We start from the raw sequence: 42716 nt of genomic DNA, 5'->3' as shown, positions 1-42716 counted from the left end.
ACAATTTGGCGGTGAATTTTCACAACATCTTGAGCAAGAAACACTGATCAACACCATGACATTACCACTAAATGTAGAAGAAAATAGCCATGATAAAGTGCCTACTAGTTGAAGATCAGACCTTAGTTCGTTTAGGCCTCGCTAATTTACTTAACCTCGATAGCGCCATTAATATCGAAGCCCACGCTGAAGGTGGCTTGCAAGCGCTTGCCCAATTAGCAGAGCATAGCGTTGATATTGTTTTACTCGACATGAGAATGCCGAACTTAGATGGGCTCGGCGTGCTGCAAAAAATGCGTGAAAAGGGTGATAAAACCCCGTGCTGATCATTACCACATTTGAAGATTGCGATGTATTAGTCACAGCCCTTAACCTAGGTGCTCGTGGCTATGTGCTTAAAAACATTGAGCTTGAAGAACTCATTAGCGCTATCAAGCAGGTCGTCGCGGGGAAGCGAGTATTGCAAAGCGCGGTGACTGATGAACACAAAACGCTTTTTAAGCGCCACTATTTATCATCAGGCTTAAGTGGTGCAATCAACATAAATAAAAGTAAACAAAACCAACTGATAAACAAACTGGCGATGATCCATGCGAGCTTTTCTTGACGTCCCACTTTTTGTGACCGAGCAATGAGTATAATTGGCATCACCCACATAATGAATAAAACAATCAGCAAGGGAAACCAAGATATAAATATTTGAGCAATGTTATCCATCATAAATCCTTTTTTTAGCCTCTGATGAGCCCATAAATTCACCCATTTTATGGGCTAACAATAGCTAAATCCCTAATCCTACTCAATGAATAACCTAATTTTCATGGCGGATAGTTTCACTTGTTTATTTAGACGTTTTACGATGTATTTTATTCGCCAAGCCATCTTAATTTGGCCTCTTTCACTATGTCATTAAATTCAGCTTGCGTGATGTCTCCGCTGGCTAAATCATCTTCAGCTGACCAAACGACCTTCTGATAATCAAACTCTATAGCGGCAAGAATATAACCGAGCTTTCTTTCAGTCATCGTGTTTTTATGAAAGTGAGACATCGCTAATTGTTTATTCCACGACTCACCGTCTGGCGGCGGCGGCAGTGTAAAATCAAGCGTAAGCAGTCTTTCATCTGATATTTTGAAACCGTTTGCTATTGACCCTTTCGCACACTCATAAAGCATATAATCAATTGAGTCTTGTAAGCCATAAAAGTGCCAATCATAACCAGCATTACAGCCTCCTATGATTTTTCCCTCTTTATCCGTAATATCAATTGTGCGTTCAGCACAACCTGAAAGGAAAATCAAAACAACAACCACTGTTAATACATTTCGATACATCAATGAACGCCTCTAAACACGCAACATCCGCAACATGCGGAGCACATAGCTGGTTAAAATCATGGTCGCAGCCAACACTGTCAGCTGTGATATTTGTGTTTTATTCACGCTTTATTCTATTTCACGATACTCTGACTTAATTAACCCAAAACATGTGAGATCATGAAACTGGTTTTTCCAATAACCACTTTGACGCCTTATACCTTCCTCTTTAAAACCTACTTTTAAAAGCAACGCTTCAGAAGCTGAGTTTCCAGGCACAGTATCGCCTTGGATACGATTAAGCTTACCACAAGGTAATTCACCTAAAAATGCTGCTTTCACTATTCGGTGCACTGCTTCAGTGCTAAAACCCATCCCCCAATACTGAGGGAGCAAATCATACCCAATAACAGCGCTCTTCATTTTAAGGTTCCAACTATTAAAGCCACACGTTCCGATAAATTCATTTGTTTCTTTTAAACGAATAGCCCAGCGTATCCCCGAATTTTCATTAAAGCGCGAGTTAAAGAACGCGATTAAATTACTTGCTTGCGACAACTCGGTAAAAGCTGCCAAATCATAATATTCGACAACTCGCTTATCCGAGAACAACGCAAATAAGCTCATTGAGTCTTCTTTTGATAAGTGATCTAACGTTAACCGATGCGTCTCTAATACTGGAAATAACAACCTGTCTTCTCCTTGAAATATAACGGCTTGTCAATTTAATCGATTTTAGTAATGGCTCAACCATATCCGAGTTCTAATGTTGGTTCAATCGGTGGCATCTATTTTGCTGACATTACAAAAAAGGGGAGGTGTTTAATTGATATCTAAATACTACTTTAAATAAGCAGCTTTATCCGTACCTTACCCTTTCAGGGCTAAAGTCTATTATCAGTAGCAAGAGGTAGCCCCACAATATCATCATCAAAGCGCTTGCATTTAAGTGGATACGAATCCTATTTAGGTGCAGGAAAACACATACACCCTGCGATGAATCAACTTATTTAACGCCATTAAAAAGTAACGATTTAGCGCAGTTAAAACTTGCGGTGAAAAGGGAGCTTTAGTGCTTGTTGTCCACCGCGGGGGTGTTGTTAGACAACCTTACACCAAGCCCTTTAAGGTCACTTCAAATTGCCCTGAATTAATAAGCCCTTCTACTTGCTCTTTTGCAGAAGGTGCAATGTTTGGATACTCAATTTCAAGATAATCTACAATTTCTTCAAACGACCAAGGTCCAAGTGAGGTGACATAATCAAAAAAATCGTTTTGAATTTCTCGAAACGATTGGTAATCATGTTTAGTAAGAATTACTTCCTTCTCAGTTATGACAATATGCACCTATATTTTCCCTAGTTAGCTAACGAGGCTATGAATTTTGAACACATAAAACAGGCTGTTTTCTTAAAAATAATTTTACAGCCTCAACGTCGTGCTAAACGACTAAGCAATCGTTAGCGAAAATTGAAGCGGAGCGAAAACGAACCAACTGTTACGTGTCCGATTTTTTAAGCGCTTTGTTACCTGTACCGTAATCCATAACAACATAAAAACCTAGAATATTTTCTTTAACTACAATATTAAGCATATTGCCTACTGATTGAGAGTTCCAAAAATTTTCGCCAACTTTTAGATCTAATGGACCAAGCTTCTCTGGAGAGATAGCCAATATATAACTAGTCGATTTTCCTCTACTAATCCTTTTGTCATTTATTTCGACATGAATGCTCACTGGCTCGCCAACAAATATGTAAGAGCTTGAGAAACCTACAACAGTGAGAAAAAAGAACATATATGTTGTTCTTCTTTGGCTTCTAAAAAAACTTCTTCTATCAACAAAACTATCCCATAACTCGGAGGTATTTCGCTTTTTATGCAAGGTAAGCCCTACACCTAAACCAAATACAGTAGTACCCATCACAAGCTCAAAGCCATAGAAAGTTCGATTCACTGTTTCGATTGAAAACCAAATACCTAGAATAAGGAATATGAACCACAATAGTTGAGACGTTTTATCAGCTTTCATACACACAACTAACAAGTCTAGATTAACTCGTTTTAAATTTATTATTATTGATGATTCAACCATAGCTGAGTTCCTATTTGGGTTCAATCGGTTACTTTGATTTATCATAAAGTATAAAAAGAGAGTCTGCGGTTATTTTTAATTGCCGTTTTGAACGGGGTTACTAATGCGTGAATTGCATGTTTTGGTGATAATGATTGGACTTACAAGCTTTCACTAGACAGTTTTTAATTAAGAATAGTGAAATGGGCAGGACTCTCTACGCACTATTCATTTTGGGCAAAAGCCTATTATCGGCAGCAAGAAGCCAATGGAAAACCTCATAATACCATCATCAGATCATTGGCATTTAAGTGGATACGACTCCTATTTAGGTGCTGGAAAACACATACGCCCTACGATGAATCAACTTACTTAACAGCATTGAAAAGTAAGGGATCACCGCTGTTAAAGTTTGCGGTGGAAAGTGGGCTTTAGTGTTTGCTGTCCACCTCAGGGCGTGTTGTTATAAGCCCATTAAATACCAACAGCAGTTTCTGCATTTGATAATACAATTGCGTTTTTTAATGCATTTATAGCTGCATATAATGAGTAACCTAATAAAAATATACAAACGGCTAGCATTGAATAAATATCAATTTGGTCAAAGTGATTAAAGTATATTTTTTCATGGAAAAACTGTTGAATGTAAACACCTTTTAAGATTGCAGCCGATGTTGTTGAAGCAAGTCCATAAGTAATGATTGCAAAAGCTGAGTCTGCAAACTTACCGAAATCTTTATATATTAAACCACCAGTATAGTTTTTGTCATTTTTGACAGAAAGGTAATGAACAAAAAAACAGCACACTAAACTTAACCATAAAGTTACATTCAAATGCTCCCATTGAAGAGTTGCTTTAATTGAGCTTTTCGTTACATCTTGGTAATTAACTAAGAATACAGAAAGTAAAACAAGAAAAATAAAAACAGCAATTAGTTTAAAATTTAGAGCTTTCACACTTCGCTCCCATTAAACTTATCTGTTTTTACTTTATCTTCATCATCAGTACTTTTTCCTAACAGTGCACCAATTATCCCGCCAATAATAACACCCGGAACTCCACCAACTACCCCTATAACTCCCCCAGCAGCCATTGCTCCTGCTGTACTTTCGTTACTCTCAGCTACTACTTCGCTTACAGAGTACACTTGTTGATCAATTTGGAAACGCTCTGAACCTAGTTGCTTTACTAGTTCCTGCCTTGAAACAGCACTTTGTTTCAAATATCTTTTCTCTCCAGTAGATTGATTAGTCACATACAGCTTCATTTACGACTAGCCCTCCTTGGGCTTATAACATTTTAGTATTTATGCGACACGCAGTTTGTGTTGCATAATCGCTTGTTGGACTGAGACGCTACCTGCTCGGTGTGTCAGAGTTGGTGTTACTTATGCTATGGGAATTTGTTTTTATGGCCTAAGCGATATCAAGCCAACTTTACTGGCGTGTCTATCGTATCTAAGCTGTCCCTGCGTCACTCAGCGTTTATTATGTATCCATTAAACCTAATGTTTAACCGTTAAGCAATTATATTTATCCAACCCCAAAGCTCGCTGATCGCTCAAACCTGCCCCATACATTTTAAAGTTCTAAATAATACATTCACAACATCCCGCATAAATGCAGATCGCTCAACACGCTGATTCAAAGTTCTATCAGAAAACCTAAATAGGGAACGTTAGCACCTCTTCTGTAGGACTTGTTACATATGGCTCTGCATTCCAGCCTTGTAAGAAACCATTCTAAACACATACGCCCTACGATGAATCAACTTACTTAACGGCATTGAAAAGTAAGGGATCACCGCAGTTAAAATTTGCGGTGAAAAGGGAGCTTTAGTGCTTGCTGTCTACCTCAGGGCGTGTTGTTATGTGCTAGAACTCTCAATGATTTGGTAGCCATTAGCTTTATGTTCGTTGACGCAAGCTTGAAATTTATTCTCTAATTTAATTTCATCAAACCAGCCAAAAGCATATGAATGACATTTGACTTTCATTTTTTCGGAGTTAATTAAAACGGCCTCTTTTTTTAGCTCTGCAAAACCTAACGAATATGCTAAGTCTATAAATTTTGAATTTATGAAATATCCGGCAATAACTACAACTAAAACTAATATTACTTTCTTCAAAATAACTCCAAAACTTGATTATATTAATTGGCACATAACGAGCCTGTAGATTAACTCGTTTTAAATTTATTTTTATTGATGAATCAACCATAGCCGAGTTCCTATTTTGGTTCAATCAGTTATCGCTAGTTTACGTAGAATAGAAAAAAGAATGTGCGGTTGTTTAATAGATATTTGAGAGGGAATTACAGGTGCTTGATTGGCATATTTCGGCTTAAAAAGGTTCCCCTTTTTTAATGCAGCCTGTTTTGCAGCTTTTCTATGTTATGAACAAGGCAGTACAGTTGCCGCAGAATGAAGTAAATGTATTCACTTTCGTTTGTCCCCCGCAAGGTCAGTTTATTCATGCCCTTATTGACGACCATACTCCACTTTTGATTTAAACGAAAGCAAGCTCTATATGCCCGAATCGTTTGCCATACCTTTAAAAAACTTGTGATGTCTGAAGTCAAAATCAGACCCTATTACTTATAAGCAACATACAGATCACGCTATTTTTGATAGCTTACCGGGTGCAGGGCCACAATTAGCCCCTCGGTTATTAGCCGCTATGGGGTCAAATCGTGATCGCTATAAATGCGCCGCTAACATACAAAAATACGCAGGCATTGCTCCCGTAACCGAACGCAGTGGCAAAAAGGAATGGATACACTGGCGGTACTCATGGACTAAGTTTTTAAGGCAAACGTTTGTGGAATGGGCTGGACTCTCTGTGCGGTATTCATTTTGGGCAAAAGCCTATTATCGGCAGCAAGAAGCCAAAGGAAAACCTCATAATACCATCATCAGATCATTGGCGTTTAAGTGGATACGGATCCTATTTAGATGCTGGAAAACACATACGCCCTACGATGAACCAACTTACTTAACGGCATTGAAAAGTAAGGGATCACCGCTGTTAAAATTTGCGGTGGAAAGTGGGCTTTAGTGCTTGCTGTCCACCTCAGGGCGTGTTTGTTATAAGTCATCTTTAGCACCATGCGTAAACAGTAAAAACTTTGGGGTGTAACCCGTAAATACAACATGCCCTGATATATATGACATACCAAACGTCACGATACCCAAAAGCCAAATAATATGATCATATGGTTCAGTGAACGCAAAACTAACCGTAGCTATAATAGCAAACAGAGTACAAAGATGAAACCCGCAAGCACCCTAAAAGGAGTTCTAACTTTAGCTAATTGTTCCCTTGGTAAACTCATATCTTCCTTTGGCTTATAACGAGACTGTAGAATAACTCCAACAGCCAAATTCAATTAAAAAACGAGCTCCTGTAATTAACTCTAAGCGCTTTTAAAGCATTAGGTAATGCATTTGGAACCCATAAAACAGGCTGATTTTCTTTAAAAAGAGTAACTCTACAGCCTCAACGCTTGCCGTAAACGGCACAAAATAGCAGGCTAAAATTGGCGACGAAGGAGCACAAGCCTGCTGTTTTGTGTCCTTGGTTTAACGGCTTTGTTAGCTTTTGATTGCACAACTTTATGAACCAAAAAACGTATTTAATATTATTTTTTCTTGCGGGTCATAATACATAATGATGCAAGTATCAGCATCAATTGAGAACCACTTATCATCCCCATCCTGTATGAATAAGTCACATATATCGATTTTACCGATATATTTAAAAGGGCGACCATCTTCAGTAAGAGGTATTGATATGTTATCTAAACATTGAGTAGTGGGAAAAGTGTCATAAATGTACTCATAAGGGGTATGAAAATATTCAAAAACTCGCTTTTCATTAACAAGTTTTTTATGCTCTTTCATTTTGCTGTATTGAAGCTTTAATTTTTGAAACTCTTCTTCTAAGTCATTTGGTAGATTATTTAAATAACTTTCCACGCCACCAAAAGTTTCTTTGTAGTCACTATGTGTATTGATATATTTTTTTTGGAAAAAATTAAAATCAGTTAAGAGAGACAGCTTATTATCTATTAACTTGTAAGCTATCCAGTTAGTTCTGCAATAATAATTGTGAAATTTTTTTGTTTCTAAACCCAAACAATCAAATGGCTCTAAGGGCAAAACAAAGTGTAATTTACCTTGTTCACCTTTTAAAAAGTCTTCCACATCTACAGAGAGTAAAGGTAGTAAGAATTCAGCATGCTCTTCAACTTTTTCATAGAAGACATCCTCAACATTTGGAAAAAATGAATTTTTACTCATATCTATCCTAGAAAGCTAACAATTTAATAGTGCGCTCATCGCGCATATTTCTGCCGACTTAACGCTCATTTATCTAATTTATATAGTTTTAACAAATTACTTAAGGTATTACTATCACTAAGTTTTCTAAGGTTTTTAGGAAAAGTTAATAGAACCAATATGCGCGCGTCGCTCATTTTCATGAATATATGCGCAAAGCGCAGTTTAACCAATCAATTAACTTCGATATTCAGCCAATCTCTATGACTGCTGCTCGCTCAAACCTGCCCCATAAACTTTAAAGTTTTAAGCACTACAGTCACAACATCCCGCATAAATGCAGATCGCTCCCCATGCTGTATTAATTGCAAAAAAGATATAGTAGTGACTCAGAGTTTACGGGTTTATGTATCAAGTTATTGGTAGCTCAACACGCTGATTCTAAACCCTATCAGAAAAACCCAAATAGGGAACGTCATTACCCCCTCTGTAGCCCTTGCTACATATGACTCTGCATTCCAGCCTTGTAAGAAACCATTCCAACTTTGGAACAGAAAATACACAGTTATCGCTCAAATCGCGCCACGCAGAGACTGTTGCAGCCATGCAATAGTGATTACTCATACAGAGATAAACAAACAATTGAATTAATACTCTAAAACCCCACTTCTTTATTAACTAAACACCACAAGCAATAAAAACAATTCGAACAAAGGATACTGAGGGTTTTATGCACGCGATTAAAAACAGACAAATAACTTTAGCATCACGCCCACATGGGGCACCAACAAACGAAAACTTTTCATTTAAATCAGTGAATGTAGAGCCCTTAAAACAGGGGGAAGTATTATTGCGTACTATTTATTTGTCGCTCGACCCCTATATGCGTGGCCGCATGAACGATGCAAAATCATATGCTGATCCCGTGGCAATTGGCGAGGTGATGGTAGGTGCGACTGTGTGCCAAATCGCTCAATCAAATAACGATCAATTTGCAGTAGGCGATTGGGTGCTGGCCTATACAGGTTGGCAGGACTACGCCATATCAAATGGCGAAGGCCTAATGCCACTGGGCAAAAATCCAAGTAATCCATCTTATGCATTAGGCATCATGGGTATGCCCGGCTTTACCGCTTATATGGGGCTGTTAGATATTGGCGCACCTAAAGAGGGTGAAACCGTTGTTGTTGCAGCGGCAACGGGCCCTGTTGGTGCCACTGTAGGGCAAATAGCTAAACTTAAAGGCTGCAAGGTTGTTGGTGTTGCTGGCGGCAGTGAAAAATGCCAATACGCAGTTGATACTTTAGGGTTTGATGCCTGTATTGATCATCGCAGTGATAACTTTAACGAACAATTAGCCGCAGCCTGTGACAACGGAATTGATGTTTATTATGAAAATGTAGGCGGAAAGGTGTTCGATGCCGTATTGCCTCTGTTGAATACCGCTGCTCGCGTACCACTGTGCGGTTTAGTCTCCCAGTATAACGCGACTGAGTTACCCCAAGGCCCAGATAGAATGGGCGCATTAATGGGGCAATTGCTCACAAAACGCATAAAAATGCAGGGTTTCATTATATTTGATGACTACGGCCATCGATACAACGAGTTTGCTAAAGACATGCAGCAATGGCTAAGCGAGGGCAAAATTCATTACCGTGAGCACGTAATAACAGGGTTTGAAAACACCCTCACCGCATTTAACGATATGTTAGCTGGCAAGAACTTTGGCAAAACCGTAGTACAAGTTAATCAACCACTTTAAATCACTTAAGGATAACCATGATTAAATTACACCACCTAAATAAGTCACGCTCTAAACGCATTATTTGGTTACTTGAAGAGCTAGAAGTCGATTACAAAATTGTTGCATATCAGCGAAACAGTGCCACTTTTTTAGCGCCTGATGAACTAAAAAACGTGCACCAACTGGGTAAGTCACCGGTAATCGAAGACGACGGTTTAATTGTCACTGAGTCAGGCGCAATTACTGATTACCTCATTACTAAATACGGAAATGGCAAGTTTGCACCAAAGGCAGGAACCGCGGACTATGTTGATTATCAACAGTGGCTGCACTTTGCTGAAAGCTCAGCTATTTTACCGCTTTTGCTAAAAATGTTTGTCCAAAAAGAGGGCGCTAAAACACAGTTTTTAGAAGGTTACGCCGATGCTGAAACCGCTAAAGTAATTAGCTATTTTAACAGCCGCCTTGAAGGCAAAAAGTACTTAGTAGGCGACACGCTCACTGGCGCAGATTTTATGATGTCGTTTATTATTGAAATTGTGAAAAACGCAGGTCAACTAGGTCACTTTAAAAATCTAGTGAGATACGATGAACAATTACAAAGCCATGAAAAGTTTCATACCGCCGAAGAACTCGAGCAAAAGTATGGGTAACGCTTTGTAAACACCAGCAGTAAAGGGGTGTAAAGCCCCTTTACAGTACACTATGTTTATATACCAGCAAGCTCTCGCTCAGTGATGCATTCATCTGAGGCCATTTCAAATTCGCGGCATATAAGCGGGCGGTTTTCGTAGATTGAACACATTAATGTATTTCGGTCTAAGGCTTGGCACCAGCCGTCATCCGCGCGCTTCATCACTTCACTGCCCCATTGGTCATAATCAATATAATGAAAAGGCACCCCGGTATCCGTGAGTATTTGCACTTCTAGTTGGCAACAACACGCTTGGCAGTTGCTGCATAAGACAGGTTCATTTTCATTACTGACAACAATTGGGATCTGATTAGGTATGACGGTATGGGGCATAGGTGCTTACTTTTAAGAATAAGCCCCTAGCATACCTGAGTGAGCCTATCGCGCCAGTAATTTTGCTTTTATTTCACTGTAACGCTGCTGCTCACATAAGCCAAAACCACTGAGCTGGCGCACTTTGTTACGCGCAAATAGCGGCACACTCATCCCCGCTAAAAAGCGACATTGGGTTTCGATACCTACATTATGAATACCTTTGGTCGCAAGATGCGCGAGTAACTCATCTACTTTTTGATAAATCACCTCATCAGCCGCGAACTCATGCGCTAATGAGTACTCAAGTGTGACCGCCTGCCCACGACACACGGAGCAATGGCCGCACTGCTCTGGCGCCTGGTTGTCGTCAAAGTAACGCGCTAAGTTATAACTCAAGCAGTTTTTAAGTTCAAAAAAGCGAATGAGTGCCGCAATACGTTTTATTTCGGCCTGCTCTTTATCTACAAAGTAATTATGCAGTTGTTTTGCTAACTCAGGGTTATTAATAACCTCGTTATGCACTTGGTACACTTGGGTAATGCGTTTGGTTTCAAGTGTAATTAAGTTTTTCTCCGCTAAATAATCAAGCGCTGCCACAACCCGCTTGCGGTCAACTTGTGCTGCTTGTGTTAGGCTATCGAAATTGAGTGTGCCCCATATTTTTTTTAACTGAGTATGGCTAAATATTTGGTTTAAAAAAGCTTGCCTATCGGCATCGAACTGCGAAAGTAACGGTGACTTATCAACCAAAAATTTATATTTAAAGTCAGCATAATAGGCATAGAGCGGAGTTATCGCACCTTGCATTTCTAATTGCACTAATAAGGTTTTAAGTGCTAACTGGCGAATATTACTGTCGCTAGATAGGCTATATTCTTGCATTTCCCATTGCTGATTAGCACTGGTATGCTGGCGAATATCCTGTATTACATGTTCGATACCGCTAAGCTCTGGGGTATCGCCATAAACAAAATTTTCAACCGTATTTAAACCATCTAAATTAGCCAAAGTGTAACAGTTTGAGGGTTTACCATCACGCCCTGCACGGCCAATCTCTTGGCTGTAATTTTCAATCGACTTGGGTAAGTCATAATGAATAACAAAACGAATATCTGATTTATCAATACCCATGCCAAAGGCAATCGTGGCCACGACTACATTGATTTTCCCTGCCATAAAGTCATCTTGAATGCTATAGCGTAAAGTATCTTCTAACCCCGCATGATAAGCTACAGCACTTAAGCCTTGTTGGGTAAGTGTTTGAGCAACTTGCTCAGCACTTTGCTGCAAGGTGACATACACAATCCCAGGGCCTTGTTGCTCGCGAACAATATTAGCAAGTGTTTCGCTCTTATCAGCACTTTTTACACTGAGTACCGACAAGTCTAAATTGCTACGATAAAACCCTGTTTGCACAATACACTCAGGTGCGATTGCAAAACGTTCGCTCATATCACGTTTTACTTTTTTGGTTGCTGTGGCGGTTAATAACAACACTAAAGGAATATTTAACTCTTCGCGGTAGCGCGGTAATTTTAAATAATCAGGCCTAAAATTATGCCCCCACTCTGAAATACAGTGCGCTTCATCCACCACCAGCATAGAAATTGCCACTTGATTAATAAACTCACGGAAACGCTCATTTTTAAAGCGCTCAACCGACACCATCAGTATTTTAACTTTACCAGCGCGTACATCGCTCATTACGGTGTGGCTTTGCTCACTGTTTTGGCTAGAGTCTAAACTGGCGGCATAGATGCCTTTTTTATTTAAAAAGCTGATCTGATCTTTCATCAAGGCCAATAAAGGCGACACTACCAAGGTTAAGTGAGGTAAATGTAAGGCGGTTAATTGATAGCACAATGATTTACCCGAGCCTGTTGGAAAGATAGCTAACGATGACTGATTGTTTAAAAGCTGCTCTATTGTTTGTTGCTGGCCTGGGCGGAATTGGTTAAAACCAAAGTGCTGTTCAAGTGTACTGTGCAATGTAGCCGTCATGGTATCCCTTTACTGTAAATTCCCTCATAAAGGAAATGGTAGCCGTAAATTTAATAAGCCGCCATCTTACCTTTTTTGTCGCTTGATTTCTTTGCTTTATACCCAAATCACCTCAAGCTGCGAGCGTCGTTGGAATTAAAAGCGATTTAGGCAAGGCATTGATTTGCAAATAATAGTGGTTCTATTATTAAAATCAATAACGCAGTATAAATCGCTTTTAAACCAACCCGTTGGGCGTTTCACAGGCACTTACTCTCATCGTTGTTGCTTCTTAAAAGGGACTGCCATTGTTGCAAAGTAACGCCTTGATATTAAGCCCCTGTGAAACGCTGAATTCTGCATCTTGAGGTAATTTGGGTATATTACTGACAAACCTGTTCAAAAGGCGCACAATAAAACCGTTGCCAAGGTATTGCCCTAATGGGCGCTATACCTAAGTAGTTTGCTCAGACTATTTAGGTATTCTACTTTTTGAGGGCAACGTAATGATAACAACACATCCTAAAATCGTGATTATCGGTGGGGGCGCTGGCGGCTTAGAGCTTGCAACCCAATTAGGACATAAACTAGGGAAGAAAAAACACGCTGATATTCTACTCATAGATAAAAACCGCACACACATATGGAAACCGTTACTGCACGAAGTAGCCACGGGCTCTATTGATGCTGATTTAGATGGCGTTGTTTACTCAGCCCATGCCGCAAAACACCATTACCAATTTCAATTGGGCAGTTTTTGTGGCCTAAATAACACCACTAAAACCCTTACATTAAGCCCGTTACATGATGAGCTTGGCCATCAAATACTGCCGCAGCGCACGGTACATTATGATTATCTTGTCATTGCTATTGGCAGCGTGAGTAACGACTTCAACACCCCAGGCATTAAAGATCATTGCTTTTACCTTGACTCAAACCAACAAGCTGAACGCTTTCAGCACGCCCTGCTCGATAACTTTACCCGCTTGCACCAAGATGACGACCCACAACATGCGTTAAACATTGCCATAGTCGGCGGCGGTGCAACGGGAGTTGAACTGTCAGCAGAGCTTTACCATGTGTCAGATTTACTCAAAATCTATGGCTTGACCAACATGACAGCGAAACGATTACACATACACCTAATAGAAGCTGGGCCGCGCATATTGCCGGCATTATCTGAGCGAATTGCACTTTCAGCAAAACGAGAGCTACTGAAATTAGGCGTAACTGTTCGCGAAAACACCCAAGTAAAGCAAGCCACGGAGCAAGGCTTTATCACCCAAGACGACCAGCAAATCAATGCGGATATTATGCTATGGGCGGCCGGTGTTAAAGCGCCTGACTTTATTAACGAGCTTGGAATTTTTGAACTAACCCGTAATAATCAAATTAAAGTGAACGATTACCTGCAAAGTAACGTGGATGAGCATATTTATGTACTAGGCGATTGTTGCGCGTTTACTCAACAAGACGGAAAGCTTGTGCCACCACGGGCACAATCGGCCCATCAAATGGCGCAGTGTATCGAAAAAAACCTGATCGCTACGCTTCGTCAGCAACCATTAAACAAGTTTGAATACAACGATCACGGCTCATTAGTTAATCTGTCACGCTACAGCACGGTAGGCAGTTTGATGGGCAACCTCACCAGCAACAGCTTTTTCATTGAAGGACGTATTGCACGGTTTATGTATATTTCGCTTTATCGTATGCATCAACGGGCGATTCATGGCAGTGCCAAAACATTTGCGTTGTGGATCAGTGAAAAAGTATTGCGTGTTGTTAGACCAAAAATGAAACTGCATTAATGCTACGCTAATTTAAACCTCCACCAACTTACCGCAACAATGCGGTAAGTTGCTTGTTGCTAATGGCGATGCAGCGGTACATTCATGTAAATTTTTGTTGCTAAATCAGTACGATAAATAACTATTATACGTAGCGAATAGCAAGCACTGAAGGGATGTTTTTGGTAGAGTATATACTTTAATGAAGCTAGGTATACTTTCAGGTAGTAACTCGTTATTTTCAATTCGTTTGCGAAGATTAATTTATCATTTATAATTCAGCATGTTATGTTAGCTATTTTATAAAGCAACCAAGTGATAAAGAATCTACTTCTACCTTTTAAAAGTAACTAATGTTGTCTACGCTTAAATGTGTGGTGTAACAAACAGTTATTAAAGTAAATTTAGGGTCTGTTGACCTTTCAAGGTTGAATTTGCAGCAGTCTGTTTGGTATTTAGGCAAGGCAGCGCCTATGTGGTGTGGTTATTCCCCATAAATAGGCGATAACGCAGCATCAATGCCAAACAGGCACTGCCCTGCGGGTTCTGCCTAGGGGCAATTTACTCTTTTTTACTCGGTTTTGACTTAGTCCACTAGGTTACAAACCTCGCGCCGCGATTAAATCGCCCCTAGCTTGAACAAATTTTAATCCGAAAAGGTCAACAGACCCTAAACAAAATCACATTAATTGCATGACATGCTAACTAAATAAAAGCCTGTAATAAAAATACTATTTGAAGACTTTAAGGTGAGATAATGAGCGCTAAACCAGCTAACTGTGAAAAGTTAACCTGCAACCAATGTGCAGATGAAGACCAATTAGATTTTGATTTTACAATGGCCTTTCAACCGATTGTAGATTGCGATCGTCGTCGTGTATTTGGTTATGAAGCGCTTGTGCGTGGTATTAATAATGAATCAGCGTTTAGCGTTATTTCTCAAGTAAATGAACAAAATAGATACACCTTTGACCAACAGTGCCGTATTAGAGCCATCGCGTTAGCGGCAAAACTTCAGATAGATTCCGTGTTAAGCATTAACTTTTTGCCTAATGCGATTTATAAGCCAGAGCGCTGTATTCGCACAACATTAGAAGCGGCAAAAAAATATAACTTCCCCACTGAAAAAATCATGTTTGAATTCACTGAGGTCGAAAAAATTGACGACACCCAACATATAAGACGCGTTGTTGAATACTATCAATCTCTTGGCTTTACAACTGCAACAGATGACTTTGGCTCAGGCTATTCAGGGTTAAATTTATTGGCTGACTTTCAAACTGACATTGTTAAATTCGACATGGAGCTAGTACGTAATATTCACCTTAATAAAGCACGCCAACTGATAGTAAAACACAATGTTGCCATGTTAAAAGAAATGAATATCACGCCGCTTGCAGAAGGCATCGAAACCGTTGAAGAGTACCAATGGCTGCACAATGCAGGCATTAGCTTAATGCAAGGGTATTTATTTGCAAAACCAGGGTTTGAATCGCTACCCAAAGTGGACTTTTCACCGTTGGATTCTATATCCCCTTAACACTCATCGTTACAGTGGCAAAAAGTGAATCATCTTTTTAATAAAATTAGCAATCACATTGATCGATTCGTTTTTAGCCTGCGTATTGGTATGTGAAGGGTATGGAAGTGGGCACCGCGGTGTCGCACAATTTAGTCACCTTCACCATAATTGTATTTTTAGCACAGATATAAAAGCGTATTGTTAAGCCCAATACGCTTTTTCTTTTTTCCTTTCTTCACATCCTTACGATTAAGTAATTGTTCAGATTAAATTAGTTAATATACACCCTCATACTCCCAACGACATATTTGTTGTTTAAGCAGTTTAACCAGCTCACTTTTGAGCTGGTTTTTTTTTGCCTAGTTACTCATAAGCAGTCATGTTAAAGTTCGCATAATTTGCAGGGTATTAATGTTGTGCCCATTCTTGGTTTGAATATAATTACTAGGCAGCACTATGCGTCAACACTTTATACTGATTACACTTCTTTTAGCGTTTGTTTGCTCACTGCACGTTAATGCCGAAGAATCTCGCCCTGCGCCAACAGAGCAGCAGCAAGAACACGCGTTAGCCCAAATACAAAAACCCATGTTTCAACCGCTGATGGAGCGTTACATTCTTGACGAATTAAAAGCAGTGCGCCAAGACCAACAAAAGCTCCGCGAAGATCTTACTAAACAAGTAACCCATGCCCAGCTAGATACCGCTGACAGAGCCATTACCTACACAACAGACACCATCAATAATGTATTTTTCATCATTACCGCTACCGCCTCTATTTTAGTCTTGGTGGGTTGGAACTCGTTGCGCGATGTCAAAAACAAAGTCGAAGACATTGTAAATACGCGTGTAAGTGTGATCACCAACGAATACGAAGCCCGCTTAAATACATTTGAAGAGAAGTTGCGTGAGCGCTCAGAAGAGATCCTCAAAAACCAAGAGAAAATCTCAGTAACCAACGAAGTTCATTCATTATGGATGCGTGCGAATTTAGAAAGTGATGTATCAAATAAGATTGAAATATTTGATGAAATCTTAAATCGTAAGCCAGAAGATGTAGAAGCAATAGCCTATAAAGCAGATGCCTTATTAGAGCTTAACGAAACAGCCGAAGCCATTGAATTATGTAACCAAGCAATCGACATAGACAGTGATTATGGTTACGCCTATTGGCAACGCGCGTGTGCGTATGCCCTGACTCACAAACATGCAGATGCGTTAGCCGATATTAAAATGGCGTTGGATTACTCACCCAATTTACGCAACGAACTGCTGCATGAAAGTGCATTTGCCAGCTTACATGACAACACCAGCTTTAATGTTATTTTATCGGGTGAAAAGTCTTAACGATTTAAAAATCGTTCAATTGCCTCAGTGAGCAGTTCGTCGAGCTGCTCTTCAAAATCGTCAATACTGGTTTTAAAATGCCCAAGATACGCTTGTGTTTGCGGCGCTGAGAGTAATTTTTGATTAATACTGTATTGGCGTTCAGGCTTTGTTTTGTCAAAGCGTGGTACAAAATGATAACCCGCAAAATAGACCGGGGTAATCTGCTGATTAGCGTATTCACAAAAACGCTCGATCGTTTCTGCGCCAGTAGGCCCTAAACAGCCCGGCTCAACACGATAGAGTAAATGCAGCTTTTTATCATCCGCTAATTCCATGCCTTTGTTCCTATACCTTTCAATTAATTTGTTTCATAAAACCCTGACTAAAAACATTTAGTCGAGTCATAAAGCATTTTGCCTATACGTTTACACGCAGTAAAAAAGTACACAAAGAATTAACGCGGCTAGTTAGCTACTCGCTAATTTAACGTACCTTATTGGTCAATTTTATTTAAAAAATAATACCTTAGTTACTTTGCCATTTTCAACTTTGTAGCTTGATACAAACTCAGAGCGCTTATCAACAACGTTTGGATCCGTTGTGCATGTTTCTGAGAGTTCATGGTCAATCACAATATTGCCGGTCACTATGCGTTTAATGGGTGACGACTTAACGCACTTTAACTTTTTAAACATAATGCCATAACGCGCTATCAGGTTTTCTTTACCTTTAAATAACAGCTCATTTGGAAACACATAAAACTCGACATCTTCTGAGTACATGCTGACAAATGCTTCTATATTGCGTGAATTGTAAGCTTTAATTAGTTTTTCAACAACCGCTAACGCCTCTCGTGATTGCTTGGCTTTTTCTTGCTGCTTTTGTGTCAGTGCTTCTTTCGCTTGCGCAACAACTTGCGTTGCTTTTGCGATGGCTTGCTCTTTTTCTTGTTGTGTTTTCGGCGCATCAGTCGGTTTTACTGTTTGCGCCCCTAGCACTTTACTGCTATCTACAACATCAACCTTATTTGCCGTACGTGCATCACTCACAATAGGTTGTGTTGGTTCAATATCAACCGCTATTTCGGGGGGTGCTTTTTCTGGCGTTAAAGTGATGACAGCAGGGCTGTCCTCTAACGCTTTTTGTGGTTCAACGGCGTCGCTATTTTTAGTCTCAGTTTTTTGTTGAGGCGCTTTAGCAGGCTTGGTAGTTTGCTCTGCATCGACAGCTAATAATGATCCTGAGAATAATAGACTCATTGCAAAAAATAACGATTTCATACTGTTCCTGAATGATTGAAGAAACAATAAAATAGCAAAAAATATGCCTTCAAGATAGTGGTTATCACCCCACCGTGCATTTACCAATATTGCTCTACCGTTATATGACCGGGCTCTTTGCGGCGATTTCGACGATAGCCTTGCTCAATCAACAATGCTGACGTGTCTTTTACCATATCGGGATTACCGCAAATCATAAACTGCGCAGTGTTCGGTGTAGGGGTTAAATCTACATGTGAAAATAACGTTTGCGCTTGAATATGATCGGTTATCCGCCCTTGTAATCCAACGGCCCCGTCTTCACGGCTAACCACTGGCACATAATTTAACCCCGTGTACTTTTGCTGTAACGCGGCAATGCTGTTTTGATAACTTAAATCACTGTTTAATCGCACCCCATGCACGAGGGTTATTTGATCAAATTGCTGCCATACCTCACCGTGTTCAAGCATTGATAAGAATGGCCCTATCGCCGTCCCTGTACTGAGCATCCACAGTTGTTCGCTTTGAGGCACTTCGTCTAACGTGAAAAAGCCACTTGCACGGCGCTCAATCATCACTGTATCACCCTGTTTAAGCTGGGCTAATTGTTGCGATAGTAAGCCGTCTTGCACGTTAATTAAGTAAAACTCTAAATCGGGTGAACTAGGTGCATTTACATAGGAGTACGCACGTGCAATGCGCTTTTCATCTTTCATCATAGACAGTTTAGTAAATTGCCCGGCTTTAAACGGCTCTACATCGGCATTAACAATTAAACTAAATAAGGTATCACTCCACCAAACAACGTCTTTAACGCGCGCCTCAACCCAGTTAGACATAACAACCCCCTTTGCATTGAATTGAATTGAAAATATTTAGTGCTTTATACCCAAGCCACTTAAAATCAAAGCGTCGTTACGACTTAAAAGAGACAGCCCAGATATTAAGCTTTATGAAACGCTAGATTCTGTATATTGAGCTGGTTTGGGTATATATAACAGTGGCAAGGGAACAGGATCGTGTCAATTTTAACCAAGCAGATCGCTAAATAAATACGTCACCGCTCGTTATAAAACACACAAAATATAAAATATTCAATTAGATACACCATTTAGATCACTATTTTACTAAGCTAGTGAAAACGCCAATTTTTGAGCAACTAACTACTAAAAACAAATAAAGTAACACAAATGCGAATCACTCACTTTTACGTACCCTAAATTTATAGTATCCTCTGCCACTTATTCTTTCACTCGGGTCAAAGGATTACCTATGTACGCCCAATCAATTAATAAAGCACCAACACGCAACCCATTAGTCAGGCTAAAAATGGCTTGTAAAGCCAATGTTTATGCACTGTGTGTGATTTCTCGTTTTAGTGCAGCCATTGTCGGGGGGTATGTATTCACCGCTGTATTTACGTCATTGTTGAGCCTCATTCTACCGCTCAGCAAATCGGATGCCGTGCTATTGAGTGTCAGCTTGACCATATTGATATACAGCTGTGTGTTTATTTGGGTGTTCGCCATTAAGTCATTAAAAACTGTTTGGATCACTATTTTACTAACATCCTCAAGCTGTTTTTTAAGTATTGCACTGCTGAAGGGATGGCTATGAAAGAGAACTTTTTTCGCTCTATGACATGGATGCACACCTGGGTAGGGCTGTTAGTATGCTGGTTAGTGTATTTAGTATTTTTTGCCGGCACGGTGAGCTTTTTTCGTGACGAAGTCACGCTTTGGAGCAAACCTGAACTTCACAGCATAAGTAAGCCGCCCGCTGAACCTATTCGTATCGCACAGCAGCGTGAGCAAATTACTAATGGCATTGCGTACCTTGCAAACACCGCTCCTGACTCATCACGCTGGCGTATTTCTTTACCCACCACACGTGAGCCTCAGTTAGTGTATGCCTACGAAAAACCTCGCGCTGAGGGCAGTAAACGCTTTGGCGGGTGGCAAACCTACATCATCAATCCTGAAACGGGTGAAGCCACAGCACAACCACGCGATAGCAAAGGCGGCAACTTCTTTTACCGCTTGCATTTTGACCTGCATTATTTAGATGCGCGCACAGCACGGTATATTGTGTGTTTTGCCAGTTTATTTATGCTTGTTGCGCTTATCTCTGGTGTGGTTATTCATAAGCGTATTTTTAAGGATATGTTTAGTTTTAGAAAAAATAAAGGCAGTCGCAGCTGGTTAGATGCGCATAATGTTTCGTCGGTATTGGCATTGCCTTTTCATATAATGATCACCTATACCGGTTTGATCACACTCATTTTTATGCTTTTTCCATACCCCGCTTTAACCGCATATGAAGACGGACTAAAAGGCTTATTTAACGATGTAACCCCAACCAATATACGAACAAAATCAAGCACCCAAAGCGCACCTTTAGTCTCAACTGACTACATTTTGGATCAAGTTTATACTAACTGGCAAAGCGCAGACCTAACCTCTTTCTCAATCCGTGATCCTAATAAAGCCTCGGCCACGGTGACCGTGCGTGCTTCAACGGCTGATTTAGTGAAAGATCAAACCCCTACGATGCTTTTTAACGCAGTCAGTGGTGAGCTAATGGCACAAAGTGCGCAAGAACTCACTACCTCAGAGGTCATTTATGACTCGATGACCGCTCTGCACACTGGCCGTTTAGCAAACCCACTACTGCGCTGGTTGTACTTTTTATGCGGCGTTGCGGGCTGCATAATGATAGCCACAGGCTGCATTATGTGGGCAAAACGCATTCGTGAACGGATGAAAAAAGACCAAACAGCGTCGTTTGGTCTCAAACTTGTTGAAAGCCTAAATCTAGCCACTTTGATGGGCTTGCCATTAGCGACCTGCGCTTTCTTTATCGCTAACCGCTTGCTACCTGTGAGTACTGTACAACGTGCAGATAAAGAAATATTGGCGTTCTTTATCACCTGGCTGGCTGTTGCCCTGTTTACCTTGTTTAAGCGCGCAAAAATGCAGTGGTACTTATTAGCCTGGTTAAATGCTGTGGCGTGTATTAGCGTGCCGCTAATCAACGCACTCACAACCAAAGGCAACCTGGTAAGTTATATGCTGAACGCTCAGTGGGCATTGTTTAGTTTTGATTTAGTGTGCCTAGTTTGCGCCTTGCTGTTTATATTACAAGCCAAAAAATTACGTACTCAACTGAGTCCCCCCGCACCCAATACGCGTTCAAATCGGGTAACAAAACCCCCTCTCATGGAGCAAAAAGGATGAGTGAGCTTTTGCAATTTAACCTGTGTTTACTGGCATTTAACTGCTTTGCACTTGCTAAGTTTAATCATTACCGAGATGTGTTTAAAACGCGACCAAGCCAAAAGCAAAGCCAGCAGTTTATCATTGTGGCGTGGATCAGTATTTTACTAAGTTTATTGCTTTGTGTTGTCGAGCGGCAGGGCTACGGCGTATTGCTTTTTTGCGGCTACATGGCTTTAAGTGTTTTATTATTAATGATTTTTTATAGTTTTAAAGCCTCGTGGGTAAAATACATAAGTGCAGTAAACGTTACATTATTGCTACTGAGTGGAAGTTATATTGCCGTTATTTAAGCTTAGTTAGTAAAAATGTGATCTGAGCCAAATAGAGGTCTTTATTCCCACCAATCAGGCAAAAAAAAGGCAAGCTATAAAAGCTTGCCTGTATATCCAATAAACTGGTTATAAATTAGGGGATACGCATGTCAACATCAAGCCCATAAGGGCCTTACTTGATATGGCAGGCATGATAAATCCTAATCATTGCACATTTATGACAACGCATAAGTAAATAACATAAAAGCCTTTTTTAACGTTTTGGAGTTGGTGTATGCGCAACCCAAATCAGTGAGTTGGTATCAAAACCATGCTTTTTTGCCGTTGCGATAAAATCATCTTTAATGGCTTGGCTTACGGTAGGCGTTCGCGATAACAACCATAAATAATCAGTATTAAAGCCAGATACAAACGCATACTGATAATCTTGCTGATCCATTTTAAACACCACGTATGAGCTATAAAACGGACCAAAAAATGACACTTCTAAATGCCCCACATCACTGGCGCCAACAAACTTGGCTTTGCCCTGAGCTTCGCTCCACTGACCTTCTTCGTCATTAAAGCCTTTATTTATCACTTTAACAGAGCCATCATCATTTAAGCTGTAAACAGCCGTCACATTTGATAAGCCTCGTTCAAACGAGTGATCTAATCGGGCGACTTCGTACCAAGTCCCTTGGTAACGCGTTACTGAAAAATCATCAACAGGCTTTACGCCGTCAGGCAAGCCACTGCAACCAACAAAAAAAACACCACACACAATGGTAAGCGCAGCAAACAGGTATTTATTCATCAAGCTATATCCTTATCATTAAAGCTAATATCTTAGCGTCTTTGAAGTAAAGTTTAACGTATTTTAATGGTAAAAAAATCAGTAAACACTGGTTGTTGATGAGCGGGTAGGTTAGGATCAATTTTTTACTAACAAGATGTATAAATAAATGAAGATTTGGGTTGATGCTGACGCCTGTCCCGTGGTGATCAAAGACATTTTATTTCGTGCTGCTGATCGTACACACACCGACACAATATTAGTCGCGAATCATGCGATGCGCATTCCTCCTTCAAAATACATTAGCCGCGTGCAAGTATCGTCTGGGTTTGATGTGGCCGATGATGAAATCGTTAAACGTGTATCTACCAATGATTTAGTTATCACCGGAGACATTCCATTGGCTGCTGAAGTCATTGAAAAAGGCGCACAAGCGCTGAACCCAAGAGGCGAGTTATACACCCCAGAAAACATTCGTTCGTTACTCAATGTGCGTGATTTTATGGATACCATGCGCTCAAGTGGCGTAGAAATGAACGGCGGCCCACCGCCATTAAGCCAAAGTGACAGACAAAACTTTGCCAACAATCTAGACCGAATTTTAGCGCAAAATAAATGACCTCTACGGCGACTAACTTAGGCATGGGCGATCCACATTTTAACGTGGCGGTGTATATTGCAAACCCGCCGCCTATGCCCCAATATCAAACTTTAAGTACATTAGCCCCCTTAATTGATGGCGAAATAGACGCCATAAACCAAGCGTGTGGGAATGGTTGGCGCAAAGTATTTAATGTGTATGCCAAAGTGTTATTTGCACTGCCCAGTGAACACCACTGTTTTGCTAAGCAAGCCGCAACATGGCAAACCTACCGCGATAAACTGCTCTTGCAGGCAAACAGTAAAACGGCTCTATTATTTAGCCCCCCCCAATTAACACATGAGCCCACACTGCATATCATTGCTGGGCGCACTCACGCTAAAAGCCTCATTAATCAAGGGTTATTAAACATAACCTTAGACTGGCTAGACGACGAATTTGCCATTAATACTCAACACAAAGTTATTGTCTGCCCGTATTTTGACTATCGCCAATTAAGTAATATAAAAATCGCCCGATTAAGCCAATTAGTAGCTAATTGTTCAAAGAGTAGCTAATCTTATATTCAACTAATTCTTAAATTACCTACGCTATGAAAGTACTTGTTGTTGATGATATGCCACTGATGCGCCATGTGTTAATTAACATGCTGCGTAAACTTAATTTTGAGCACATTACTGAGGCCACGGATGGAAAACAAGCCCTAGCGTTGATGCAAAAGCAAGAATTTGATCTCGTGATCACAGACTTACACATGCCAAAAATGGATGGTAAAACGCTACTGACACAAATTCGCGAAGACCTTATTTTAAGCGAAACCCCGGTATTAATGGTCACCTGCGAAGACAATAAAAAATCAATCAAAGAAATTATCGCAGCCAAAGTCACCGGCTTTATTATTAAACCGTTTAATTTAAACACGCTCGAAAACCAATTAAAAAAAATAAATACAGTGCCAGCAGAAAAGCCTGATTGATCATTTAACAAACAATAAAAACAGTGCATATTCCTATCATCGGTATATAACGCAAAAAAAATAAGGTATTCTCTTTTTACGCACACTGTGAGGGAACGAATTACTGTTGGTTAAATTACAACGTTATCTAGGTAACTTAAGCGCTGTTATACTACTTTTTTTAAGCGTCAACAGCCATGCTGTGCCTTCATTTGCAGTCACCAAAGCAAACACCATTGAAATATGCGCAGGCGAATGGCCCCCGTTTTTAAGCGAATCGCTCCCTGAGCAAGGCGTTATTGCCCACCTTATCCGTGATGTATTTGCACAAGCCGATATTAAAGTAAACTTTACTTTTTTACCCTGGGGCCGTGCGTTCCACGACACACAAAAGCAAAAATACGCAGCCACCGCTGTGTGGATGTTTGAACAAAGTCGCGCCAATAACTTTTTATACAGCGACGCTGTGCTTAACGAACGATTCGTGTTTTTTCACCTAAAAAACCGCCCTTTCGATTGGCAATCAGTGAATGATTTAAAAGGCCTGATACTCGGTGGCGGACTTGCCTATAGCTACGGGGCTGAGTTTGATAACGCACTTGAACAAGGTGTATTTGAAATATCACGTGTAAACAGCAGCGTGCAAAATTTTAAACGCCTCGCCATGGAACGAATCGACGTATTCGCTGAGGAACAAAGCGTTGGCTACCATATTTTAAACAACGAACTCGCCGATGTCGCAAATACAATAACGCATCACCCAAAACCGCTTTTAATCAATCAAAGCTTTTTACTGCTCCCTAAAGAGGGAGAGAAAAGTCAACAGCTGTTAAAAATGTTTAATCAGCAACTAGCCCAGTTTAAAAAAGATGGCCGTTACCAAGCCTACTTTAATGGCCTTAACAGAGGTGATTATCGCCCTGTTAACACTCAGAGCGATGACGAACGCTAAATGACTTAAATAATCGGTACAAACTCATACTCAGTATTTAAGTGCGCTTTACTCCAACTATTAAACGCTTCTTCGTATCGTGGGTAATAATCTATTAGCGTATGAATAACCTGTTCAGCGCTGAGTTCGTCGCACACATTTGTCGCCTCGTGTTGCAGCAAGGCTTTTAATACCTGTTTACCACGGCTGCTCTGCATTAAAAACCCAACCCACAAAGCCGAATTTTTATACATACGTAACGTATCTGCGCCTTGCCAACTGCCTTCTGAATCAATTAATACCGACAACATAAACAAACGTTCTTTAAAGTACCTACTGGGTACGTTAATGACCTTATCGCTGTTAAAATGAAGCGTATTTTCAAATACTTCAGCAAGTCCTTCATTTAGCCATTTTGGCATATTGCCAATCAGCCGATAGTTAAAGACATGCAATGCCTCATGCACGGCGGTTGTTAAGCTTTGCTCAGGGTAATTACTGTTATATTTAACAAAAGCCGTGTTACTCGCACCAAAATAGACCCCAATACTGGTATTAGAAAATGAACCAAATTGCGAGATATAATCCCGATAGTACCGCGGTGGCAACACCACCAAGTTAATTTGGTACGGCACCGGCGCACTCACTTGAAAAAACCGCCGATATTGAGTGTACGCAGCACTTAAACGCGCCTTTAAGGTTTGATGATAATCATCACTGAGCGTCGGTGTAATTAAATTTACCGTAGCGTAATTACTGAGCCTAAATTGTGACTTTTCAAATTCGAGATTGTCATCCAGTAGCGAAAAACGCGCTTGGGCATCGGCCACGGCCTCTTCATCGTGCCAATTCAACTGGCATGAGTCTTCTATTTTAGGCGCTTTAGGCTTTGCTTGTTGATAAGTGGCAGCAGCATCTACTTGCCGTTCGGGTGGGCGTGGTGCTGTTGCACGTTTAACGGGGTCTGAGGCCGGTTTTTCGAGCACGTGCGAGGTAGCGTCTGGCGCAGGGTTAAACCATTGCATTACAGCATCAACCCAGCCTAAGCGAACAGCTGCTAAGCCTAACAACACGACTATAATGACGCGGGTTGGAAACGACGATGGCTTTTGTTGCATCACTCACCTCAAAAAGTAAAAAATCAGTGTAGCGACTTTAGCCACAATAAAGAACAATTAAGAGGTCTAAACAGTGTACGTATTCTTAAGAATCCCTATGCCTACACAATGTTGCTAAAGCCAGCCTAAAGGCGGCTGGCTTAGTTGATAGCTTAACTTGCCACTAAAGAGGATTTTATTTCATCAAAAATACTGGCATCGTCTACTGTTGAGGGTACGTTGAGTTCTTCGCCATCCACCAGCTGGCGTAGATTTTTACGTAAAATTTTACCTGAGCGAGTTTTTGGCAAACGCGCAACATGTACAATGGTTTTTAAGCAGGCAATTGCTCCTATTTGCTCTCTTACCAGCGTAACGAGCTGCTGTTCAACAAGGCTGGCTTCATCGGTGCAATCGTCTTTTAATACAATCATCGCCATCGGTAGCTGGCCTTTGAGTGAATCGTTTACACCAAATACCGCGCATTCAGCAACGGCATCGTGAGAGGCAACAATTTCTTCCATTTCGCCAGTTGATAAACGGTGCCCTGCCACATTAATCACATCGTCGGTTCGGCCCATGATAAACAAGTAGCCATCGTCGTCGATATAACCGCCATCGCCTGACAAATAGTAACCGGGGTATTCATTTAAGTAACCCGCTTTAAAACGTTCATCATTTTGCCAAATAGTGGGTAAACAACCCGGCGGCAATGGCAGTTTAATCACCACGGCACCGCTTTCATTAGGCGCACATTGCTCGCCTTCCATATTTAATATTTGCACATCAAACCCAGGCGTTGGCACTGTTGCGCTGCCAGGTTTTGTTTCAAGGGTTTCTATACCAATAGGGTTACACGCAATGGCCCAGCCGGTTTCGGTTTGCCACCAATGATCAAGCACGGGCAAATTTGTATGCGCTTTAAGCCAATTGTAAGTAGGGGGATCTAATCGTTCACCCGCTAAAAATAACCGCTTTAGTGATGACGTGTCGTATTGTTTAAAGCCCAGTGCTTTTGGGTCTTCTTTTTTGATGGCTCTAAATGCAGTGGGCGCGCTAAATAAAGCATTTACTTTGTGCTCAGCCACTACGCGCCAAAATGCACTGGCATCGGGCGTGCGCACGGGCTTGCCTTCATACAGCACCGTCGTGCAGCGGTAAATCAGCGGGGCATACACAATATACGAATGCCCAACAACCCAGCCAATATCAGAGGCTGCCCAAAACACGTCACCGGGTTTCATACCGTAGACGGTTTCCATGCTGTAATGCATAGCCACTGCATGGCCTGCATTTTCTCTTACCACCCCTTTTGGCGTACCGGTCGTGCCCGACGTATACAAAATATATAACGGGTGATCCCCCTGCAAAGCAACGGGCGCAACGGGCTGGGCTGTTTGCATTGCCTCTGCCCAATTAATATCACGCCCAGGCATAAGGTGTGCCGTAACGTATTCTCGCTGATAAATAACACAATGCGCTATTTTATGGCTTGCCAGCGCAAGCGCGTTATCAATCAGTGGCTTGTATTCAATAACCGTGTTTACCTCAACCCCGCACGATGCACTGAGCACTAACTTAGGTTTTGCATCGTCAATTCTGACCGCTAATTCATGAGCAGCAAAACCACCAAACACCACAGAATGCACAGCGCCAATGCGTGCACAGGCTAACATGCCAATCACGGCTTCTGGGATCATGGGCATATAAATTACCACGCAATCGCCTTGCTCTACCCCTAAATCGCGCATCACACCTGCAAATTTAGCCACTTCGTGTTGTAGTTCAGCATAGGTGTATTGTTTTTTAGTATTGGTTACGGGCGAGTCGTAAATCAGTGCCGTTTGTTCACCAAACCCCGCGTCAACATGGTGATCAAGCGCTAAGTAACAAGTATTAAGTTGCCCATCGGCAAACCAGTGGTAAAAATTATTGTCATCTTGGGTGTATGCTGTTGAAGGAGGTGTAAACCAAGGGATTCGCTTACTTTGCGCTAACCAGAATTGAGCCGGATCATTTTTAAAATGTTCATATTGTTGTTGGTATTGGCCTGACATAAAGGGCTCCAAAACTATAATTGTGTGAGAGACCTTATAAAAGGTAGGTGCTTTATTGATTAATTAATATGCGACCTTGGTCGGCACACTGTGGCAAAAAACGCGATAATGCCCTAATGCATGACCTGTGGCTGTGCGCGGGCAATAAAAAAGCCGAGCAATTGCTCAGCTTTTTCAATACAGGCCTCACTTAGCGTGGGTTAACTACTTTAAACTACGGTAAAATAAGGTGGTTACTTTTTCTTTTGATAACCAATTAGCGTATTTAAGGCCCAGCTCTGATAGTGGGTCTGCCTTAAGTACTTGCTCAAGCGTGGCGTTGTTTTGCATGGCGATGAGCATTAAGTCTTTCGCTTTTTGCACCAGCTCACGGTATTTCATCAAGCCCGCACGGTCACTCATTGGGCCGTGGCCTGGAATAACTTGGGTTTTGGCATCACTCTTTTTAATAACATCATCAACGGCTGCTAGTACCCCATCAACACTGCCGCCACTGTCTACGTCAACAAAAGGTAAGCTGCCAAAGTTAAAGTAAATATCGCCCATGTGCACAATGTTATCGTTACTGAAAAAAATCACTGAATCGCCATCGGTATGCGCGTGCGCGTAATGCACTACATGGGCGTGTTCATCATTAAAATGCAGCTTTAAATCATGACCAAAGCTAATACGCGGTAAATAATCAGACCCTTCACCGTGTTTTTCTTTTAAGCGTTTATGCACATTATCGTGGGCAATCACATGTGCGCCCGCTTTGGCAAAGTTTTCGTTCCCGCCCGTATGATCCCCATGATGATGCGTGTTAATAACAAATTCAGCACTGCCAGGCTTTAAATCGCTAATGGTTTTTTTAATGTCATCGGAGAGCTTGGCAAACTGATCGTCAATAATATAAATGCCGTCCTCACCCACGCTTGCCGCAATGTTGCCACCTTGACCATACAACACATACACACTGTCGCTCAGTTGAGTGGCCGTTACCGGGTTTTTATCTGCCATGGCGTATGTGCTAAAAAATAAACTGGTGATGATTGCGGGTAATATTTTTTTCATTATTGTTATCGCTCTTATAAATAAATTATGATTATTGAACGTGGTGACTCTTATTTTAGTTCACTCTTTACATAAAGCTAATTAACCCGAACTCTGACTAAGCGTGCGCTAAAGCACGCCCTAAATAAGCTCTGTTTTTACGCTTTGATCTTCAGCGCAACGCCTCATAACCTTTGTTTGAATAATTTACTTAAAACCATGTTTGCACAAAGAGCAGTGAATGAGGGTAAATGAGAAAATAAGAAGCTGCTGGAATCGAGCGACAGGCTACGGATTAAACCTAGCGCCTTTACCACCGTAGGCGTTAAGCTTGCTGACGCGTTTTACTTGCCTAAAACCTAGCGCCTTTTACTTACAACGAAGAAACTAAATAAACGCTTTCATACTTGGTAACAGCTCAACCTGCTCACTCAGTTCGCCAGCTGCTTTATTAATAATATTAATACATAAACCAATGTGTTCTAGTTCACTATTAGACAAGTTATTTGCAATAGCAGTCGCTTTGGCCATATTTATCGCCCCTAATACTGACTGAATTGTTTGACTCATCAGTAGCTGCATACGCGCAAGAGAAATATCAAATTCATCAGCAAAATCAGCTAACATATAAGCCGTTATTTCATTACTAAAATTACCCGCGCCTGGAGAGTTATAGTCACCTAGCGACATTGCATAACTCCTTGAAATAGCTGGCTGTGAACCACCTTTTGCACAATCAATGCTCGTCTGTTCAATAATCGCCTCTATATTCACCAAGTCATAAAACGGTGTGAGCTCTAAGCCATTTTTACCTACAAAAAAACTAATGTTTTTGCCGTGAGCATCATAATTACGCACTAAAATATTAAATGTCATCCAACGAATAAGTTGCGCCTGATACGCTTGCATATTTGCTGTTTCAATATTAAACAGCTTAGGAAAAGAAACACCATCTCGAATGTAAATACCATCACCTTCGTCACCGTGTTGGCGCTCGTATTTGTAAGAAGGCGGTAAATTAGTCGCTTGGCACCCATCAATAACATGACGACGTAACACTCGGTTTTGCTCTTTAACAACACGCCTATCAAAACGATCGATAACAAAGGCCCGCATTTCACCATAGCTACGTAATTCAACATCAGGCACATCAAGTCCTGCGCCTCTTGCCAGTAACATAGTAAATAACTCATTTACGGCAATGAAAGGCGCAGCACCCGTTTCAAATTTAAAGATTTTATTAGAGCATAACTGGCCTTCACCAAACCCTAATCTTCCATCTATTTCGAGTAGATTAAGCTTATCTTGAACCCCAGCAACAGAGAGCCTCGCTCGCCCATCCCACAGTGTAATGGCCTCGCCAGCTTGCTTGAAACGGCGCAACTTTTCACTTAACTGATCATTCGTTACTTCCCGAAAAGATGTTTGCTTTACTGCACGATTACTTGCCTTAAACGACAAAGCACCTGACGTCTCCTCCCCAATAACTTTAATCAAACCGAAGGTGTTATTTTTAGAAATAGTTGTACTGCTAATTATTTCTTCAAGGCCGTTCCCCTCAGGTAATAAGTTTTGTAGGTAATTGCGCACCGCACGAGAGTCAAAATCGCCATTGAGTGGCAAGTATGGTGAAACAGCAAAACCCTCGTTGCGCCAATTAGCCTCATAAGTAAATGAAATTTCACTTTCAGAGCCTACTGCTAATGTAATCTCAGCCACCTTTTGCGATTGACCGATAAACACATCTAAGCGGTTGGTGTTAGTACCACTGTTCATCGCTCACCTCTTCATTGGTGTGAGCCATATCATCGCTAACAAGGCTAAACGACAATCCTAAGTACTCCATTACTTTAAGTACATTATGCAGTTGCACAGTTACATCGCCTTTTTCTATTTTTATCAGTGTAGGCTTAGAAATAGCAAGCGCTTGTGATACATCCATTAATGTCAGCTTCATCCCTGTTCGTTTTGAAGTAATGGCTTTAGCCAGCTGCACGGGCGAAAATGGCTTAGAAAGCTCAGGCATTTCAGTACGCTTAACAACTCTTCCGAGTGTTTTTTTGCCAAGGGTATCACTCATATTTGGTCAACTATAATTTACTTATATAACCGATTTTAGGACACTTAAACCAAAAGTCAACAATACTTTACTTTTAGGTTGGGGAATAAATTAACCCAACCATAAGGAAGTTACATTTTACTTATGGAGAATTGAAATTTAATTAAACCCCATAAGTAAATTTAAATTGACTAGATAAAAATAAAGCTGACAAGTATAAAAGAGTTAAGTTAGTGAGTTGAAATAGCAACGGGCTGTGTACTGCGATCCTATAGCGCCTCGTTCTTTTTGTATTACCTCTAAAGCGCAACGCCTCTTAACCTCTTTGTGAATAAATCACTTAAAAACCATTTTTCACAAAGAGAAAACAATGAGGGTAAATGAGAAAATAAAAGCTACGGGGTTCGGGCGAATGGCAACGAATGGCGGGCTACAAATTACCCCTAGTCACTTCCCTAGCTCCTAACACCTTTAACCTAGAACCTTTACTACCGTAGGCGTTAAGCTTGCTGACGCGAAAAGCGAAGCTTTTAAATTACTTTCACGCCATTATTTGCCTCATAATGTGAGTTTGCAAGTTTGAAAGGGTAAAGTTAGCGAGTTGAAAAAACGGCTACAAATTACCCCTAGCCCCTAGTCACTTCCCTAGCTCCTATCACCTTTACCCTAGAACCTTACCACCGTAGGCGTTAAGCTTGCTGACGCTAAACAGGATAAGCGCCCCTAGGCTCAAACTCTCCAATAAGGTACACACGATAAATTTAGCTTACTCAATCGCGACTAATTTATTTACTTCTACCGGTTTTGCTAACGCGGTTTCATAAAATGCAAATACCTCTTTTACATAAGGCTGTGAATAATGAGTATCCAAGGCGACTTGCGACGTAAATTGTTCGACTAAAAACAAACATGTTTGCTCACTATTGCTGTATAGCTCAAATCGAATACAGCCAACCTCAGCCTGTGTAGGCTTTAAAATTTGCTGTAAACGCCCTTTACAGTCATCAAATAATGAAACTTGAGGGGTTATTTTTGCCACTATATTAATCATCTTTAATCCTCATTAATTAATTTAATAACCACAGTACGAATTGGCGGTGCTACGGTAAAGGCCACTAAAAAAGCCGCAGGCCAGGCATTAATAAATGCTGTTAGCCAACTTTGCAAAAAGGTATCGCTTAAACCTAAATTAACGTAGGTCACCCAGGCTGATAGTAAAAACGACATCATGAACGAAAATACCAATGTAAATATAAAATGAATTTTCATATTTCCTCCTTGGCGTTACTATATTCAAAAGCTTGAGGCTTCCATACTCACAAAAATGCAAACTAAGATTGAGAAACAGAAATGCTTGATGACATTCATTTATTTATAGAGGTAGCAAGGCGTAAAAGTATGAGCCAAACGGCAAAAGATTTGGGCTTAAATTTATCGACTCTATCGCGACGTATTCAAGCACTTGAAACCAAATTAACAGAGCCCTTATTGCAACGTACAGCACGAGGAATCGTCCTAACAGCGAAGGGAGAGCAGCTCTATACATCGCTTGCAGATTCAGTGTTAGCGCTTAATAATCAAATAACAGCCCTTAATTGTGCTAGCAATAGCAACAATACTTTTTATTTGTTATGCCCACAAAACATCATTGCAGATCTCCTTATGCCTGCGCTCAATACATTTATAAAAAATAACCCTTCGCTCAATTTTAATATATCGCCGAATAATGCCAATAGTCAGTTGAGCCAACAACGCTTTGATCTCGCGATTCGCATTGGCCAACAACAAGACTCAAGTTATTATCAAAAACGCTTAGGCGCTATTGCGGTTAAGTTGGTCAGTAAAAAAAGTGCACCACAAACTCGCCTAATTTTACCTTACACACAAACGCAGCTACCCACAGACATGCTTAACAAGCTAACAGAACTATATAGCGATATAAGTTATTGCTTTGATATAACAATAGCCCGAAAAATGGTTGAAGAAGGCAATGGGGTTGGTTTATTACCTATGAGTGAAATTAGCTGTATTACCGACAAACAGGCGTTTAACTATATTGAATTGCAGCCTGCTTTTGCAAGTCGACCTATTTATGCCTTATGGCATAACACACGCCAGCCAAGTAAAACGGCAAGTCAGTTAATTACTTTAATACAGAGCGTAATTGAGCAAACGCCGTGCTTACAGGGTGATATTGTAAAGTTAGGTTGAGGGTTGTGCAGTAGGCGTACAGCTTGCTGACGCGAAAAAAACAGCTTTTAAATAAAAATGGGGCAAGTAAAAACCCTTCAAATGTATTTTTATTAGGTACTTCAGTGATATGCTTTGAACATACATGATTGAAAGGATGTCTCATGATTTTTAAAGATAAAACACTCATCAAAACCAACTCAGCAAAACTGAAAGCAGGCCAAAAACAAGAGCTAGACGTGGCCTTTTACTTACGCCGCGCATTTAAAGACCACTCTCAAGTATTTGTGTTTAATGATATGAAGTTTGAACACAACGGCGAAACTGCTCAGATAGACCACCTTATTGTTTACATCTACGGGTTTATTCTTATTGAATCAAAAAGTATTACCGGTGAAGTTGCTATAAACCAACATCAAGAATGGAGCCGCAGTTACCGAGGGCAATGGCAAGGTATGCCATCACCAATCAAACAAGTTGAGCTACAATTAGCATTACTAAAAAGTTTAGTAAGAGACAATGCTTCACAACTGCTCCCTAAGATGTTTGGTAAATTACAACAAAACTTTGGTGGTCGTGAATGGCATAGTATTTGTGCTATATCGAGCAATGCCATAATTAATCGAGAGAACACACCAAAAACGCTTGAAGAGCGACTCGTTAAGTCTGAGTTTATAGCTGATAAGCTTTTAGACATAATGAAGCTACCGACATCAAGACCAAATGCCCTGCACTTTATTTCAACCAATACTCGCCCATGGTTTAGTGAAGAAAGCCTAGCTAGGATCTGTCAGTTTCTATTAGAGCAAAATATTACTCCTGCCACACAGTTAAAACCCGACTTAGTCACCTCAAGCCTTAACGAGGAAAGTCCTGTTTACCTAAATAAAACCGCTACTATCGCGCCAACGTCTATTGCTTCAGTGGCTAAAGATCAAGCATGTGCAATCAATGAAGTAAATTTACTATGTAAGCATTGCAGCAGTAAAACAACGCTTAAAGCGCGTTCAGGTCGTTATGGCTATTTTGTCACCTGTGAAGAGTGTAAAACCAATACGCCAATGAAAATGCCTTGCCCACGATGTACTAGCACTAATACCAAAGTGAGCAAACGCAAAGAGTCTTATTCATTAATATGTGGTGATTGTGAAAATACGGCGCTTTTCAAATTTGATTGATAATGTCGCGTTGGCGACGGCAACCAAAGAGAAGTAACCGCCGACTTCTCTTTGGAATCTCTCGGCGCCCCGAGCATTTTGCTGTTTCCTCAAAACCTTAATTTATATGAGCGTAAACGCCGTGTAAGGCACATCCATGTGTCAGTCACGGCTTTGATTGCCTCCATGCAATCAATTACTCATCAATTGAGTCTTTTCGGGCATAAATGACGGGGGATTCTCTTAGCCGCTGCCTTTAGTTCAATAGTGAGTTAATGCTTGTTTACAATGCATTTTTTAGTAAACTAACCACTCGAAAACAAGGAGCGGTTAATGGAACAAATTGGTATTTACGAGCAGTTAATTACACAAGTAATTGAGCAAAATTTAAATCGTGACCAGTTTTATGTGGGCGAACGACAGCTAGAATCGGCTGAGGCGGCTACGTGGCTTTCGCGCTTTTTAGGTAAGCTTGTTGAACATGCCATTGATGCAATCCCTAATTCAAGCGAGCGTTTGCAAGAGCAAATTAACCTCGCAAACAGCCTTGTGCTGTGGCTTAAAGATCATATTCGCGATGACGAACTGATCAACGAAAACCTCATCGACAGCCAAGGCCGTATTCTCACCGCATTATTTAATACTCAAAACCCTATTGCGGCAAACCTTAAAGATTACTCCACAGATATATTCCCAATCACAGGGCTTACTCAAAGTGAATTATTTTGTGCCGAAAAAAAAGGGATATCGCTCGAAAGCGAGCTAAAACGCGAGATTAAGTCATCCGACACTATTTATTGGCTTGTCTCATTTATAAAATGGACAGGGCTGCGTATATTTAAAAGTGAGCTTGAGGCATTTACCAAAAGCGGCAATAAGCTCAAAGTTATTACCACCTCGTACATGGGTGCAACGGATGCAAAAGCGGTTGAGTTTTTAGCAAACTTGCCAAACACTGAGGTAAAGCTAAGTTACAATAACCAGCAAGAGCGCTTACACGCAAAGTCCTACTTGTTTATGCGTAATACGGGGTTTCATACCGGTTACATTGGCTCGTCTAACTTATCGCATTCGGCGCTTACCAGCGGCCTTGAGTGGAACTTAAAAATTACTGCGCAAGAAATCCCGCACATAATAGCCAAAACTAAGAGCACGTTTGAAACTTACTGGGAATCAAAAGACTTCGAGCTATTTACTGGCAAGGTTGAATGTAAAGAAAAGCTCATTAATTCACTAAACGAGCAACGCGGTATTGGCCAAGCAAGCAGCCAGTTTTATTTTGATATAACACCTAAAACTCACCAGCTCGCTATTTTAGAAAAACTAAGCGTTGAGCGCAGCGTGCATAATCGCTTTAAAAATTTAGTGGTTGCTGCAACGGGCACGGGTAAAACCATTATATCGGCGTTCGACTTTAAAACCGTTTACGATAAAAACCCAAACGCACACTTTTTGTTTGTAGCCCACCGCGAAGAAATACTTAAACAAGCACAAAGTGCTTACCGCGGCGTACTTAAAAATAACGACTTTGGTGAGCTCTGGGTCGGTAACTACAAGCCACAACGCTACAACCAATTATTTGCGTCAATCCAAACGCTGAATAGCCAAATTGAATCACTCAAATTAACGCATGATTACTACGACTTCATAGTAATAGACGAAGTGCATCACGTAAGCGCAGCGAGTTATCGCGCTATTTTAAACCACTTTACGCCCACTATATTGCTTGGCCTCACCGCTACACCTGAGCGACAAGATGGTGCCAATATACTCGATGATTTTTGTGGCGTAATAGCCGCCGAAATTCGTTTGCCAGAGGCAATAAACCAGCGCCATTTATGCCCGTTTCAATACTTTGGGTTAGATGACGACACCGACCTTAGCCAAATAACATGGCGTGGTGGCCGTTACGATATAAGCGAGCTAAGTAACCTTTATACAGGCGAGAACAGCCGCGCTAACAAAATTATATCCAGCATGGCTGATATAGTGACTGATGTTCACGATGTAAAAGCGCTGGCATTTTGCGTAAGCCAAAAACACGCTGAGTTTATGGCATCGAAATTTAACTTAGCGGGCATAAACGCTGATGTACTGACCAGCAAAAACACCAATGAGCGTGCGGCCAAACAACAAGCACTGCGCCAAGGCGAAATACAAATACTTTGCGTGGTTGATATTTTTAACGAAGGTGTCGATATTCCAGAGGTCGATACCTTACTATTTTTACGCCCAACTGAAAGCTTAACGCTGTTTTTACAGCAGCTCGGCCGTGGCTTACGTTTACCTGATAACAGCCAAAAGCAGTGCTGTACCGTACTCGACTTTGTAGGAAATGCGCGCCCAGAATACGACTTTGCCAGTAAGTTTCGCGCACTTATTGGTAAAAGTAATCAGCCAATAAAAGCCGAGATTGAAAACAACTTCCCGCATTTACCACTGGGATGTCGTATAGAACTACAAAAGCGCACTCAACAAACAATATTAAAAAATATTCAGCAAGCAATAAACACAAAGCGCCGACTACAGCAGCTAATAAATAGGTATTCACAAGATACCAATGACGCGCTAACGCTAAGTAACTTTTTACGTATAAACCCACAAGTCACGCTTGAAGATATATACAAACCAAAAGATAAAAAGCTCGGTGGCTGGCACTGGTTAAAAGGCGATGACATACCCGCAGAGCAAGCCGACATTTATGCCGCCTATTACCGCGCAATCAACACCCAATTACTCGGCTGCGACTCGCTCAGCTACTTATGCTTTTTACGTGATTTATGTAACAACGACTTTAGCTTTACGGCAACAGCGAAAAACCAACAGTACGCGCTTATGGCGCATTACAACTTTTGGGATAGCACAGGCACAAGTTTAGGTTTTAAAACCCTTGAGCAAAGCTTGCAAGCTCTTAAACACAAAGAGCTACAACAGGAACTTACACAAGTGATTACGCTATTAATAAACCGCATTCACCAGCAAGAAAGCGATTTAGTCTGCTTACCTAATCACGCAATAAAATTACACAGCCGCTACACGCGCCAGCAAATACTCGCCGCGTTTGGCGCACACTCGTTTGATAAAAAATCGACCGCCCGGGAAGGTGTTTTAGAATTTAAAAACCAAAACCTAGAGCTGTTATTTGTAACACTCAATAAGTGCGAAAAAAACTACTCGCCCACCACGCTTTATCACGACTACGCAATCAGCCCTACCCTGTTCCATTGGCAAACGCAAAACAGCGCCCGCCCAGAACATGGCCGCGGCCTAAGCTACATTCAGCACCAACAAACAGGAAAAACCATCCTGTTGTTTGTGCGCGAACAAGGCAAAGACGAAAACGGCCGAACCATGGGGTTTGTAAACTACGGCGAGGTTAAATACCAAAGCCACAACGGCAGCCAACCAATGAATATAACGTGGGGGTTAACCAACCCCATGCCAAGTGAAATGTGGCATGAGGCAGGAAAATTAGCGGTTGGGTGATAATTTTTTTGATGTGTTAAAGGGAATTTAATATGAGAACTAACCCATGGCTAGAAAAGTCAAAACTAAACCTTATTCCATTAAGCATAGCTGATGAGTTTGTAGAAGCTTTAAAAGAATGGGCTTTTACAGGTGAAGTTCAAGACTATGGAGATGCATCCGAAGATTGTGAACTCTGTGAACACCCAGAATTACGCTATCATTTTGAGATAGTAAATGAAATTAAAAAAAATTATCTATGGGTTGGCTCTAGTTGCATATTACGTTTTCAAGAAATTGGTGTATATGATGAGGATGGTAATCGTCTTATCGATAAGTCATCACGTAGTAAAGAACTAAATCGTATGCTTAAAAAAGCATTAGAAAATAAAATGCTAGAACCATTACGCAAGCTTTGGAAAGCAAAAGAAAAGAATAGCGATGGACGGCTGTTCATCGAACGAGCCGTTAGAAATTACAAGCTGCAATCAGCTTTTACACCAATTGAGTTACTCAACTTATTTAAGTTCTTAGATTTATCAAACATAAGTTATGACCCTAAAAATTACAAAATAAGCCTACGTTCTGACGATAATAAATATTCTATTTACTCAATGTCAAATGACGACTTACAGTTAATTAGACCATGTTTCACAAATGAGCAAATGAAAAAACACACTGACTTAGTAAGTAAAAAAGTTTGATAACTATATGATGTGAAAAATTATCAATACATTATTAACTTCATATACTAATTACATTATCTGTATAGTAAGGACCCACACCATATTCGTCATTATTTAGCTCATCTAAAACCATTGGAATATAAAATATTTCAACGACTTTAATTTACAGATCATACACTCCAATATCTATTGTTTAGAATGAAGTGTTAGATTAATTTTTTACCTTTAGAAGCCCAGCGCTCACGAATGAATTTATCCAGTTCAGGCTCATCAGCATGCTCAAGAACTATTACTTGCGGTTTAAAATTGATATTTTCATCCTCAGTTAACTCACTCAAGAATTCATTAATCACAGTAAAAATATTAATGACTTGAATAATATTTTCATCAACTTTATCTGTATCATTATCAGTAAGTAGCTCTTCTTTATTTGAAGACGAAAAGACTCTTCGTACTTTTGGAAAATAGACTTGACTAGGTTGATCCAAAAAGAGAACCGCCGGAATTGAGGCATTTTCTCGAACAGTGAGTTTAAGTAACGCTAAAAACAAACATAAATGACAAGCTAGCCAATTGGCCCCACTGCCCATCTCTGATAAATGTATTTTCTTGCTTTTATGAAGGTAGTAAAAGTTGAACGTTGCAAGATCAAACTTCATCTCACCTTGCTTTAACTCCTCTTCGAAGTCGAGTTTTTCTTTTAACGTATTCATTGTCTTATTAATAAATACATTTGCTTCTTCAATTTTACTTTTTAAATCATAGCCAGCTATCAAATCTTCAACTTCAGATAGCCTAGCTGTGATGTCGTCTGTTGGTTTGTTCTCCTTCTTTGGAGTTTCTTCTTCTAAAATCTGTTCTAAGCTTGCTTCAATTCGTCCTTTTAAAGTATATAATCTTGCCTTCAATGAGTCATCATTACTTATACCAATTGACTTTTTAATATCATTAATCTGTTTAGTCAACAGTCTTATTTCTTTTTAAATTCATCACGTTGTTTCATCAAGTCTGATAAAAGCTCTGAATTATCTTGTTTGAATACCCCTACTTTTGAAAGTTCATCTATTAATGTGTTTCTAGATAATTGAACTTCCTTAACTATCGCGTTTATCTCTAAGGAATCGGTATTACACAAAGGACAAGAAATTACCTCTGCAGGTTGGTTTTCAATATTTGAGAGTTCGAGAAGTTGCTGCATAGAATTACTATATTCTTGTGCATCTCCTGAATTTTCACCAACCTTGGTAATTAATTTATTAGTATCATACAATTTTTTTTCTATACTTTTTTGTTCAATTTTAAGTTTGGCTAGTTGCCTTCCTAAATCACTATTTTCATGGGCATTTTCTGGGACTTTGGGTAAGTTATTCGCTATCTTTGTTAACTTTGATAACTTAATATCAGTTTCTTCAAGTTGCATACCTAAAGAATTAAAATAAAGCTTAATTGGCTTTTCTAATTTCTGAACTTTATTCTCTCTATCGATTTTTAAGCTGACGCTCTGTTTTTTATTTTTTTTAAGGTCTTTTAAAAGTCGCTCTTGCTCTCTTTTTAATGCGAAATATTCACCGTCAGCCCAACCTAAATGTATTGGAAAATCTGATACAGCCTTAGCTCGTTTATAGTAATCGTCAAACCGATAAAATATACTGTGTTTATTTGCCACTAAATTTTGATGTTGAAACATAACCGATGCCGCATCACGAATGGTGGCTTTTGAACCTGTTTGGCGAGGTTGTTCATCAGTTTCTCTTGTGCTTGTAACTGATAAACCTAAGTGTTGTTCAAAGTTAAGTTGTGCTTGCTTAATATCTTTGAGTGTAAGCGAGTTGAGGTAACCCAAATTAAATTTATTTTCTATATCGAAATTAGTTTCGACTGAAAAGTAACATTTGTTTAAATCTTTAATTGGACGAGCAATGATTAGCTGTTTGTCCCCTACTTTATAAACAACAGAAAAGATATTTGTCCAGTCAGTTACTTTTCCTACAGGGATAGTGGATCTCTTTGAGAACAAACAAAAATCAACAATCTCTATTAAAGCACTTTTACCTGTTTTTGAGTCACCTGTTATGATATTGAGCCCATTATCAAAGGTGAGATGCCTTTTTTCACCTGATTTAGAGAATAGAACAATGTCACTTATTATTGCTTTCATATGTACTTAACCTTTGTCTTCAAAAACACGTTCAAGTGCGTTTCTTTTGATAATAACAACCCTAGATAGTAAGCTGCCCTATAGAATTCTTTTAGTATTTTATCTTCAGATTTAAAGTCTACTAACTCATCCGTCTTTAGGTAAGATCCTATATTTATATTTGTATAAGAGGAGAGAAAAATTAATCCACCATTAGTGAAATCTCGCATATTTTCAACGAACTCATCCAAGTAATGTATTTCAAATTTATTTGATTCAGTCAGAATTAAATTATCAAAAGTACTTGCTTTACTAGCTTTGTCTAGGGACTTCCTCAACGTATCATTCATAATGACTGGCAACAAAAGGTACATTAACTCGTATTTTATCCCATTGTTATTGACCGCTTGAGAACCTGAAATAAATCGGTGCAGTAAACGAGCAACAAATTCAGGGGAATAAAGTAAGTTTGTTAGTTTACTGGTATTTATCATTCAATATCCTCCTTCGTATATCTCCATGTGAAAAGTTCCATTTCGATACTATGACTTGCTTTTCCTGTCATAAAATAATGTTCAGTATCAGCCACATGCTCTATATTAATTACACTACTCTTCTGAAATGAATTATAAGCATTAAGTGAAGATAGATGCGCCGATTCAGTGCCAAGGTCGCTCTCCCTTAAACTCCCAACTTCTGCATCTTTATGTTGATAACACTGTCTTTTTACGTCTTCTTCAAACTTTGTCATAGCAGCTTTCATCAGAACCGGTCTTTTCTGTAATAACTCAAGCTCACTGGATATTGCTCTTAGATAGTCTGAAGCAGCTTCTGACCTTGCTCGACTCTTCACACCGATATTTTTTAGCTCAGATAAAAAACTAAATGAATCGGCCGTACCTTTACTAATACTTTCTGTGTTCGTGTTTGGAAATGGTATTTTATTTGTCTTGAATTTTTGACAATATATTCGAAAATCATCATCAAAGTCATTTATATTTATATGCCAACAATATGGGTCCCCAACAGCTTTTAAGTTGATATATCCATGTAGCCATTTAACAGCATCCTCTCGATAGTCTGGATGAATAGACTGAAGGTAGCGATGGCTAGACAGCTCGCTCCAAAAGTCTTCAACTTTTGTTTGAGAGCTATTGATTACAAATACCTTAAGTATGGGAAGTAAATCCCCCCTTTTTACTTTCATGATTTCTGAGTAAAAAGTTAAGGTGGTATCTGATGGCTTATGATTTTTCAGTAACGTATACTTTTTGGTTGGAGTTAATGAATTCCAATTATAAAAAATACTATCTCCTGGAATCTTTTGTGTTGTATGAAAAATAAACTCACCCATGTCACTAGTATCTTCAATAACTATGTTTTTTAGGGTTTTCCAAAAATCAACTGAGTTACTCGTAAGGTTACCGCCTAACAAATGATGCTTTACTTCTATCGACTTGGTTCCATCATAAATATCGCCAAAACATTCGAGCCATATAGTTTGATTTTTTTTTGCAATAAAGCATTGTTCTAAAGCAATAAGTACTTGGTAAACGAATCCTAAATACTTAGGTGTTGCTTGATTCGAAAAAGGCGTTGTCATAACTTTAATCCATACAATAAATTCATGAAAATTATCTATTTAATATTAGCTTTTGATTTACATTTAATTTTTTATTATTACTAATTACTTGTTATCAAAATATAAGCACAAGTATT

General features: G+C 40.1%; 43 protein-coding genes and 1 pseudogene. 19 read left to right on the top strand and 25 right to left on the bottom strand.

All coding sequences use genetic code 11. The annotated features are described in order from the left end of the window. Window positions 1-89: 89 nt before the first annotated feature. Both ATS75_RS20610 and ATS75_RS20605 read left to right on the top strand, forming a co-directional pair. A complete protein-coding gene (locus ATS75_RS20610; RefSeq protein WP_235591137.1) occupies window positions 90-326 on the top strand; it encodes a LytR/AlgR family response regulator transcription factor in 237 nt (78 codons plus the stop codon). After that, entirely contained in the window at window positions 320-607 is a 288-nt protein-coding gene (locus ATS75_RS20605) for a hypothetical protein (protein ID WP_235591136.1), read from the top strand. Before ATS75_RS20610 ends, ATS75_RS20605 begins: the two co-directional genes overlap by 7 nt. A 259-nt stretch (window positions 608-866) precedes the next feature. Here ATS75_RS20605 and ATS75_RS06190 read toward each other — a convergent pair whose 3' ends face one another. The 7 genes from ATS75_RS06190 to ATS75_RS20435 form a co-directional block, all read right to left on the bottom strand. Then, on the bottom strand, window positions 867-1334 hold the full coding sequence (locus tag ATS75_RS06190; RefSeq protein ID WP_058559554.1) for a hypothetical protein: 468 nt from the start codon (window positions 1332-1334) through the stop codon (window positions 867-869). A 111-nt stretch (window positions 1335-1445) separates the two neighbouring features. After that, on the bottom strand, window positions 1446-2006 hold the full coding sequence (locus ATS75_RS06185; protein WP_058559553.1) for a GNAT family N-acetyltransferase: 561 nt from the start codon (window positions 2004-2006) through the stop codon (window positions 1446-1448). Between the two features lie 420 nt (window positions 2007-2426). After that, window positions 2427-2663 (bottom strand): hypothetical protein, encoded by a 237-nt coding sequence (locus tag ATS75_RS06180; protein ID WP_058559552.1) that lies wholly within the window; start codon window positions 2661-2663, stop codon window positions 2427-2429. 151 nt (window positions 2664-2814) lie between these two features. Continuing rightward, on the bottom strand, window positions 2815-3411 hold the full coding sequence (locus ATS75_RS06175) for a hypothetical protein (RefSeq protein WP_058559551.1): 597 nt from the start codon (window positions 3409-3411) through the stop codon (window positions 2815-2817). Between the two features lie 453 nt (window positions 3412-3864). Then, window positions 3865-4347: a hypothetical protein gene (locus tag ATS75_RS06170; RefSeq protein WP_058559550.1), complete on the bottom strand. Its 483-nt coding sequence runs from the start codon at window positions 4345-4347 to the stop codon at window positions 3865-3867. Beyond that, window positions 4344-4658, bottom strand: a complete 315-nt coding sequence (locus ATS75_RS06165; RefSeq protein WP_058559549.1) for a hypothetical protein — start codon at window positions 4656-4658, stop codon at window positions 4344-4346. Before ATS75_RS06165 ends, ATS75_RS06170 begins: the two co-directional genes overlap by 4 nt. Before the next feature lie 599 nt (window positions 4659-5257). Continuing rightward, entirely contained in the window at window positions 5258-5518 is a 261-nt protein-coding gene (locus ATS75_RS20435; protein ID WP_058559548.1) for a hypothetical protein, read from the bottom strand. 499 nt (window positions 5519-6017) lie between these two features. Between ATS75_RS20435 and ATS75_RS20080 the strand changes: the two are divergent. Continuing rightward, window positions 6018-6446 (top strand): annotated as a pseudogene (locus tag ATS75_RS20080) (transposase); the annotation flags it as partial. A 557-nt stretch (window positions 6447-7003) separates the two neighbouring features. Here the strand turns inward: ATS75_RS20080 and ATS75_RS06150 are convergent. After that, window positions 7004-7690: a hypothetical protein gene (locus ATS75_RS06150; RefSeq protein WP_058559547.1), complete on the bottom strand. Its 687-nt coding sequence runs from the start codon at window positions 7688-7690 to the stop codon at window positions 7004-7006. A gap of 709 nt (window positions 7691-8399) precedes the next feature. Between ATS75_RS06150 and ATS75_RS06145 the strand changes: the two genes are divergently transcribed. Next, the gene (locus tag ATS75_RS06145) at window positions 8400-9431 is read left to right on the top strand and encodes an NADP-dependent oxidoreductase (RefSeq protein ID WP_058559546.1); all 1032 of its coding nucleotides are present in this window, start codon (window positions 8400-8402) and stop codon (window positions 9429-9431) included. A 17-nt stretch (window positions 9432-9448) separates the two neighbouring features. Further along, window positions 9449-10066, top strand: coding sequence for a glutathione S-transferase family protein (locus ATS75_RS06140; protein ID WP_058559545.1), 618 nt, complete (start codon window positions 9449-9451; stop codon window positions 10064-10066). A gap of 56 nt (window positions 10067-10122) precedes the next feature. Here the strand turns inward: ATS75_RS06140 and ATS75_RS06135 are convergent, their stop codons facing one another. After that, complete coding sequence (locus ATS75_RS06135) at window positions 10123-10440, bottom strand: YkgJ family cysteine cluster protein (RefSeq protein WP_058559544.1); 318 nt, start codon at window positions 10438-10440, stop codon at window positions 10123-10125. A 45-nt stretch (window positions 10441-10485) separates the two neighbouring features. Then, window positions 10486-12423: an ATP-dependent DNA helicase RecQ gene (locus tag ATS75_RS06130; protein ID WP_058559543.1), complete on the bottom strand. Its 1938-nt coding sequence runs from the start codon at window positions 12421-12423 to the stop codon at window positions 10486-10488. A 485-nt stretch (window positions 12424-12908) separates the two neighbouring features. Here ATS75_RS06130 and ATS75_RS06125 point away from each other — a divergent pair, with 485 nt between their 5' ends. The 3 genes from ATS75_RS06125 (at window position 12909) to ATS75_RS06115 (ending at window position 17061) form a co-directional block, all read left to right on the top strand. Next, on the top strand, window positions 12909-14213 hold the full coding sequence (locus ATS75_RS06125) for an NAD(P)/FAD-dependent oxidoreductase (RefSeq protein WP_058559542.1): 1305 nt from the start codon (window positions 12909-12911) through the stop codon (window positions 14211-14213). Between the two features lie 736 nt (window positions 14214-14949). Further along, complete coding sequence (locus ATS75_RS06120) at window positions 14950-15732, top strand: EAL domain-containing protein (protein ID WP_058559541.1); 783 nt, start codon at window positions 14950-14952, stop codon at window positions 15730-15732. Window positions 15733-16170: 438 nt separating this feature from the next. Next, window positions 16171-17061 carry a tetratricopeptide repeat protein gene (locus ATS75_RS06115; protein ID WP_058559540.1) on the top strand — a complete coding sequence of 297 codons (891 nt, stop codon included), beginning with the start codon at window positions 16171-16173 and terminating at the stop codon, window positions 17059-17061. On the opposite strand, the gene ATS75_RS06110 is transcribed toward ATS75_RS06115, so the two are convergent. From ATS75_RS06110 to ATS75_RS06100, 3 genes are all read right to left on the bottom strand, one after another. Further along, on the bottom strand, window positions 17058-17378 hold the full coding sequence (locus tag ATS75_RS06110; protein ID WP_058559539.1) for a hypothetical protein: 321 nt from the start codon (window positions 17376-17378) through the stop codon (window positions 17058-17060). The two genes, ATS75_RS06115 and ATS75_RS06110, sit on opposite strands and share 4 nt — an antisense overlap. Before the next feature lie 171 nt (window positions 17379-17549). Beyond that, the gene (locus ATS75_RS06105) at window positions 17550-18323 is read right to left on the bottom strand and encodes a nuclear transport factor 2 family protein (RefSeq protein ID WP_058559538.1); all 774 of its coding nucleotides are present in this window, start codon (window positions 18321-18323) and stop codon (window positions 17550-17552) included. An 80-nt stretch (window positions 18324-18403) separates the two neighbouring features. Beyond that, entirely contained in the window at window positions 18404-19144 is a 741-nt protein-coding gene (locus tag ATS75_RS06100) for a ferredoxin--NADP reductase (protein ID WP_058559537.1), read from the bottom strand. A gap of 490 nt (window positions 19145-19634) precedes the next feature. Here ATS75_RS06100 and ATS75_RS06095 point away from each other — a divergent pair, with 490 nt between their 5' ends. Genes ATS75_RS06095 through ATS75_RS06085 form a run of 3 tightly spaced genes read left to right on the top strand, consistent with a single transcriptional unit; the run spans window position 19635 to window position 21873 of the window. Continuing rightward, window positions 19635-19922: a hypothetical protein gene (locus tag ATS75_RS06095; protein WP_235591143.1), complete on the top strand. Its 288-nt coding sequence runs from the start codon at window positions 19635-19637 to the stop codon at window positions 19920-19922. Continuing rightward, window positions 19919-21541, top strand: coding sequence for a PepSY-associated TM helix domain-containing protein (locus tag ATS75_RS06090; protein ID WP_058559535.1), 1623 nt, complete (start codon window positions 19919-19921; stop codon window positions 21539-21541). The genes ATS75_RS06095 and ATS75_RS06090 overlap by 4 nt, the downstream gene beginning before the upstream one ends. Further along, the gene (locus ATS75_RS06085; RefSeq protein ID WP_058559534.1) at window positions 21538-21873 is read left to right on the top strand and encodes a DUF3325 domain-containing protein; all 336 of its coding nucleotides are present in this window, start codon (window positions 21538-21540) and stop codon (window positions 21871-21873) included. The genes ATS75_RS06090 and ATS75_RS06085 overlap by 4 nt, the downstream gene beginning before the upstream one ends. A 235-nt stretch (window positions 21874-22108) precedes the next feature. Here ATS75_RS06085 and ATS75_RS06080 read toward each other — a convergent pair whose 3' ends face one another. After that, the gene (locus ATS75_RS06080; RefSeq protein ID WP_058559533.1) at window positions 22109-22651 is read right to left on the bottom strand and encodes a lipocalin family protein; all 543 of its coding nucleotides are present in this window, start codon (window positions 22649-22651) and stop codon (window positions 22109-22111) included. A gap of 148 nt (window positions 22652-22799) precedes the next feature. Between ATS75_RS06080 and ATS75_RS06075 the strand changes: the two genes are divergently transcribed. The 4 genes from ATS75_RS06075 (at window position 22800) to ATS75_RS06060 (ending at window position 25138) form a co-directional block, all read left to right on the top strand. Beyond that, the gene (locus tag ATS75_RS06075) at window positions 22800-23249 is read left to right on the top strand and encodes a YaiI/YqxD family protein (RefSeq protein WP_058559532.1); all 450 of its coding nucleotides are present in this window, start codon (window positions 22800-22802) and stop codon (window positions 23247-23249) included. Next, window positions 23246-23788 carry a DUF6942 family protein gene (locus tag ATS75_RS06070; protein WP_058559531.1) on the top strand — a complete coding sequence of 181 codons (543 nt, stop codon included), beginning with the start codon at window positions 23246-23248 and terminating at the stop codon, window positions 23786-23788. Before ATS75_RS06075 ends, ATS75_RS06070 begins: the two co-directional genes overlap by 4 nt. A gap of 35 nt (window positions 23789-23823) precedes the next feature. Then, complete coding sequence (locus ATS75_RS06065; RefSeq protein ID WP_058559530.1) at window positions 23824-24207, top strand: response regulator; 384 nt, start codon at window positions 23824-23826, stop codon at window positions 24205-24207. A 106-nt stretch (window positions 24208-24313) separates the two neighbouring features. After that, window positions 24314-25138, top strand: coding sequence for a substrate-binding periplasmic protein (locus ATS75_RS06060; protein WP_058559529.1), 825 nt, complete (start codon window positions 24314-24316; stop codon window positions 25136-25138). Window positions 25139-25143: 5 nt separating this feature from the next. Here the strand turns inward: ATS75_RS06060 and ATS75_RS06055 are convergent, their stop codons facing one another. The 7 genes from ATS75_RS06055 to ATS75_RS06025 all read right to left on the bottom strand — a co-directional run bounded on the left by ATS75_RS06055 (window position 25144) and on the right by ATS75_RS06025 (window position 32631). Then, on the bottom strand, window positions 25144-26235 hold the full coding sequence (locus tag ATS75_RS06055; protein WP_058559528.1) for a hypothetical protein: 1092 nt from the start codon (window positions 26233-26235) through the stop codon (window positions 25144-25146). Window positions 26236-26387: 152 nt separating this feature from the next. After that, entirely contained in the window at window positions 26388-28271 is a 1884-nt protein-coding gene (locus ATS75_RS06050) for a propionyl-CoA synthetase (protein ID WP_058559527.1), read from the bottom strand. Window positions 28272-28475: 204 nt separating this feature from the next. Next, window positions 28476-29324: an MBL fold metallo-hydrolase gene (locus tag ATS75_RS06045; RefSeq protein ID WP_058559526.1), complete on the bottom strand. Its 849-nt coding sequence runs from the start codon at window positions 29322-29324 to the stop codon at window positions 28476-28478. Between the two features lie 366 nt (window positions 29325-29690). Continuing rightward, complete coding sequence (locus ATS75_RS06040; RefSeq protein WP_058559525.1) at window positions 29691-31079, bottom strand: HipA domain-containing protein; 1389 nt, start codon at window positions 31077-31079, stop codon at window positions 29691-29693. Further along, window positions 31063-31383: a helix-turn-helix domain-containing protein gene (locus tag ATS75_RS06035; protein WP_058559524.1), complete on the bottom strand. Its 321-nt coding sequence runs from the start codon at window positions 31381-31383 to the stop codon at window positions 31063-31065. The genes ATS75_RS06040 and ATS75_RS06035 overlap by 17 nt, the downstream gene beginning before the upstream one ends. A 745-nt stretch (window positions 31384-32128) precedes the next feature. Then, the gene (locus ATS75_RS06030) at window positions 32129-32413 is read right to left on the bottom strand and encodes a putative quinol monooxygenase (protein ID WP_058559523.1); all 285 of its coding nucleotides are present in this window, start codon (window positions 32411-32413) and stop codon (window positions 32129-32131) included. A gap of 2 nt (window positions 32414-32415) precedes the next feature. Beyond that, window positions 32416-32631 carry a DUF2798 domain-containing protein gene (locus tag ATS75_RS06025; protein ID WP_058559522.1) on the bottom strand — a complete coding sequence of 72 codons (216 nt, stop codon included), beginning with the start codon at window positions 32629-32631 and terminating at the stop codon, window positions 32416-32418. 81 nt (window positions 32632-32712) lie between these two features. On the opposite strand from ATS75_RS06025, the gene ATS75_RS06020 reads away from it, so the two are divergent. From ATS75_RS06020 to ATS75_RS06005, 4 genes are all read left to right on the top strand, one after another. Further along, on the top strand, window positions 32713-33573 hold the full coding sequence (locus ATS75_RS06020) for a LysR family transcriptional regulator (RefSeq protein WP_082665415.1): 861 nt from the start codon (window positions 32713-32715) through the stop codon (window positions 33571-33573). 143 nt (window positions 33574-33716) lie between these two features. Beyond that, the gene (locus ATS75_RS06015) at window positions 33717-34730 is read left to right on the top strand and encodes a nuclease-related domain-containing protein (RefSeq protein ID WP_058559520.1); all 1014 of its coding nucleotides are present in this window, start codon (window positions 33717-33719) and stop codon (window positions 34728-34730) included. A gap of 312 nt (window positions 34731-35042) precedes the next feature. Continuing rightward, window positions 35043-38195, top strand: a complete 3153-nt coding sequence (locus ATS75_RS06010) for a DUF3427 domain-containing protein (RefSeq protein WP_058559519.1) — start codon at window positions 35043-35045, stop codon at window positions 38193-38195. A 32-nt stretch (window positions 38196-38227) separates the two neighbouring features. Continuing rightward, window positions 38228-38878 carry a hypothetical protein gene (locus ATS75_RS06005; RefSeq protein ID WP_058559518.1) on the top strand — a complete coding sequence of 217 codons (651 nt, stop codon included), beginning with the start codon at window positions 38228-38230 and terminating at the stop codon, window positions 38876-38878. Window positions 38879-39066: 188 nt separating this feature from the next. Here the strand turns inward: ATS75_RS06005 and ATS75_RS06000 are convergent, their stop codons facing one another. The 4 genes from ATS75_RS06000 to ATS75_RS05985 are packed head-to-tail and all read right to left on the bottom strand — an operon-like array spanning window position 39067 to window position 42600. Next, window positions 39067-39825, bottom strand: coding sequence for a DUF3732 domain-containing protein (locus tag ATS75_RS06000; protein ID WP_058559517.1), 759 nt, complete (start codon window positions 39823-39825; stop codon window positions 39067-39069). 5 nt (window positions 39826-39830) lie between these two features. Further along, complete coding sequence (locus tag ATS75_RS05995; protein WP_058559516.1) at window positions 39831-41018, bottom strand: AAA family ATPase; 1188 nt, start codon at window positions 41016-41018, stop codon at window positions 39831-39833. Beyond that, complete coding sequence (locus tag ATS75_RS05990; protein WP_058559515.1) at window positions 41015-41491, bottom strand: three component ABC system middle component; 477 nt, start codon at window positions 41489-41491, stop codon at window positions 41015-41017. Before ATS75_RS05990 ends, ATS75_RS05995 begins: the two co-directional genes overlap by 4 nt. Then, entirely contained in the window at window positions 41488-42600 is a 1113-nt protein-coding gene (locus ATS75_RS05985; protein ID WP_058559514.1) for a hypothetical protein, read from the bottom strand. The genes ATS75_RS05990 and ATS75_RS05985 overlap by 4 nt, the downstream gene beginning before the upstream one ends. Between the last annotated feature and the right edge of the window lie 116 nt (window positions 42601-42716).

Source organism: Pseudoalteromonas sp. H105, from assembly GCF_001469215.1.
Taxonomy (GTDB): Bacteria; Pseudomonadota; Gammaproteobacteria; order Enterobacterales; family Alteromonadaceae; genus Pseudoalteromonas.
The sequence above is the reverse complement of the archived record's forward strand: the minus strand, read 5'-3'. Positions and strand labels throughout refer to the sequence as shown.

Excerpts from the sequence above, each read along its gene's own strand:
- ATS75_RS06100 (WP_058559537.1), bottom strand. The coding sequence starts at position 19,144 with ATGTCTAACTGGGTTGAGGCGCGCGTTAAAGACGTTGTTTGGTGGAGT.
- ATS75_RS06070 (WP_058559531.1), top strand. The coding sequence starts at position 23,246 with ATGACCTCTACGGCGACTAACTTAGGCATGGGCGATCCACATTTTAAC.
- ATS75_RS06055 (WP_058559528.1), bottom strand. The coding sequence starts at position 26,235 with ATGCAACAAAAGCCATCGTCGTTTCCAACCCGCGTCATTATAGTCGTG.
- ATS75_RS06065 (WP_058559530.1), top strand. The coding sequence starts at position 23,824 with ATGAAAGTACTTGTTGTTGATGATATGCCACTGATGCGCCATGTGTTA.
- ATS75_RS06130 (WP_058559543.1), bottom strand. The coding sequence starts at position 12,423 with ATGACGGCTACATTGCACAGTACACTTGAACAGCACTTTGGTTTTAAC.
- ATS75_RS06110 (WP_058559539.1), bottom strand. The coding sequence starts at position 17,378 with ATGGAATTAGCGGATGATAAAAAGCTGCATTTACTCTATCGTGTTGAG.
- ATS75_RS06190 (WP_058559554.1), bottom strand. The coding sequence starts at position 1,334 with ATGTATCGAAATGTATTAACAGTGGTTGTTGTTTTGATTTTCCTTTCA.
- ATS75_RS05995 (WP_058559516.1), bottom strand. The coding sequence starts at position 41,018 with ATGAAAGCAATAATAAGTGACATTGTTCTATTCTCTAAATCAGGTGAA.
- ATS75_RS06120 (WP_058559541.1), top strand. The coding sequence starts at position 14,950 with ATGAGCGCTAAACCAGCTAACTGTGAAAAGTTAACCTGCAACCAATGT.
- ATS75_RS06175 (WP_058559551.1), bottom strand. The coding sequence starts at position 3,411 with ATGGTTGAATCATCAATAATAATAAATTTAAAACGAGTTAATCTAGAC.
- ATS75_RS06090 (WP_058559535.1), top strand. The coding sequence starts at position 19,919 with ATGAAAGAGAACTTTTTTCGCTCTATGACATGGATGCACACCTGGGTA.
- ATS75_RS06085 (WP_058559534.1), top strand. The coding sequence starts at position 21,538 with ATGAGTGAGCTTTTGCAATTTAACCTGTGTTTACTGGCATTTAACTGC.
- ATS75_RS05985 (WP_058559514.1), bottom strand. The coding sequence starts at position 42,600 with ATGACAACGCCTTTTTCGAATCAAGCAACACCTAAGTATTTAGGATTC.
- ATS75_RS06075 (WP_058559532.1), top strand. The coding sequence starts at position 22,800 with ATGAAGATTTGGGTTGATGCTGACGCCTGTCCCGTGGTGATCAAAGAC.
- ATS75_RS06145 (WP_058559546.1), top strand. The coding sequence starts at position 8,400 with ATGCACGCGATTAAAAACAGACAAATAACTTTAGCATCACGCCCACAT.
- ATS75_RS06025 (WP_058559522.1), bottom strand. The coding sequence starts at position 32,631 with ATGAAAATTCATTTTATATTTACATTGGTATTTTCGTTCATGATGTCG.
- ATS75_RS06135 (WP_058559544.1), bottom strand. The coding sequence starts at position 10,440 with ATGCCCCATACCGTCATACCTAATCAGATCCCAATTGTTGTCAGTAAT.
- ATS75_RS06040 (WP_058559525.1), bottom strand. The coding sequence starts at position 31,079 with ATGAACAGTGGTACTAACACCAACCGCTTAGATGTGTTTATCGGTCAA.
- ATS75_RS06015 (WP_058559520.1), top strand. The coding sequence starts at position 33,717 with ATGATTTTTAAAGATAAAACACTCATCAAAACCAACTCAGCAAAACTG.
- ATS75_RS06080 (WP_058559533.1), bottom strand. The coding sequence starts at position 22,651 with ATGAATAAATACCTGTTTGCTGCGCTTACCATTGTGTGTGGTGTTTTT.
- ATS75_RS06045 (WP_058559526.1), bottom strand. The coding sequence starts at position 29,324 with ATGAAAAAAATATTACCCGCAATCATCACCAGTTTATTTTTTAGCACA.
- ATS75_RS06035 (WP_058559524.1), bottom strand. The coding sequence starts at position 31,383 with ATGAGTGATACCCTTGGCAAAAAAACACTCGGAAGAGTTGTTAAGCGT.
- ATS75_RS06050 (WP_058559527.1), bottom strand. The coding sequence starts at position 28,271 with ATGTCAGGCCAATACCAACAACAATATGAACATTTTAAAAATGATCCG.
- ATS75_RS06125 (WP_058559542.1), top strand. The coding sequence starts at position 12,909 with ATGATAACAACACATCCTAAAATCGTGATTATCGGTGGGGGCGCTGGC.
- ATS75_RS05990 (WP_058559515.1), bottom strand. The coding sequence starts at position 41,491 with ATGATAAATACCAGTAAACTAACAAACTTACTTTATTCCCCTGAATTT.
- ATS75_RS06005 (WP_058559518.1), top strand. The coding sequence starts at position 38,228 with ATGAGAACTAACCCATGGCTAGAAAAGTCAAAACTAAACCTTATTCCA.
- ATS75_RS06105 (WP_058559538.1), bottom strand. The coding sequence starts at position 18,323 with ATGAAATCGTTATTTTTTGCAATGAGTCTATTATTCTCAGGATCATTA.
- ATS75_RS06140 (WP_058559545.1), top strand. The coding sequence starts at position 9,449 with ATGATTAAATTACACCACCTAAATAAGTCACGCTCTAAACGCATTATT.
- ATS75_RS06030 (WP_058559523.1), bottom strand. The coding sequence starts at position 32,413 with ATGATTAATATAGTGGCAAAAATAACCCCTCAAGTTTCATTATTTGAT.
- ATS75_RS20610 (WP_235591137.1), top strand. The coding sequence starts at position 90 with ATGATAAAGTGCCTACTAGTTGAAGATCAGACCTTAGTTCGTTTAGGC.
- ATS75_RS06010 (WP_058559519.1), top strand. The coding sequence starts at position 35,043 with ATGGAACAAATTGGTATTTACGAGCAGTTAATTACACAAGTAATTGAG.
- ATS75_RS06115 (WP_058559540.1), top strand. The coding sequence starts at position 16,171 with ATGCGTCAACACTTTATACTGATTACACTTCTTTTAGCGTTTGTTTGC.
- ATS75_RS06150 (WP_058559547.1), bottom strand. The coding sequence starts at position 7,690 with ATGAGTAAAAATTCATTTTTTCCAAATGTTGAGGATGTCTTCTATGAA.
- ATS75_RS06165 (WP_058559549.1), bottom strand. The coding sequence starts at position 4,658 with ATGAAGCTGTATGTGACTAATCAATCTACTGGAGAGAAAAGATATTTG.
- ATS75_RS06020 (WP_082665415.1), top strand. The coding sequence starts at position 32,713 with ATGCTTGATGACATTCATTTATTTATAGAGGTAGCAAGGCGTAAAAGT.
- ATS75_RS06095 (WP_235591143.1), top strand. The coding sequence starts at position 19,635 with ATGGCTTGTAAAGCCAATGTTTATGCACTGTGTGTGATTTCTCGTTTT.